The sequence below is a fragment of the Synechococcus sp. CS-1329 genome, from assembly GCF_025128055.1.
Lineage (GTDB): Bacteria > Cyanobacteriota > Cyanobacteriia > PCC-6307 > Cyanobiaceae > Regnicoccus_A.
Map to the genome: position 1 here is coordinate 1 of NZ_JAHLYS010000041.1, position 54670 is coordinate 54670.

Consider the following 54670-nt stretch of genomic DNA (forward strand, 5'->3'; position numbering starts at 1 on the left):
TGTCTTGCAGAGAGGCCAACGATGCCGAAATCGGGCAGTTTGCGGCTCTGATAGCCGCCGATCCGTCTTTTTGAGCCGGAAATCCACTGATGCCTGTGGAAAACTGGCTCGTGGGCTCGTTTTTCAGCAAACTCCTAAGCCACGCTGCCAGGCCAAGGAGCGCTCGCCCCAGGCCGCTCAGTCCAGCCCAGTAACTTGCCGGGATTGAGCAGACCCGCCGGGTCGTAGGTCTGTTTGGCCGCCACCTGGTCGGCGTCGATCACCCCCAGGCCGCCGTCCTCCACGGTGAGCACATGGGGGTTGAACAGGAAGGCCCCCAGCTGCCGGGCCTGCTCCATCAGCTCCAGCAGCGCCGCCCGGCCTCGCCAGCGCACCAGGGGCAGGGCCGCCAGCCGCTGGCTGCCCTGCTGACGCACGGCCTCCAGGTGCCAGAGCAGATCATCCCCCCAGCGCTGCTTGAGGGCGTCGAGCGCCGGGGCCTCCGGTTGGGGCAGAAGCATCTGCAGGTAGGTCCAGCTGGGGTCGTGGGCACGCATGTGCAGGGTGGTGTGGTTCCAACAGAGCTCCCGCAGGGGCACGCCCCGGCTGCCCTGCTCCGGCGCCTGCCACACCAGCCGTCCACCCAGGGCCGCCAGCAGCGGCTCCAGGGCCGGCAGGGCATCGGCGGCGGCCAGCAGCAGCAGGCGGTGCCCATCGGCCGCTGGACAAAGGCCCGGGCCATGGCCCCCAGGGCAGGGCAGCTGCCGGGCCACGGCCTCCTCCAGCAGGCAGAGGCCATTGAGCAGCAGGGCGGTGGCGGGCAGGCTGCGGATCGCCGTCAGGGCCGCTCTCCAGCTGCTGAAATCGACCACCAGCTGCTGCCAGGACACCGCCGCGGCCGTGGCCAGCGTCACGGCGGTGAGGATGCCGTTGCTGCCGTAGGCGTGGTTGAGCGGGGCGCTGGCGCTGGCATCGAGCTGAAGCAGACGCGGCTCCGGCTCCACCGTCACCACCTCCAGGCCCAGCAGGTGGCCGGGATCGCGCAGGAAGCCCCAGCGCACTGAACCGATGCCGCCGGAGCCGCCGGCGATGAACCCCCCCAGGCTGGCGCTGCGGCGGGTGCTCGGGGTGAGGCGCAGCTCCCGCCCATGGGGGGCCAGCTGCTGCTCCAGATCAGCCAGCAGGCAGCCCGCCTCGGCGGTCAGTACGCCACTGAGGGGATCCAGCCGCCGCACCTGGTTGAGGCCGCTGAGGTCGAGCACCACACCCCCGGCCAGGGGGACGCACTGGCCGTAGTTGCCGGTGCCGCTGCCGCGCAGGGTGAGCGGCACCCCATGGCGGGCGCAGGCTCCCGCCACCAGCCGCACCTGCTCCGAGCAGCTGGCCTTGACCACCAGCTGGGCCTGCCGGTCCTGCAGCAGGGGCGTCAGCACCGGGGAATAGGAGAAGAAATCGCGGGAGAGCCGCTCCAGCTCAGGCCCGCTGCGGATCAGCACCAGGCCCTGAGCGGCGCCTGAACTCAGCTCGGCGACCAGTGCCTCCAGCTGGGCGTCGCTGGCGGGCGCCGGCAGGTCGCTCGGCAACTGGCTGGCAACGGCCAGCTCAGCGGGACGGAGGGCTGGATCGAGGGGCACAGCAGCGGGGCGGCAAACAGCAGGCGGGAACTCATGCCCGCTTCCGGTCTAGTCAGCCGCGCCGGGCCAACCCATGGCCAGGGCCTGCCGCCATGGCCTCCAGCTGCGCCGCCAGCTCCGGCCTCGCCGGAGCTGGCACCTTCAGCCACTGGCCGGAGCGCAGCACCCGCCGCTGGGGCGGACGGCAGAGCAGTTCACTCCAACTGGCGGCGGCCAGCACCACCAGATCAGCGGGGCCCCCGCAGCGCAGCACCCCATCCCACTCCAGGCCCATCAGACGGGAAGCGGCGGTGGTGAAGGGGGCCAGCCCCTGCCGTTGCCAGGGGGCCAGGTGGGCCGCCGGCAGGCAGAAGCGCAACAGCTCAAGGGGGTCGAAATCCCCGCCTGGGTACCAGGGATCCTGAACGTTGTCGCCCCCCACCGCAACCGTGACCCCGGCGCGCTGCAACTGACGGATCGGTGCCAGGGGCCGGCTGGCCGGGGTGTTGCCCCCCTCGTGGCCCAGCAACCAGAGGTTGGTGGGGGGCAGGGCCACCACCGCCAGGGAGGCGTCGGCCATGGCTTCGGCCAGCCGGCTCAGGCGGGCTGCCCCCAACTGAGACATCGAGCAGCTATGGCTGCAGCTGACCGGCACGCCGATGCGGTGGCGACGCACCAGCCTGGCCACCATCGCCACCCCCGCACCGCCCCCCTCGCCGCTCTCATCGACATGCAGATCCACCGGAGCCCCCAGGCTGTCGGCCAGCTGCAACAGGGCCAGCAGCCCCTCAGCATCGGCTCTGCTGGGGGCCATGGGCGCACCCAGCACACCCCCCAGCAACACCGTTCCCTGCGGGCCGAGGCTCACCAGCCGGCGGGCGTGGGCCGCGCCAGCCGCCGTGGCCCAGTGCCGCACCGGCACCAGGGCCACCAGCTGCAGCGCCAGCCGCGGCGCCCAGCGCTGCTGCAGCTCCAGCAGTCCCTGCCATCCCGGCTCGGCGCCAGGGCCGAGGCTGTCGATATGGCTGCGCACGGCCCTGAGGCCATAGCGCCAGGCCCGCTCCATGGCCCGCTCACCCCGCTCCAGCACCTGCTCGAGGCTGCGGCCCTGGTGCTCCGCCAGGTTGGCCGCCAGAGCGCCCTGCATCGTGCCCGCCGGGTTGGGATGGCCCTCCCAGCTGAAGGCCTTGTCGAGGTGGGCATGGGGCTCCACCAGGGGGGTGAGGGCCAGGGGCAGCAGCTCTCCATCGCGGCGGGGGTGGGCCTCGATCGCCGTGATCACGCCGTGCTGATGGCTCAGGCGCACCGCCACCAGGCCGCCCTCATCAGCCGGGGGCAGGTTGTTGAGCTGGGGATCGATCAGGGCGCGCGGCAGCAGCAGTGGTGGCAGCAGCTCAGGCACCGGTTCAACCCCGCTCACCAGGGGACACCAGCGGCGGAAGCCTTCTCAGGATCGTTGTCGCTGGAGGTGCTGAGGATCTTGAAGCGTCCGGCTGCCGCCACGGTGAGAACGCGATAAACCGGCAGGTCGAGAAACGGCAGCACCGAGGGGCCACCGATCTGGGTGCGGTAGAGGCTGAACAGTCCGAAATTCTGCCTCCTGGTGTTGCGGCGGGCCAGGTCACCGAGCACCTTGTGCTGGCTGCGGATCAGCTCAGGACAGTTCTGGATCGCCAGCTGCAGGGGCATGGGCAGACGCTTGGCGCAGACCTCTTCCACCGCCAGTTCAGCCAGCTGATCGCCGGCGAAGCCCTCGAACTCCTCCAGCCCCGGATTGGTGAAGGCCAGGGCCGCCCCGGTGACCCCTCCGCCCAGGGCCAGAACGGTGCCCCAGCGGGCGAGACGAAGCGAAGAGGGGGGCCGCAAAGGGAAGGGTGCAGGGCTGCTTGATACATTGGCAAAGACCACGGCGGGCGTCGCCAAGTGGTTAAGGCAGCGGCTTGTGGTGCCGCCATCCGGGGGTTCGAATCCCCTCGCTCGCCCTGAATGAAGCCAGCAGTCGATCGGCTGCTGGTTCATCCCTCACCGGATCAGCGCAGGGAAGCCCCAGCTCCTCACTGATGGCGGCACAGGCCTGTTCAGCACGGCTCTGGGCCAGACCGGCGGTGTTCAGCGCCACAGCCTTCACCCGGGGCGGTGCTGTGCCTGTGGGCCGGCCCAGGGCCGCCAGGCCTTCCAGCACGCTGATCAGCTCAGCGAGCGGTGGCAGCGACACCTGGGGATGCTTGTTCACATGGTTCTGGCCGGCGCGGTGCACCAGCAGCAGGGCGGTGGGCTGGCTGCCGCGGATGAGGGGCAAGGTGGCGGAGGAGCCGGGGTGGCAGAGGGAGCCCTGGCCCTCCACAAACAGCAGGCTCTCCTGGCTGCAGGCCGGCTCTGAGGCCACCTGCAACAGGGCCCGCTCCACCGCGCCGGCGGCGTAATCGACCCGCACGGCATCCAGGGGCACACCCGTGCCGCTGATCAAGATGCCGGCCTGGCCGGTGCCGATGAAACGGGCGTCCGCCCCGGCCCGCCGGGCGGCGGCGCAGAGTTCCAGGCAGGCGCTCATCTTGCCCACGGCCATGTCGGTGCCCACCGCCAGCACCCGCTTACCCGGCAGAGCAGCTGCCCGGGCCGCGGCCACCTCCAGGCCGGGGGGCTCCTGGCGCAGATCCCAGATCCACTGCCCAGGGCCGCGCAGGGCGGCCAGCTGCGGATCAGAGGCCAGGGGTGTGTGCAGCCCGCTGGCCAGGTGCAGGCCGGCCCGCAGGGCCGTTGCCAGATCGGCCTTCAGCTCCGGCGGCAGCTGCCCGCCCGATGGGGCCAGCCCCACCACCGCCACCGCCGGCTGATAGGTCAGGGCGGCGGTGAGATCAGCCACGATCGGCACCCGCCGCCGGATGCCGGTGATGGCCTCCAGCTCGGCGCCGGCATGGGCCGGATCCACCACCGCCACCACCGAGCCCTGCCGGTAGCGCAACATCGCCAGGCCCGTCTTGCCTGAGAGGTTGTCGAGGCCGCCGTGCAGCAGCAGCACCACCGGCGCAGCGGCGCTCAGCACGGCACACCCGCGGCAGCGGCAGCGGCTCCGGGTGCCTCGATCACCCCCAGGCCGGGGCGAGCGGAGGGCAGGGGACGATCGTCCTGAAGATCAGGGCCCATGAAGGGGTCATCGATCAGGTTCAGGTGGCTGTCGAGGTCGGGCCAGCGCACCAGCGGCAGCAACTGAGAGGCCGCACCATTGAGCAGGGCGCTGTCGGAATAACAGCCCAGCATCAGATCCAGCCCGAGGCTGCGGGCGGTCTGAGCCATCAGCAGGGCCTCACTGAGGCCGCCGCTCTTGAGCAGCTTGATGTTCACCCCATCCACGTGGGGGGCCAGGCGCAGCAGATCAGCCAGGTTCCAGCAGCTCTCATCGGCCACCAGGGGAATCGGGCAGCTCAGATCAAGGGCCTCGAAGCTGGCGGCATCGGCGTCGGGGTCGAGCTGGGCAGGCAGCGGCTGCTCCACCAGCACCACCCCCTGCTCCGCCAGTGAGGGGATCAGCTGCTGAGCCGTGGCCAGATCCCAGCCTCCATTGGCGTCCACCTGCAGCTCACTGACTGCCGCGGCCCCATGGCGCTGGGCCTGCTCCTGCAGCCGACGGGTCACCGCCTGCACCAGGGCGCGGTCGTGGTCTGGGCCATCTGGGCTGCCCAGCTTCAGTTTCACCCGCTGGGGCCAGCAGCCCAGGCGCTCCTGCCAGAGATCGAGCCGGGCCAGCACCTGCTCCACCCCCGCCAGGCCGAGGGTGACGCTGGTGGGACTGCAGGCGGCCCTCTCCAGGCCCCAGAGGCGCCAGAGGGGCTGGCCCAGCCGCTGGCCCCACCAGTCGTGCAGGGCCAGATCGATGGCGCAGCGGGCCGGCGGTGACAGCGGGGCCAGCCAGGGCTCCAGGGCCTGAAAGGCCGGCAGTTGCGCCGCCAGAGCCAGCCCCTCGGCCGAGGCGAAGCGCGGCAGGAGGGCCTCCAGCTCCGCCGCCACCGCCTCGGTGCTGTAGCTGCGGTGGCCGGTCTCAAACCCACCGGTTTCGCCGCGCCCCACGAGCCCGTCGTGGTCCAGTTCCACCACCAGCCGCCGCACCGATGCCGTGGTGCCCCGGCTGATCGCCAGGGGCACCGCCTTGGTGAGCGTGATCGAGCGAAGGCGTGCCTGCATCCCACAAGTTTCGGCCATGGTCGAAACTTGTGGGATGACGGTGACCACCCCAACGCGCGGCAGCTACTGGATCACCACCTTCGGCTGCCAGATGAACAAGGCCGATTCCGAGCGCATGGCCGGAATCCTTGAAGGCATGGGCTATCAGCCCGGAAGTGGTGAACACAGCGCTGATCTGGTGCTCTACAACACCTGCACGATCCGCGACAACGCCGAGCAGAAGGTCTACAGCTACCTGGGCCGCCAGGCCCAGCGCAAACGCACCAACCCCCACCTCACCCTGGTGGTGGCCGGCTGCGTGGCCCAGCAGGAGGGAGAAAGCCTGCTGCGGCGGGTGCCGGAGCTGGATCTGGTCATGGGCCCCCAGCACGCCAACCGGCTGGAGACCCTGCTGGAGCAGGTGGCCAGCGGCCAGCAGGTGGTGGCCACCGGCGAGCACCACATCCTCGAGGACATCACCACCGCCCGCCGCGACAGCGCCGTGTGCGCCTGGGTGAATGTGATCTACGGCTGCAACGAGCGCTGCACCTACTGCGTGGTGCCCTCGGTGCGCGGTCAGGAACAGAGCCGCAACCCCGAAGCCATCCGCCTGGAGATGGAGGGACTGGCGCAGCGGGGTTACAAGGAGATCACCCTGCTGGGGCAGAACATCGACGCCTACGGCCGCGACCTGCCCGGCATCACCCCGGAGGGCCGCCGTCAGCACACTCTCACCGACCTGCTCCACCAGGTCCACGACGTGGCCGGGATCGAGCGGATCCGCTTCGCCACCAGCCACCCCCGTTACTTCACCGAGCGGCTGATCGAGGCCTGCGCCCAGCTGCCCAAGCTCTGCGAGCACTTCCACATCCCTTTCCAGAGCGGTGACGACGACGTGCTCAAGGCGATGGCGCGCGGCTACACGGTGGAGCGCTACCGGCGCATCCTCGAGCGCATCCGTGAGCGCATGCCCGATGCGGCGATCAGCGCCGATGTGATCGTGGCCTTCCCCGGCGAAAGCGACGCCCAGTACCGCCTCACCCTGGCCCTGATCGAGGAGATCGGCTTCGATCAGGTGAACACCGCCGCCTACTCGCCCAGGCCGGGCACCCCTGCCGCCAACTGGCCCGATCAGCTCAGCGAGGCCGTGAAGGTGGAGCGTCTGCAGGAGATCAATGCCCTGGTGGAGCGCACGGCGCGCCAGCGCAGCGAGCGCTACCGGGGACGGACCGAGCAGGTGCTGGTGGAGGGCAGCAACCCCCGCGATCCCAGCCAGTGCATGGGCCGCACCCGCACCAACCGGCTGACCTTTTTCCCGGATCTGGCCCCAGCCTCAGGCCATGGTGAGCACCAACGCCGTGTGATCCAGCCGGGGGATCTGGTGAACATACGCATCGAGGAGGTGCGAGCCTTCTCCCTCACCGGCGTGGCGGTGAGCTGAGGCAGGTCGGGGCTGATACGTTTGGCGCCGATCCGGAACCAGCCGACCCCATGCCCAGCCCCCCCCGCTGCATCGGCCTGGTGTTCGGGGGGGCCTCCGACGAGCATGAGGTCTCGATCCGTTCGGCCATCACCGTGCTGGGCGGCCTCAGCGCAGGAGAAAATCTTCTCCGCTATGGGGTTCGCCCCTTCTACATCGATCGCTGCGGCCGCTGGTGGGGCCCTGAGCTGGCCGAGGCCGTGCTCTCCAGCGCTGCACCAGCCACCGGCGAGCAGCTGCGCCGATCCGCCACCGACCAGTCCCTGGGGAGCAGCGGCTTCCGCGCCCTACCCAGCGAGGCAGAGGGCGTTGATGTCTGGTTTCCGGTGCTGCACGGCCCCAACGGCGAGGACGGCACCATCCAGGGTCTGTTCACCCTGATGCAGGTGCCATTCGTGGGCTCAGGCGTGCTCGGCTCGGCCCTGGGCATGGACAAACAGGCCATGAAGGCCGCCTTTGCGGCCGCAGGACTGCCCCAGGTGCCCTACGCCTCAGTGCAGGCGGCCGAGCTGCGAGAGAACCCCGAGGCGTTGCTGCAGCGGCTGGAGCACGATCTGGGCTATCCCTGCTTCGTCAAGCCGGCCAACATGGGCTCTTCGGTGGGCATCAGCAAGGCCAGCGACCGCAGTTCCCTGCTGCAGGGGCTGCAGCTGGCCGCCGACCTGGATCCACGCCTGGTGGTGGAGCAGGGGGTCACCGCCCGGGAGCTGGAATGCGCCGTGCTCGGCCAGGGGACAGGAGCCCAGGGTGGTCTGAAGGCCTCGGTGGTGGGGGAAATCTGCTTCTCCGCCGACTGGTACGACTACGAAACGAAGTACACCGCGGGGCTGAGCTCCACCGTGATCCCGGCCCAGCTGCCCGAGGCCGTGAGTGAGAGCCTGCGCGCCATGGCGCTTCAGGCTTGCGCCGCCGTGGCGGCCGAGGGGCTGGCCCGGGTGGATTTCTTCTACGACGAAGCGGCGCAGCGGCTCTGGCTCAACGAGATCAACACGCTGCCGGGCTTCACCAGCCAGAGCATGTATCCGATGCTCTGGGCCGCCAGCGGCGTGCCGCTGGCGGATCTCGTGCACCAACTGGTGCAGAGCGCGGGAGAATGGGAGCGTGGATCATCTCAAGAGGACCCGGCGGAATGAGTCACGGCTTGCTCTGGCTGCCCCTGCTGGTGGTTTTTGTGCTGCTCACGGCCCTCGGCTGGCTGGAGCGGCGCCGTCAACGGCTCTTCCATGAGTGGGCGGAGGGATCGGAACTCTCCAAACTCGATGGCTGCGGCGCAGCGCGGCTCAGCGAGGGGGTCGTCACCTGGAGCACCTTTGAAGCCGGCGTGCTCAAACCCCAGGGATCCTTTGTGATCAGCAAGCTGGAGTTGCTGGAGCTGATGTCCCTGGGATCGGGTGATGCTCCCCTCACCGACGAAAGCCAGGGCAGCTGCCGGGTGCGGCTGGTGGGCGATGGCCAGCAGGAAGACCTGCCCTTCTCCGATGCCGAGCGCGCCCGGCGCTGGATGGATGAATTGATGGCCCGCTCCCGTTGTGAACTGTGAGCCCAGGTCCCCAGGCGCCAGGGGTGGAGCGCCGGCGGCAGCTGCGGCTGCAGCGCCGGCAGGAGCGGCTGCGCAACGCCTGGCGTCTCGTGGTCTTCTCCGCTGTCGCTGTGGGCCTTGGCTACGGCCTGCTGCGTCAGGGCTGGACCCTCACGAGCCCATCGCAGGTGGAGGTGAGCGGCAGCGAACGGGTGAGCCGTGAGCAGGCGATCGCCGCCGCCGAGCTGCGTTTCCCCATGCCCCTGCTGACCCTCGACCCCCGGCTGCTGCGCTCCGAACTCCTCGACGCCCTGCCCGTGGAGCAGGTGGCGGTGCAGCGCCTGATCCTGCCGCCCCGCCTGCGCATCGAGCTGGTGGATCGACAGGTGGTGGCCCGGGCGGAGCGGCGCACAGCCAAGGGGACCGAACAGGGCTATGTCGATCGCCTGGGGAACTGGATCAGCAGCAGCCAGCAGGCCCTGGGATCCAGCAGCAGCCAGCCGGAAACCGCCATTCGCGTGCAGGGATGGCAAGCCCGGTTCAAACCCACCATCGTCGAGCTGATGGAACGCCGCGACGGCCTGGGCAGCCCCCTGAAGGCCATCCGCTTCGAGCCCGACGGCACCCTCTGGCTGACCACCGGCACCCTTGGGGAGGTGAAGCTCGGCGGGCCCGACGGCGACCTGAGCCGCCGCCTCGACGTGCTGCGCTATCTCTCCGGAGAGCTGCCCAAGCGGGTCAAGGACCAGGCGGTGCGCTCGATCGATCTGAGCGACCCTGATCAGCCCGAAGTGGGGATGCCTGCTCCGGCAGCCGATCCAGCCAAGCCCAAACAGCCAGGCCAAGGGGTGGACTGATTCACTGGTGGCCCCAGCCCCTGCAGGCAGCCATGAACGCAAACCCTCACAGCGCTATTGCGCGAAAATGGGTTGGGTTTTACGCAAAAGTGCCGCACCGAACAGGATTTTTCAAGCCTGACACCGACATAATGCTGCCTGAGATGAGTGCTATCGGTTCCTTGAGTGACCACTCGACCCCTGGCCAGCACACCATCTCCTCCGACGCCCCACCAGGACACTCCTTGACCTCCCCGCCCTCCAGCAACGGCATTGTTCCCAGCCAGAGCGCAAGAATTGAGGTGATCGGAGTTGGGGGCGGCGGCAGCAACGCGGTCAACCGGATGATCGCCTCCGACCTCGAAGGGGTGGGCTACAGGGTGCTCAACACCGACGCCCAGGCCCTGCTCCAATCAGCAGCCCAGCGGCGGGTGCAGCTCGGTCAGAAGCTCACCCGGGGCCTCGGCGCGGGCGGCAATCCAATGATCGGTCAGAAGGCGGCCGAGGAATCCCGCAACGAACTCCAGGAAGCTCTGGAAGGGGCCGACCTGGTGTTCATCGCCGCCGGCATGGGCGGTGGCACCGGCACCGGAGCAGCTCCCATCCTCGCTGAGGTGGCCCGGGAATGTGGCGCCCTCACCGTCGGCATCGTCACCAAGCCCTTCAGCTTCGAGGGGCGCAAGCGCATGAAGCAGGCCGAGGAGGGCATCGCCCGGCTGGCGGAGCACGTCGACACCCTCATCGTGATCCCCAACGACCGCCTGCGGGATGCCATCTCCGGCGCGCCCCTGCAGGAGGCCTTCCGCGCCGCCGACGACATCCTGCGTCAGGGCGTCAAGGGCATCAGTGACATCATCACTCGGCCGGGCCTGGTCAACGTCGACTTCGCCGATGTGCGCTCGGTGATGACCCTCGCTGGCACGGCCCTGCTGGGCATCGGTGTGGGCTCCGGCCGCTCCCGGGCCGTGGAAGCGGCTCAGGCCGCCATCAGCAGCCCCCTGCTGGAGGCCGCCCGCATCGATGGGGCCGAGGGCTGCGTGATCAACATCAGCGGTGGCAAGGACATGACCCTCGAGGACATGACCTCGGCCTCCGAAGTGATCTACGACGTGGTGGATCCCGACGCCAACATCATCGTGGGCGCAGTTGTCGATGAAAAGCTAGAAGGCGAGATCCACGTGACCGTGATCGCCACCGGCTTTGAGGCGGGCAGCACGTATCACGTTGAGCGCCCCCGCGCCACCTTCGCCCCCAGCGCTGAGCTCACCCACACCGAAAGCGAAGCTGAGCAGCGCGGCGCCAAGATCCCGCCGTTCCTGCTTAACCGTCAGAGCCGCAGCAGCGACAGCTGATCGGAAACCACTGCGGGAAGCACTGAATTCAAGGGGGTGACCCGGAGTCCACGCCTGCCTGGAGCATCCCGTGTGGCTGCTCCCTTCCGGTCCTGACCAGATTTGGGCGTCCGGGCCGCGTGGGTCCGAGTCGAGAAGATGGTAGCAATGCAAGCCCGAGAGGTTCCTGCCTGTGCCCCTGAGACCCGGTGATCTGGTGACCCGCAAGCAGGCGGGCCAGCCGATCCTGATGCTCACCGCCTGGGATGCGCTCTCGGCGGCACTGGTGGAGGAGGCCGGTGGCGACCTGGTGCTGGTGGGCGACTCCCTGGCGATGGTGGTGCTCGGCCACGCCACCACCCTGCCGGTGACCCTGACGGAGATGATTGGTCACACCCAGGCCGTGGCCCGGGGTCTGCGCCGGCCCCTGGCCCAGCAGCCTCTGCTGATCTGTGATCTGCCCTTCCTGAGCTACCAGTGCGGCGGTGATCAGGCGGTGGCCGCCGCCGGCCGGGTGCTCAAGGAGAGTGCGGCCGCCGCCGTGAAGCTGGAGGGGGGCGAGCCGGAAACCGTGGCCGTGGTCGACCGGCTGGTGCGCAGCGGCATCCCGGTGATGGGCCACCTGGGCCTGACCCCCCAGTCGGTGCATCGGCTGGGCTACCGGCGCCAGGCCAGGGATCCCATCAGCCAGGAACGCCTGCGCCGCCAGGCGCTGGACCTGGAGGCCGCCGGCTGCTTCGCCCTGGTACTGGAGCACGTGCCGGCGGATCTGGCCGGCAGCCTGCGGCGGCAGCTGGCCATTCCCGTGATCGGCATCGGCGCCGGCGACGACTGCGACGGCCAGGTGCGGGTGACGGCCGACCTGCTGGGCCTGACCCCCAGCCAACCGCCCTTCTGCCCACCGCTGCTGGCGGGGCGCCAGCTCTGCGTGGAGGCCCTCAGGGGCTGGCTGCAGGCTGATGGCTCTCCCACCAGGCCAGCAGCTCCCTCAGCACCGCATTGCTGAGGGCCAGCCCCTGGGGATCCGCCAGCCGCCAGCGCCGGCCTTCCACCAGCAGAAGTCCCCGCTGGCGCCAGGGGGCCATCAGGGCCTGCAGGGAGCCCTCATCAGCGGCACTCAGGCCCGCGGCGCGGGCGAGCTGCTCCAGGTTCACCCCTTCGCGCCGGCGCAGGCCCACCATCAGCCACTCATCAAAGGGGGGCTGATGGTGGGCCTGCGCACTGGCGGCATCAGGGGTCTGCAGCCAGGCGGCATAGGCCTCCCGGGTGCGGGGCCTGGCCAGGCGCTGGCCATAGGGAGCCGAAGTGGCCCCGAGGCCGAACCCCCACCAGCCGGCCCCGCTCCAGTAGACGCGGTTGTGACGCGAGGCGTGCCCGGGCAGGGCGTAGTTGGAGATCTCGTAGCGGCCGTAGCCGGCACCGCGCAACAGCTCCCCGGTGAGGTCCATCAGGTCGGCCCCCAGATCCGGATCCGGCAGGGGCAGCTGCCCGCGCTGCTGCAGCCGTTCAAACACGGTCCCGGGCTCCACAATCAGGTCGTAGACGGAGAGATGGGGCGGCTCCAGCTCCAGGGCCTGCTGCAGCTGCTGCCGCCAGTGGGGCAGATCCTGCTCGGGCAGCCCCTGGATCAGATCCAGGCTCCAGCTGGCCAGCTCACCGGCGGCGCGGGCCTGGCGCAGCCAGCCGGCGGCCTGGAACAGGTGCCGGCGGCGATGGCGGCGGCCCAGGCGCTCCAGCACGGCGTCGTCGAAGCTCTGGCCGCCCAGGCTCACGCGGTTGATGCCCAGTGCCAGCATCCCCTCCAGGCGCGGGCGATCGAAGCTGGCCGGATCCATCTCCAGCGTGATCTCTGCGCCGGGGGCGAAGCCGAAGTGCTGGCGCAGGCCGTCCAGCAGCTGGCCCATCTGCTCGGGGGTGAGCAGCGAGGGGGTGCCGCCACCGATGTAGAGCGTGGAGAGCGGCGCCGGATTGGGCGAGGCGGCGATCTCCGCCTGCAGCAGGGGCAGGTAGGCGGCGATTGAGCCGGAATGGGCGCCGTCGGCATGGTCCCCCAGCGGCACCACCGCGAAGTCGCAGTAGAAGCAGCGGCGGTGGCAGAAGGGGATGTGGAGGTAGGCGGCTCGGGGTGCGGTCACGGCCTGGGGAGCGGTGGGCGAGGTCGGCTTCAGGATTCGCCACATGTCCGTAGGCAAATGTACGGATACCTTTCCCGGTCAAATGGGGCTGGATCGGCCATGCTGCGTTGTCCCGGCTCAGGGCAGCCCACAACCCAGCCATGGTGGACCCGCTCATCCTGCTGCTGTTCCTGATCTCCGGCGCAGCCACCGGCTGGCTCGGAGTGGATCTGCTGCCGGAGAACCTGCTGCTGCAGGTGACCAACCTCGAGGGCCTGCGCTGGGTGCTGGGCGGCTTCGGAGCCTTCTTCGGGCTGCTGGCGGGATTCTTCTTTCAGCTGCTGCGACGCCGCCTGATGCGTCAGGTGCGCTCGATGCCCACCGACCTGCTGGTGAGCCGAGCCGTGGGGCTGATTCTGGGGCTGCTGGTGGCCAACCTGCTGCTGGCGCCGATCCTGCTGCTGCCATTGCCCTGGGAGGTGATTTTCGTCAAGCCGCTGGCGGCGGTGCTGAGCAACGTCTTCTTCGGGGTGCTGGGCTACAACCTCGCCGAGGTGCACGGGCGCACGCTGCTGCGGCTGTTCAACCCCGCCAGCACCGAGGCGCTGCTGGTGGCCGATGGGGTGCTGCAACCGGCCACCGCCAAGATCCTCGACACCAGCGTGATCATCGACGGACGCATCCGCGGGCTGCTGGAATCGGGCCTGCTGGAGGGGCAGGTGATCGTGGCCCAGGCCGTGATCGATGAGCTGCAGCAGCTGGCCGATTCGGGCAATGCCGAGAAGCGGGGCAAGGGCCGGCGCGGCCTGAACCTGCTGGCCGCCCTGCGCGAGACCTACGGCCGCCGCCTGGTGGTGAACAGCACCCGCTACGAGGGCAACGGCGCCGACGACAAGCTGCTCAAGCTCACCGCCGACACCGGCGGCACCCTGCTCACGGCCGATTACAACCTGGCCAAGGTGGCTGAGGTACAAGACCTCAAGGTGATGAACCTGAGCGCCCTGGTGATCGCCCTGCGGCCCGAGGTGCAGCCCGGCGATGCCCTGCAGCTCAAGATCGTGCGCGAGGGCAAGGAGGCCAACCAGGGGGTGGGCTACCTGGAGGACGGCACCATGGTGGTGGTGGAATCCGCCAGGGCGCGCATCGGTCAGCGCCTGCCCGTGACGGTGACCGGAGCCCTGCAGACCCCAGCTGGGCGAATGGTCTTTGCCCGCTGCGACCAGGAGGGGCCGAAACAGCCTGCTGCCGTCCAGCAGCCGACGGGCCCCCGCTAGGCTCTCCTTCAGGCCCTGTAGAGCGTTTTTCAGATGTCGGTGTCGGCCCCTTACTACGGCGATTCCGCCGTGATGCGCACACCGCCTCCCGATCTGCCGTCGCTGATGCTGAAGGAGCGGATCGTCTACCTCGGCCTGCCGCTCTTCTCCGACGACGACGCCAAGCGTCAGATGGGGATCGATGTGACCCAGCTGATCATTGCCCAGCTTCTCTATCTCGAGTTCGACAATCCCGAGAAGCCGATTTTCTTCTACATCAATTCCACCGGCACCAGCTGGTATTCCGGCGACGCCATCGGCTTTGAAACCGAGGCCTTCGCCATCTGCGACACCATCCGCTATGTGAAGCCACCGGTGCACACCATCTGCATCGGCCAGGCCATGGGCACCGCCGCAATGATCCTCTCGGCGGGTGCCAAGGGCCACCGGGCGGCCCTGCCCCACGCTTCGATCGTGCTGCACCAGCCCCGCTCCGGCGCCCGCGGCCAGGCCAGCGACATCCAGATCCGCGCCCAGGAAGTGCTGCACAACAAGCGCGTGATGCTGCAGATGCTCTCCGACAACACCGGCCGCAGCGTGGAGCAGCTCTCGAAGGATTCCGATCGCATGACCTACCTCACTCCGGTGGAAGCCCTGGAGTACGGCCTGATCGACCGGATCCTCACCAGCCAGAAGCAGCTGCCAGTGCCCCTGGTGGGCTCGGCCTGAGCCCACCCGTTCGTCTTTCACTCCGTCACCACCCCGTTCCGCACCCACCGCCATGCCCATCGGCACCCCCAGCGTTCCCTATCGCCTGCCCGGCAGCCAGTACGAGCGCTGGGTCGACATCTACACCCGCCTCGGTGTGGAGCGCATCCTCTTCCTTGGCTCGGAGGTGAACGACAGCGTCGCCAACAGCCTCGTCGCTCAGATGCTGTATCTCGACTCTGACGACAACAGCAAGCCGATTTACCTCTACATCAATTCCCCGGGCGGATCGGTCACGGCCGGGCTGGCGATCTACGACACGATCAAGTACGTCAAGTCGGATGTGATCACCATCTGTGTGGGCCTGGCGGCCAGCATGGGCGCCTTCCTGCTGGCGGCAGGCACCAAGGGCAAGCGCCTGGCTCTGCCCCATGCCCGGATCATGATCCACCAGCCCCTGGGCGGCACCAGCCAGCGCCAGGCCAGCGACATCGAGATCGAGGCCCGCGAGATCCTGCGCATCAAGGACATGCTCAACCAGAGCCTGGCTGACATGTGCGATCAGAGCCTCGAAAAGATCACCAAGGACACTGACCGCGACTACTTCCTCAGCGCGGCCGAGGCCAAGGACTACGGCCTGATCGATCGGGTCATCGCCCACCCCAGCGAAGCCTGATCGGCTGGATCGCCCAGCGCCGGAACCGACCGGCGCTTACGTAGGCTCGTTGTTTGCCCTGAGCGATTCGCCGGATGGCCCAGCTCTTCTACGACTCCGACGCCGATCTGAGCCTGCTCAACGGCAGAACCGTGGCGATCATCGGCTACGGCTCCCAGGGCCATGCCCACGCCCTCAACCTCAAGGACAGCGGCGTGGCCGTGGTGGTGGGCCTCTACGACGGCAGCCGCTCGGCGGAGAAGGCCAGGGCCGATGGCCTCGAGGTGCTGAGCGTGGCTGAGGCCGCTGAGCGCGCCGACTGGATCATGGTGCTGCTGCCCGATGAAACCCAGAAGGCCGTCTACGACACCGAGATCGCCCCCCACCTCAAGCCCGGCAAGGTGCTGAGCTTCGCCCATGGCTTCAACATCCGCTTCGAGCTGATCAAGCCGCCGGCGGATGTGGACGTGGTGATGATCGCCCCCAAGGGCCCGGGCCACACCGTGCGCTGGGAATACCAGAACGGCCAGGGGGTGCCGGCCCTGTTCGCCATCCACCAGGACGCCAGCGGCCATGCCCGCGCCCTGGCGATGGCCTACGCCAAAGCAATCGGCGGCACCCGCGCCGGCATCCTCGAAACCAATTTCAAGGAAGAAACCGAAACCGACCTCTTCGGTGAGCAGGCCGTGCTCTGCGGCGGCCTCAGTGAGCTGGTCAAGGCCGGCTTCGAAACCCTGGTGGATGCTGGCTACCAGCCCGAGCTGGCCTACTTCGAGTGCCTGCACGAAGTGAAACTTATTGTTGATTTGATGGTGAAGGGCGGCCTCACCGCCATGCGCGATTCGATCTCCAACACCGCCGAGTACGGCGACTATGTGAGTGGTCCGCGCCTGATCACCGCCGACACCAAAGCCGAGATGAAGCGCATCCTCGGCGACATCCAGGACGGCACCTTCGCCCGCAACTTCGTGGCCGAATGCGAGGCCGGCAAGCCGGAGATGATCAAGGCCCGCCACCGCGACGCGGCCCATCCGGTGGAGCAGGTGGGCGTGGGCCTGCGCTCCATGTTCAGCTGGCTGAAGGCCTCCTGAAGCGGCCTCACCCCAGCCGCCCAGCGGTGGGTTCAAAGCTGGGCTCCACCCTGGCCGCCGCCGCCTGGATGGTGAGCGGCCTCAACCCGTCACCGCTGCTCAACAGCCTGCTGCCGGCCCTGGTCACCCTGCCGGCGCTGCTGCCCCTGATCCGCCGCCCTCTGGCTGGGGTGTTCCTGCAGCTGCTGGCGGTGATGGTGCTGCTGGGCCTGGGGGCGAGCAGCCACGAGGCCGTGGGTGCCCCGGCTCCCACCACCGCCGTTCCCGTGCTGCTGGCGATGACTTCGGTGCTGGCCGTGGCGCTCGGCACCCAGATGACGGCCCTGCCCCTGCAGCAGACCCTGCTGGCGGTGCACCAACGGCCGATGGAACAGCTGCGGCGTGCCGGCGAACTTGGTGCCCTGCTCTTTCCGATCGGCCGCGCCCTGCTCCAGTTCAGCCAGGCCCTGGTGCTGCTGCTGCCGGTGCTGCCCCTGGCCCGCCAGGCCCGGGCTGGTGGGGGACGCAGCCAGGCTCCCGGGGTTGAAGCCCCGCCTGTCCCGCTGGCGTTCAGCTGGCGCTGTGCCCTGCAGGGGTTGCTCTTCGGCGGGCTGTTCGGATTGCTGCCCCTGTGGGTGCGTCAGGTGGAAGCCGGCACCTGCCTCGATTTCGGCCTTGTGCTGGCGGCCTACGGGCTGGGGCGCAGCCTGGGCGGGAACTGGGGCCTGGCTTGGTGGCCGGCGGCGCGGGGCCAGGGGGATGCGCGCCGGGAGGGAGCCTGCCGCTATCTCGCCATGGCCCTGCTGCTCGGCGCGACCCGCTGGCTGCCGGGCTGGGGGGTGCTGCTGCTGTTCCTGCCCATGGGTGGCCTGGCCCAGGCCAGCGACCTGGGCCAGGTGCGGGGCCTCGTTCACCTGGAAGACGAGGCTCTGGGCTGGCAGACCCTGGCGCGCTCCGGGGCCATCGGCGGCCTGCTGGGCAGCCTGGCCATGGGGCTGATGGCCCAGCTGCTCGGCCTGCCCGTGGCCTTGCCCCTTCAGATCGGCCTGTTCGCTGTGGCGGCGCTGGCGCTGCCCCCGGCCCTGGCACGCGCCCCCCGGCCGGCGTGATCGCGCTGGAGCAGCCGCTGCCGCTCTGGCTGCTGGTGCTGCTGGCCTGTGCCCTGGATCGCCTGTTGGGCGATCCGATCGGCTGGCCTCATCCGGTGCAGGCGATGGGCTGGCTGATCCAGCGGCTGCGGACTCCCGGCGAGCGCTGGGCGGGGGATCAGCCCCGCCGGCTGCGCCTGGTGGGCGTGGGCCTCACCACCCTGGTGGTGGGGCTCAGCGGCCTGACGGGATGGGGTGTGGAGCAACTGGCGCTGGCGTCGGCTTCAGCGCTGAGCCTGCCCGCCCCGCTGGCCTGGCTCGGGCTGCCGCTGCTGCTGGTCTGCCTGGCCAGTGCCCTGGCCGGCGGCAGCCTGGAGAGGGCCGTGCGGGGGGTGCTGGCCCCGATCGACGGCTTGGGGAGCTCGGCCGCCGCAGCCGTTCCACACCCTGATGACCCCGAACAGCTGGAGGGCCTGGAGGAGGCTCGCCGCCGGCTGGCCTGGATCGTTGGCCGGGATGTGCAGGGGCTCAGCCGGGCAGAGATGCTGCGCGCCGCGGCCGAGACCGCCGCCGAAAATGCCGTGGATGGGCTGTTCGGGCCCCTGTTCTGGATTCTGGCCGGGGCCGGGATCTGGGTGATCTTTGGGACCGCTGGCGGGGCTCCGGGCCCCCTGAGCCTGGCCTGGATGTACAAGGCCGCCAGCACCCTCGATTCGATGCTCGGCTACCGGCGCGGCCGGCTGCGCTGGCTGGGCACCGCCGGCGCCCGCCTCGACGACCTGCTCACCTGGCTGCCCGCCCGGCTGGTGGCCTTCACGTTGCCGGCCGCTGACGGCCGGCCTGGGCAGAGCCCTGGGCTCGGGCGCGAAGCCCTGCGCCAGGGGCGGGACGATCCCTCCCCCAATGCCGGGGTGTCGATGGCGGCCTATGCCCTGGCGGCCCGGGCTCAACTGGGGGGCGTGAACCACTACGGCGGCGTGGCCCGAGCCAAACCGATCCTGGGCCGAGGCTTTCCGGGGGCCGATCCCAACTCCGTGGGCCTGATCCTGGCGCTGAGCAGCCGCCTTGAGGCCCTCTGGCTGGCCGTGAGCCTGCCGCTGCTGCTGGCCCTGGGCCAGGTTCAGTAGGCGCCGCGATCGCGCGGGTAGAGGATCACCCCCACCGTGCGCAGGATGATCGCCAGGTCCAGCAGCACCGTGCGGCGACGGGCATAGCTGACATCGAGCTTGACGCGGGCGTCGTAGCTGAGGTTGTTGCGGCCCGACACCTGCCAGAGGCCGGTGAGGCCCGGACGCACCGCCAGCACTGCATCCATCTGGCGGCCGTAGCGCTCCAGTTCATCCCAGACGATCGGCCGCGGGCCGACCACGCTCATCTGGCCCTTGAGCACGTTGATGAACTGGGGCAGCTCGTCGAGGCTGGAGCGACGCAGGAAGACTCCGATCGGGGTGATGCGCGGATCGGCCTTGAGCTTGAAGTCTTTTTTGAACTCCGCCTTGAGTTCGGGCGACTGCTCCAGGAGCGTTTTGAGGATGCGATCAGCGTCGCGGCGCATGGTGCGGAACTTGATGCAGCCGAAGCCCTTGTAGCCCCGGCCGATGCGGCGCTGCACATAGAAGACCGGCCCCGGCGAGCTGATCTTCACCAGCACGGCCACCAGCAGCAGCAGGGGGCTGCCGAGGGCCAGCACCGCCAGAGAGAAGACAATGTCGCCGCTGCGCTTGAGCACCCGGGCACGCTTTGACTGCGCCCGGATCAGCTGTTCGGCCGTGGGCACCGCCGTGGTCATCGAATCAGCGACCACAAACGGAGGCACCAGCTGCAGAGGCCGGGCAGCAGGAACGGGGCCGGCGGCTTCATAGGCGCTGAGCGACGTACCGGACATCAACGCCCCCAATGTCATGGAACTCTAAAAATTGAATCGTCAACTCACCAGCTCTCGCGGTCACTCAGGCCAGAGGCACAGCGCCGCAGGCGGCGCTGATGCCCCTGCCAGCGGTGATCCAGAACCGCCTGCAGTCGCTGGCGAAAACGCTCCGGGGAGAAGCGCTCAGCCCACTGACGTTGGCGTTCCGCCGGCAGGCGGTGCCACAACTGTCCCTGCTCGAAATACTCCAGCGCCTGAACCAGCGACGCAGAACTCTGCTGCTCGAACAACAGGCCGGTGGGATGGGGTGCCTCGGCGCTGAGGCAGCGGACCGTGTCCAGCAGCCCTCCCTGGCCGAGGCCGATCACCGGAGCGCCGGCGGCCATGGCCTCCACCGGGGCGATGCCGAAATCCTCCAGGCCGGCGTAGAGATAGGCCCTGCAGCGACCCATCAGGTCGCTCACCCGTTCGGCGGAACAGGCCCCCAGCAGAGTCACCGTGGGGCCGGAGAGGGCCTGCAGGCGGGCCCGCTCCGGGCCATCGCCCACCACCAGCAGGGGCAGACCAAGGCGGTTGCAGGCCTCGATCACCAGATCCACCCGCTTGTAGGGCACCAGGCGGCAGAGGCAGAGGTAAAAGTCGTCGCGGGGCAGGTCCCAGCGAAAGCGGTCAACCGCCACCGGCGGATGCAGCACCTGGCTGGAGCGACGCCAGCAACGCCAGATCCGCCGCGCCGTGAAGCGGGAGTTGGCCAGCAGGTGGTCGACCCGGGCGCTGCTGCTCACATCCCACTGGCGCAGCTGATGCAGCTGCCAGCGCACCCACGGACCCAGGGGACCCCGGGCGATGGCGGAACCGGCCAGGTAGGCCTGCATCTGATCCCAGGCGTAACGCACCGGTGTGTGCACGTAACTGATGTGAAGCTGGTCGGGGCCGGTGAGCACCCCTTTCGCCACCAGGTGGTTGCTGCTGAGCACCAGAGGGTAGCTGGCCAGATCCAGCTGCTCGATCGCCAGGGGCAGCAGCGGCAGGTACTGCTGCACATGGCTCACCCCCCACGGCAGCCGTTGGATGAAACTGGTCTGGATGCGCCGCCCCTGCAGCCAGCTGCCCGGCCGGGCACTCTCGCCATCCACCAGGGCAAAGAGGCTGGCGGCGGGGCGGCCCTCGCCCAGCAAGCGATCGATCTGCTGCACCACCAGTTCAGCCCCGCCCACCGAGCGGGGGGTGAACCACTCATGCACGAGGGCGATCCGGCTTGGAAGTCCTGACATGGCGGCACCGTAGGGCCCGTGCCAGGCCAATCACATCACGAAAACTCTCAGCTGATTGCGTGCTCAGGCCTGGATCTGGATGCTGAACGCAGCCCAGCCAGCCATGCCAATTCGCGACCTGCTTGAAGACGCCCTCGAGGAACCCTCGATCGGCCTCACCCCATGCTTCAGCTGGCATGCCACTCCCGTGGGAATCGCTGCCCTCTGGCGTGCTGGAGCTGCACCCTCCATCCCCCCCTACGAGACCGCCCTCAAGGAAGGCCTCGACGTGGGGCTGGACCTCAGCCGCGAGGAGCGGGAGTTCCACCAGTTGCGCATGGGCCTGGTGCTTCTATTCCATTCCTGATGCCACCGAAGCGATGAGCGAGCCCCCCGGCGAGCCAACTCCAGTGCCGGGGGAGGTGTCGATCTGGCAGCTCAAACCCTGGTGGTGCCAGCCCTGGTCGATCCTGCTCACCGGAGTGCTGCTGATCGCCGGCAGCTGGCTCTGGTTGGGGCTCTGGTGGCTGACGGTTCCACTGGCCGCAGCCGTGCTGCTGTGGTGGTGGCTGTTCCTGGTGCTGATGCCCAGCCAGCTGGCTAGCCTGTCAGGGTCGGATGACAGCGGCTGAAGGGGCATTCGGTTGAAATGCAACCGATCCGACAGCATCAGCCCCAGCCTTTCCGTTGGATGGTGGTCACAGCACGCTGCCGAGGGCGCACACCATTCCGTTCCTTCCCACCCACCAGTCCCCATGAGTTACGAACCCGGTACCAGTGAATGCCGGCTGCTGATCGACAGCAAGGACCAGATCGAAGCAGTCCTCGCCAACCTCGCCAAGCTGGAGAACACCGATCACATCCGCATGCAGTTGCTGGCGGTCTACAACCAATTGGAGGGCCTCCACGACCTCAGGCGCAATAAAGAGGCTGCTGCGATCCCCGGCATGGATGGAAGCGCCTGAGGAATCCCTCCAGCTCGATCGGTCCGCAGCGTCGCCGCCAGCCCTGCTGAGCCAGCGGATGCCGCCAGGCGGTGATCCGCAACGGCCAGCGCCCCTGGGGCCGGTACACGATCAGGTAGCGATAGCGGCAATCACGGCGAAACTCCGGCGAACCCAGCGGTTCCGACTGGCGGTGACAGCGCAGGAACCCGGCCACCAGACCCCCGGGGCCATGGCCATCAGCCCGGCAGGCCTCAAGGGCGGCACCCAGCCTCAGGGCGGCCCCGGCTGGATCCCCCTGATGGGGAAGGTAGAGGTGAACAGGTGCCCAGCCGGGAAAACCCAGAAAGGAATACACCGCGGGGATGTCCATGGCAACAGCTCAAGACGGTCTGCTTCACCAGTGCCCTGGCTGTCCCATCGAGCGCTGGGGCGGCCGCTCCCTCGGGGCCGTGCTGCTGCTGGCTCTGCTCGGTGGCGCCGGACTGGCCCTGGCCCAGCAGCGCCAAGGCGAGAACCTCGACCTGGCCTCCCTGTTGCGCGTGGGTGAACCGATTGGCATGGCCGATCAACGCCTGCTGCAGCTGGGCTGGCGGCCCGCCGGGAGCGCCAGCAGCACCGAGCTGGACCGGGAGCGCTCCAGCACCCCCCTGGCCAGCCTCAGTGGCTGCTCCGGCACCGGGCAGGGCTATTGCCGCTTCGACTACCGGCGCGGCACGGCCAGGCTGGCCGTGATCACGCTGCCGGCGGCGGGAGGTCTGCAGGGAGAGCCCCGCGTGCTGCGCTGGCTCGATGACACCAGCGGCCGCCGCTGGGGGCAGTGCCAGAGCGACTCCTCCGGGGAGTTGATCCCCTGCAGCCCCTAGGGACGCCGCTGCCGTGAGCGGGAGGATGCGAGCAACCGGGCCGATAGGTTGAGGGGGCTACCGCCACCAAGGCCAATGGGTTTGGAGAACAAGCAACGTCCCGCCTGGCTGAACTGGCTGTTCCTGCTGATCTTCCTCTGGAGCAGCTGGCAGCTGGCCGGCTTCTGGTTTGATCGCCTGAACTGATCAGCGCTCTGCCGGGCAGGGCCTACGCGTCGTCGAGGGCCTGACTGAGCCGCGAGAGCAGGGTGCGGCGGGCCACCTCCGGCGTCAGCCCCTGGTCGGTGGCCTCATCCACCCAGTCCTGGGCGGCCTGGATCAGGGCCTCCAGGGCCGGCGCTCCCGAGCGCAGGGCCTGGAATGAGGCCATCAGATCCTGATCGAGGGCCTGGGATGGATCGCCGCAGACGATGTACTGGCGGCCGTCACTGCCCGTGTAGAGCAGGCTGCCCTCGGGCCCGCGCAGGGGAGCCGTGGCCGGGACGGTCAGGGAGGAGTCCGGCCCCAGGGCCGGATCATCATCGGAGCGGGTCATGGCCAGAGGGCAGTGGAGCAGGTCGGAGATGTTTCGCTGTGGGCTCAGAGATCGTGGGCTCAGGGATAGGCATTGGGGACAAAGAACTGCTCGTTCATCGGCGGGCGGTAGTAATCACCAACAGTTTTACGCGGAGGCAGCTCAATCGGAGCTGGGGTCATGTCTTCGTAGGGAATCTTCGAGAGCAGATGGCGGATGCAGTTGAGGCGAGCCCGGCGCTTGTCGTCGGCCTCGACGGTGAACCAGGGCGCTTCCGGAATGTTGGTGTGGGAAAACATCTGGTCCTTGGCCTTCGAGAACTCCACCCAGCGGTCGCGTGACTCCAGATCCATGGGTGAGAGTTTCCAGCGGCGAGCCGGATCATCCAGCCGGGAGCGGAAGCGCACTTCCTGCTCCTCGTCGCTGACGGAGAACCAATACTTGAGCAGAACGATGCCGGAGCGCACCAGCATGCGCTCGAACTGAGGGGCCGACTGCATGAACTCATCCACCTGCTCATCGCTGCAGAAGCCCATCACCCGCTCCACGCCGGCGCGGTTGTACCAACTGCGATCGAACATCACGATTTCTCCGGCGGCCGGGAAGTGCTCCACATAGCGCTGGAAATACCACTGGGTGCGCTGCTGATCCGAGGGCGTGCCCAAGGCCACCACATTGCAGCCACGAGGATTGAGTGGTTCGGTGATGCGCTTGATCGCTCCACCCTTTCCGGCGGCATCACGGCCTTCGAAGAGAATGACCAGGCGGAAGCCCACGTGCTTCACCCAGTACTGCATCTTCACCAGTTCGACCTGGAGTTTCTCCAGCTCTTTCTCGTAGAACTTTTTGCTGAGTTTTTGAACCTTGTCTTCGGGGAGCGCACCCAGCTCGTCTTCATGTTCACCAACGAGAAAGGAGGGGTGATAGCGATCGTGCTGACCATTGGCGGGAAAGCTGGAGTGAGCGCCATCAGAGGAAGACCCCGAGCCGGAATCTCCATGCCTGCCTTTTTTGAGCTTGGTCCCGGTCGAGCCGTGCTTGCCGGCGTGGCCCTTCTTGCCTTCGCCCTTGCCTTTGCCTTTGCCCATCCAGCTCAGCTCCGAACCCCGTCGATAGCTCCTGTCTAGGGGCGTCTTCGGAAATCGGGTCTCCGTCAAGCACAGATTGTTGAGGCCCTGACACGACCATCGATCAGGGAATGACCGCTCAGGCTCACGCAGAACCGTCCTGGAGCCTCCTGGGGCGAGGGGGCCACCAGGGGCTCAGCCCCCAGGCGCAGTTCGCCGCCATGGGTGCGGGCCACCCGCTGGGCGATCGCCAGACCAAGACCGCAGTGGCCGTTGCCGCTGCGCGCCTCGTCAAGCCGCTGGAAAGGCATCAGCGCCTGCGAGCGCTGACCCTCGGCGATGCCCTCCCCCTGGTCCCACACCTGGATCTCGAAGCCATCCTCCTGCCAGGCCCGCAGCACGAGCCGCACCGGCGGCTGGCTGTAGCTGAGGGCATTGTCGATCAGGTTGGCCACGGCACGACCCAGGGCGATCGGCTGAACCGTGGCGGTGACGGGGGCCAGATCCAGCTCCACCGGCTGGCCGTCGTAACGGGCCACCAGCTCCGCCAGCAGCTCCGCCAAAGGCACGCTCACCACATCCTCCCCGCCGCCGCCGCCGGCAAAGAGCAGGAACTGACCGGTGATCCGCTCGAGGTCATCGAGGTCAGCCCCGGCTTTGGCGCTGGCGGAGGCATCCCCCAGCAGCGACAGCCTCAGGCGCAGGCGCGTGAGGGGGGTCTTGAGGTCATGGGCGATGCCGGCGAGCATCGTCGCCCGCTCCTGCTCGCTGTCCTGCAGGCGCTGGAGCATGGCGTTGAAGCGCTGGGCCAGGCGGCGCACCTCGGGGGCGCCCCGCTGGGGCATGGGCTCTGGCTGCGCTTCAAGGCCCACCCGCGCCAGGGCCCGCTCCAGCTGCTGCAGCGGCCGCTGCACCTCCAGAAGCAGGAACAGGGCCCCTGCCATCACGCTGCCGCTCACCAGTGAAAGGGTGACCAGCAACGGGTCGGGCGGCCAGCCGAAGCGCGGGCGGATGGGGGCATAGAGCCAGACCGGCTCCAGGGGTGAAGCCAGCTCGATCCAGACGCCACGGGCCGCACCGTGGTTGGGCACCACCTCGGGGCAGCGGGGCAGCCGGCGGCAGAGCTCCAGCTGCAGCTGATCGGCCTGACGATCCAGGCGCACGTCGTCCCCCTGACCCAGCAGACCCCAGCGGCGGGGCCGTCGCGGTGGCTGGCCCACCCCCAGCTGCAGGCCACTGAGCTGGGAGACGGTGGCCGGCGGAAAGCGCTCCAGAGCCAGCTCCGTGAGCCGCAGATTCAGGGCCACCTGGGGACCCATCTGGGCAATCTGGGCCTGGCCGATCCGGGTGCCCAGCAGCGCCTGGAGCAGCACCAGGCTGAGGGCCCATCCCCCCAGAAAGAACACTCCAAGGCGCAACGACAGGGCAGCGGAGCGAATCGAGGGGGCCATGGATCAGCGGTTGCGGGGCTGGCCGTCGGGAACGAAGACGTAGCCATAGCCCCAGACCGTCTGGAGATAGCGCGGCCGGCTGGGATCGGGCTCCACCAGCCGCCTCACCCGTGACACCTGCACATCCATGCTGCGGGTGTCAGTGTCGCTGGCGGGCCCCCGGGCCAGCTCGATCAGACGCTCCCGCGACAGGGGGCGGTGCGGGTGCTGCACGAAGGCGGCCAGCAGGCTGAATTCGCCGCTGGTGATCGTCACCGGCTGGCTCTCGCGCTCCAGGGTGCGGGCGGAGAGGTCCAGCACGTTGTTGCCGAAGGTCACCAGTTCGCCATCGGCGAGGGGGGTGCCGGCCGGCAGGGTGCCGCGGCGGCGCAGCACCGCTTCGATGCGGGCCATCAGCTCCCGGGGCAGGAACGGCTTGGCCAGGTAGTCGTCGGCGCCCTGTTCCAGGCCGATGATCCGGTCCACGGCTTCGCCGCGGGCGGTGAGCATCACCACGGGCAGATCATCGCTGGCATCACGCAGGCGCCGCAGCAGGGTGAGACCGTCGTCGCCGGGCAGCATCAGGTCGAGCACCACCAGATCAGGGCGCTGAAACTCCAGGCGGGCCATCAGCTGGCGGCCGTCGGTGAGGCAGCGCACCTCATAGCCCTGGTCGGTGAGGTAGGTGCCCAGCAACTGGCGCAGTTCGGGGTCGTCATCGACCACCCAGATGGTGTGGGTTCGGCTCAAGGCGGTGGCCGCAGCTGGCCCGACTGTATGGAGCGGAACCCTCCGCGCCCAGGGGTGAGTGAGCGGCGCGCCTTGCCAAAGATGACTGCGCCGCCCCGCAGACAGGTCCGGTCATGGCTTGCCGCCAGCGGCGGCGGCCCCAGGGGCTGACCAGGCCTGCCTCTGTCCATAAGGTGAGCGCCATGGCGCCATCCTTCAGCTCCAGACCCAGGTTCAACCTCGCTGCCGGCCTGGGCCCGCTGAGACTGTGGGTTGCACTGCTGGTGCTGGTGCTGGGCCAGGCCCTGCCGGGGCGCGCCGAGGACACCCGTTCACTGCAGCTGTACCACCAGAGAATGCAGGTCTGGTTCGAGCGGCTCGACCGCAACCGCGATGGCAGGCTGACGCCCCAGGAAAGCCGGGGTCAGCCCTATCTGGAAACCAATTTTCAGCGGCTGGACCAGCAGGGCCGGGGCTATCTGTTGCCCAGTGACCTCGCCCCCCGTCAGAAGGCCTTGCTGGGGGTAAGGCTGCGCACAGTGTTTGCCCAGTCGGACCGCAACGGCGACGGTCGGCTCAGCCGTCAGGAAGCACGCTCCTTCCCCTGGCTGTACCGGCGGTTCGCACAGATCGACCTCAATCGCGATGGGGCCGTCAGCCTGCAGGAGCTGTGGGAGTCGAGGCGGTCGCTGGCTCCCCGCCCCTGATCGGAGCGCCGCACAAGCTCAGCGGTCGGAACGATCCGGCGGCCGGATCCGCACCACCGACCAGGCCAGCCGTGCCAGAGCCACCGGCAGGGCCAGCGCCCCTCCCAGCCACGGCATCGCCAGGCGCAGCAGGCGGTACACCCCATTGATCAGCAGCAGCATCGCCACGATCGCCAGCCCCAGCAGCAGCAGCACCACCAAGGCCTGCAGCAGGCCCACCGTCAGGCTGATGAGCCCCTGGCCGACCTGGCTCAGACCCTGGATCAAAAAGCTGATCACCTTGCTGATCAGCAGCAGTGAATCCCAGCGGCTGGGGAGCTGCATCAGCAGCAGCAACACGCCGGTCCCAGCCACCCCGTTCAGCAGCGCCATCCCCACCTCCCGCCAGAGGGATCCGCCTCGCCGTTGGCGCGAGAACACCTTGCGGGGCGACTGGCCCTGGCGGCCGGTATCCAGCAGGTGAGGTTTCAAAGCGACGACATCTCAATCGAGCGTGTAGCCCGCGCCGCGCATCCAACGCTCGAATTCCAGCAGCACCAGTTCATTGGGACAGTCCACCAGGCTGAGACCCACCACGGTGCAGTCCCCCTGGCCGCCATGGTGGAGCGAGAGATGAAAGTCCTTGCCGCTGAGGCCACAGACCTCGGGATCACTGCGCACCACCACATCCAGGGAGGCCCCCAGACGATTCACCCGTCGTCGCAGTTCTGACCAGCTGGTCGTCATGGGTTTGTGGTCATGGGGTCGTGGTCATGGCTGTGTCGTCTCCATCGTCAATGGGGAGGGCTCCTAGGGGGGAGGGGTGAGCGGTGAGGTGGGGGTGGCCGCGGGGCTCGCAGCCGGTGTGGCCGTACGCCGCGGTAGGGGCACCATCAGGCCGATGGCGGCGGTGATTGCCAGAGCGGCCAGGCCGGCGGCAGGGGCGGCCAGGCGCTGGCGCTTGGGCACACGCTCAAGGATCTCGCGGCGCAGCAGAGGGCGGTCGGGGGGCAGGGTCAGCCCCAGCTGAACGCGGGAATCAAGCCGGAGCTGATCGAGGCAGCGCACCAGGTCGGCCAGCTCGGCGTCATCGAAGCTGAGCTCCAGGGGCTGGGTGTCGGGCTGGCTGCTGTGCAGACGCAGGCGGTGGGCCGGACGGTTGCGCAGGCCGCCCCTGGAGGAGGTGATCGGCTCCATCTGCACCGGACCGGTGCTCGCTCCCACCGGACGGGGCACCGAGCTCACCAGCTGGCGCGCGTAGGGCAGCACCGTGGCCAGCAGGGCGTGGAGATGGTCGCGCTTGCCCTCCAGGGTGGGATGGCCAGCGAGATCCATCTCCCAGCCCGAGAGGATGCCGATCACCTCGGGGCCGTGGCCGGCGGAGAGGTCAGGCAGTCCATCGATGCGCAGGCGGCAACTGGTCTGCTCGTAGCGATAGCTGAGTTTCATGCTGCGGCATCCATCAAGCTGGCCTTGAGCCGGTCGAAGCCGCCCCGGCCGGAGCCAAAGGCCAGCCCCTGCACCAGCTGACGCTGCAGCCTGGGTCCCTCCTGGGGATCCAACAACTTCTGCACGCCACCACGGCGGGGGTTGAGGCGCTCACGCACCAGTTCGTCCAGGCGGGTGCGGAACAGTTGCCAGCGCTGCTGGGTGGTCGCTTCGGGTTCGGAGGCCGACAGCAGCTGGCGCAGCATCGGGTAGAGGCGCTCAGCCATGGCACAGAGCAGGCTGATCAGGGCATCGGTTTCAGCTTCGCTGAGTTCCCCCCGCCGGCAGGCCAGCCTCAAGGGGTTGTAGCAGCGACGCTTCCACAGCTCCACACGGTTGGGGAAGAGCGAGCCGAAGCCCAGCTGGCTGGCCATCCAGACCATCGCTTCGCCGCCGTTGAGATCGAGCGCCTCGACACTGAGCAGCATCAGGTCGAGGCGCTCCAGCCCCCGGCGCGAGAGGCGAGCGGCAGGACGTGGTGGCAAGGGCTGCTCCACAGCGGCTGCCGCGGTTGGAGCGGTGATCGTGACGTCGGCCATGGCTGCGATGATGCCAGCGCCGACGCCGATCCGTCACCCGATCGCTCTTTTATGGCCCTGAGCAGCGCATCCCCCGAGCCGGGCGAACCCATTGATCTGCGAGGACTGGTCAGGGATGTGCCTGATTTCCCCAAGCCCGGCATCCTCTTCCGCGACCTCACACCGCTGATGCGCGATCCCGGCGGCTGGAAGGAAGTGATGCGCCTGCTGGCGGGGGTTTGTGCGCAGCTGCGCCCGGATCTGATCGTGGGCATCGAATCGAGGGGCTTCATCGTGGGCACGGCCCTGGCCACGACGGTGGAACTCGGCTTTGTGCCGGTGCGCAAACCCGGCAAGCTGCCCGGCCGGGTGCGAGCCGTGGAGTACGCCCTGGAATACGGCCACGACCGGCTCGAGATCCAGCACGACGCCCTCGCGGGTGGCCCGCGGGTGTTGATCATCGACGACCTGCTGGCCACCGGCGGCACCGCCGCAGCCTGTGCCCAGCTGGTGAACGAAGCCGGCGGCGATCTCTGCGGCTATGGATTCGTGGCGGAGCTGGCTGGTCTGGGCGGGCGGGGGCGCCTGCCGGGTGAGCATCCCGTGGAATCGCTGATCATTTACGACTGAGCCCAGGGGGCCTGCCTGGGCTCAGGTCTGCTGGTCCTGCCAGGCCAGCACCTGGTCGAACTGGTCGAGGCTGATCAAGCCGAAGCGCCAGAGGATCACCGGCAGCGGGGCCTGCTCCTGATCGGCCTGGCGGATCCCCAGCGCCAGGGCGCTCTCGCTCAGACCCTGGTCGTGGCGCAGATAGCGCACCAGAGCGGAGGAGGGAATCGGCTGGGGGGAGGTGCTGATCACCATCGGATCACCTGAGAGCTCACTGTGACCAGCGGGAGGGCAGCCGGCAAGGGCCCAGGGTCATGGCCTTGAGGCTGAGGTGCCTCAGGGATCTGGAGCGGGCCATCAGGTCGAGCGCCAGGCGGCGGCAGCTCAGCAGCAGCGGCTGCCGGTTGGAGAAGATCCGCACCAGCAGATCAGTGAACAGCAGGGTGAGCAGCACATCGGCCCAGCGGCGGCGACCGTAGGCGGCAGCCACCGCGGCAGGCGGGAGCTCCCCAGCGGCGGCCCGCAGGGCCTGCCGCTGCAACTCCTCCACATCCCGCCAGCAGAGATTCATCCCCTGGCCGCCCACCGGATGGCAGCGGTGGGCGGCTTCCCCCACCAGGGCCAGCGAGCCGCGGTGGAAGCGGCGGGCGAGCTCGAGGGCCACCGGAAAGGCCCTGGGCCGCTCCAGCAGCGCCTCGGGCTGCAGGCGCTCTGGCAGGGCGGTGGCGAGGGCATCGAGGAAGGCCACAGGATCAAGCGCCTCCAGCCGGCCCAGCCGCTCGGCCGGAGCACTCCAGACCAGCTGGGTCGTGCCGTCGCCCAGGGGCAGCACGGCGAAGGGCCCCTCGCGCCGGAAGAGCTCCCAGGCCTGGTCGGGGGCCGAGCCGCGCAGGCGCACCTGGGCGGTGAGACAGGCCTGTGCGTAGGGCAGGCGCCAGCGCCGGATCCCCGCCGAGCGCCGGGTGGGAGAGGCGCTGCCATCGGCGGCCACCAGCAGGTCGGGCAGCTGGGGGCCCGCTGACCCGGAAGATTCGGCGTTGCCCCCAGGAGACGCCACATCCCCCAGGCTCAGGCTGATGCCGGCATGGGCCTCGAGCTGCTCCAGCAGGCGCTGCATCAGCGGCTGATGCTGGAGGATCCAGCCCACAGCCTCGGCCCCATCGGCGCGGGTCCCGCCGGATCCCACGTCGTCAAGACCGAAACCGATCGCTCGCCCCGCCTCCAGATCGCAGAGCCGCAGCGAGCGAAAGGGCACCGCCACCTCCGACAGCAGCTCCCACAGGCCCAGGCGCTGCAGAAACATCCGACTGGAGTGGCTGAGGGCATAGGCGCGGCGGCGGGCCTGCAGCTGGGAGCCGCTGAGGGGATCGATGAGCTGCACCCGCCAGCCCGCCTGGGCGAGGGCCAGGGCCGTCAGGGCACCGGTGGGGCCGCCACCGAGGACGCGGGCCCGGAGCTGGGGCAGGCGATCAGTGCGCCAAGAAGGAGTGGGGGCCGGCACAGGGGCCAGGGCAAGGGCGCTCATGGGCTCAGTGGCAGGCTCAGTGGCGGCCACAACAAAGCCGCAACAGAAAGTCTGCTGCGGCCAGTGGGTGATTGCGATGCGATGGGTGATCAGCCGGCAGGGCTCAACCGATGCCGAGCAGGCCGCGGGTGAAGGCTTCGCCGCCCATGGCGGCTTCGGTGGCCAGCAGGGCAATGAAGCCGAGCATGGCCATGCGGCCGTTGAGCTTCTCGGCGCGCTCGTGGAAACCCCAGCCGCTCTCGGGGCTCACCACTTCCATGCGGGGCTCGGTGGCGAAGGCATTGAGGCGACCGCCGTCTTCGGTGGTGACGGTGGCGCCGCGGATGGTGGCGCGCTCACTGGCGGTGATGGGGGAGTCGTTGGAGGGAGCGGTGGCGGTGGCTTGAGCCATGGGGGTCTCCGTATCGATGAACACACTGTAACGCATTATTGCGGAACGTAAAGCCCTGTTCTGTGTTTCAGCGCAGCCGCCGCAGGCACAGCTCCTCAAAGGCCGGCCGCAGCAGGTAGGGGTACTCACCCACCCAGGCCTTGAGCTGCGGGATCCAGGCGTCGCTCATGGCATCGATGCGCGAGAAATCAGGGCGCTCGCTCAGCACCAGGCCGCGCACGACCATGCCGCGGCGGATCGTCTTGTGCTTCTTCTCCATCGGGAAGCGCACTGAACCCAGGTAGCCGTCGTCGTCTTCCAGCTCCAGCGACAGCCAGGTGCGCCGGTTCTCCACCAGCTCCAGCCGGCCGCGCTGATCCGCCTGCTCCTTGCGCTGCTCCACCAGCTCCTTGGTGAACAGGTCCCCCACCCGCGCCTCGTAGAGCGCCGCCTTGGGGTAGCGGCGCAGGGTGGCGTTCTTGCGGCCCGCCTCCAGGATTGGGCCCCAGAGCACGTAAAGCAGCAGCACAAAGCCCGCCACCAGCCAGATCGAGCCGAAGCGATAGGAGAACTGGCTCTGGGCGATCAGCAGCGCGATCACCCCGCCGATCACGGAAATCAGCACCCGCTGCAGAATTTTCTGGGGGTTGCCGCTGCAGAAACTGAACTGGGGCCCGCTGGCCACCGCCGGAATCAGCCGCTGCAGTTCACCGGGTTTCAGGGGAATGATCATGGCGTCAGAGCAGGCGCTCCAGCCCATAGACCAGGCCCTGCAGCTGACGCACCCGGCGCACGGTCAGCAGCACGCCGGGCATGTAAGCGGAGCGCTCGATCGTGTCATGGCGCAGGGTGTAGGTCTCGCCGGGGGCACCGAACATCACCTCCTGGTGGGCCACCAGCCCCGGCAAGCGCAGGGAATGCAGCCGCAGGCCACTCTCCCGCTGACCGCCACGGCAGCCCGCCAGCGTCTCGTGCTCCTCTACCTGGGGCGCATTGAAGGTTTTACCCAGCTCCTCGATCAGCTCGGCGGTTTTCAGGCAGGTGCCGCTGGGGGCATCGGCCTTGCGGTTGTGGTGCAGTTCGGTGAGCTCGGCGAAGTCGTAGAAGCGGGCGGCGGCGGCCGCAGCTTGCTGCAGCAGCACCATGCCCACAGAGAAGTTGGGGATCACAGCACCGCCGATGCCGGCCTTCTCGGCGAACACCCCCAGCTCCCCCAGTTGCCTGGGGCTCAGTCCCGTGGTGCCGATCACCGGATGCACGCCATAGGCAATGGCGGCGCGGGTGTGCTCATGGACCACCGAGGGGTGGGTGAAATCCACCAGCACCGCGCCGGCCCCGGGGCCATCGCCCCGCACCGCCTGGCTGGCCTGGCAGAGACAGCCCTCGAAATCAGCGGTGATCGCCACCTCCAGTTCCCCCAGGCCCAGCTCCAGGCCCACGTCGGCCCCCTCCTTGTCGGGGGTGGTATCGATGGCGCCGAGCAGGTGGCAATCCGCCGCCGCCAGCACCGCCTGGACCACTTCGGCCCCCATGCGACCGAGGGCGCCGGCCACCACCACCGGGATCGAGGCAGGGGACGCGTCGCTGGGGGTCATGGGCCGGGCATGGCTGTTGCGTGGGGGGAGCCTATGGCCTCGATTCCAGCGCCGGCGGCGCTCCTGTAACGCCTTGGGGCGCAAAGTCGCGCGGCCGAAGGAGCTTTCGTAAGCTCCTTCACATTGCTCAACCCCAGCGCCGATGTTCACGCAGGTCCGCTCCGCCAACCGCCGGGTCAGCCCCGGCAACGGCGAGGCCCCAGCCGGCAGTGAAGGGCGGGCGGTGATGCGGGCGGTGTATGTGGTGCTCGAGCCCCAGTACCAGAACGCCCTCACCCAGGCGGCCACCAGCCTCAATGCCACCAACCCGGCCCTGGCGGTGGATCTGAGCGGCTACCTGATCGAGGAGTTGCGCGATCCGGAGAACTACGCCGCCTTCTGCGCCGATGTGGCCGAAGCCGATGTGTTCATCGCCTCGCTGATCTTCATCGAAGATTTGGCCCAGAAGGTGGTGGAGGCGGTGGCGCCCCACCGCGATCGGCTCAAGGCGGCGGTTGTCTTCCCCTCGATGCCGGAGGTGATGCGCCTCAACAAGCTCGGCACCTTCTCGATGGCCCAGCTGGGCCAGAGCAAGAGCGCCATCGCCAGCTTCATGAAGAAGCGCAAGGAGGCCAATGGCGCCGGCTTCCAGGACGCGATGTTGAAACTGCTCAACACCCTGCCCACGGTTCTCAAGTATCTGCCGGTGGAGAAGGCGCAGGACGCCCGCTCCTTCATGCTCAGCTTCCAGTACTGGCTGGGGGGAACGCCGGACAACCTGCGCAACCTGCTGTTGATGCTGGCCGATAAATATGTGTTCCCCCGGGGTGACAGCGACAGGCCCGCCCTGGAGGTGGCGGAGCCGGTGGTGTTCCCGGATCTGGGCCTCTGGCATCCCCTGGCGCCGGGGATGTTCGAAGACCTCAAGGAATACCTCAACTGGAACGCCAGCCGCGCCGACCTGAGCGAGAAGGCCAGGGGTGGTCCGGTGATCGGCCTGGTGCTGCAGCGCAGCCACATCGTCACCGGTGATGAGGCCCATTACGTGGCCGTGATCCAGGAGCTGGAATACCGCGGCGCCACGGTGATTCCGGTGTTCTGCGGCGGGCTCGATTTCTCCAAGCCCGTCAAGGCCTTCTTCTACGACCCGCTCGATCCCGACCAGCCCATCGTGGACGGGGTGGTGAGCCTCACCGGCTTTGCCCTGATCGGCGGCCCGGCCCGCCAGGACCACCCCCGCGCCATCGAGGCGCTCTCGAAGCTGAACCGCCCCTACATGGTGGCCCTGCCGCTGGTGTTCCAGACCACCCAGGAGTGGGAGGAGAGCGATCTGGGTCTGCACCCGGTGCAGGTGGCCCTGCAGATCGCCATCCCCGAACTCGATGGCGCCATCGAGCCGATCGTGCTGTCGGGGCGCGATGACGCCACCGGCAAGGCCCACACCCTGCAGGACCGGGTGGAGGCCATCGCCGAGCGGGTGATCCGCTGGGCCTCCCTGCGCACCAAGCCCCGCCTCGACAAGAAGCTGGCGATCACGGTGTTCAGCTTCCCGCCCGACAAGGGCAACGTGGGCACCGCCGCCTACCTCGATGTCTTCGGCTCCATCCACCGGGTGCTCGAGGAGATGAAGCGCAAGGGCTACGACGTGCAGAATCTGCCGCGGGATTCCAAAGCGCTGATGGAGGCGGTGATCAACGATCCCGAGGCCCTGCAGGGGGCACCGGAGCTGGCGATCGCCCACCGCATGAGCGTGGAGGAGTATGAGCGGCTCACCCCCTATTCCGAGCGGCTCGAAGAGAACTGGGGCAAGCCCCCCGGCAACCTCAACAGCGACGGCACCAACCTGCTGATCTACGGCCGCCACTTCGGCAACGTTTTTGTGGGCGTGCAGCCCACCTTCGGCTACGAGGGCGATCCGATGCGGCTGCTCTATTCGCGCAGCGCCAGCCCCCACCACGGCTTCGCCGCCTATTACACCTACCTCGAGAAGGTCTGGGGCGCTGACGCGGTACTGCATTTCGGCACCCACGGCTCGCTGGAATTCATGCCCGGCAAACAGATGGGCATGAGCGAAACCTGCTACCCGGATTCGCTGATCGGCGCCCTGCCGAATCTCTATTACTACGCCGCCAACAACCCTTCGGAGGCCACGATCGCCAAGCGGCGGGGCTACGCCGCCACGATCAGCTACCTCACCCCGCCGGCCGAGAATGCCGGCCTCTACCGGGGCCTGAAGGAACTGGGCGAGCTGGTGGGCTCCTACCAGCAGCTGCGTGAGAGCAGCCGCGGCGTCCAGATCGTCAACGCGATCGTGGAAACGGCCCGCCAGTGCAACCTCGACAAGGACGTGGTCCTGCCGGAGGTGGATGCCAGCGAGCTCGACCTCGACGGCCGCGACGGCGTGGTGGGGGCGCTCTACAGCCAGTTGATGGAGATCGAGAGCCGGCTGCTGCCCTGCGGCCTGCACACGATCGGCAAGCCGCCCACCGCCGAGGAGGCGATCGCCACCCTGGTGAGCATCGCCGCCCTGGAGCGCCAGGAGGAGGGCTACCGCAGCCTGCCGGCCCTGCTGGCTGAGAGCATCGGCCGCAGCATCGATGCGGTGTACCGCGGCAACGACGCCGGCGTGCTGGCGGATGTGGAGCTCAACCAACGGATCACCGAGGCCTGCCGCGCCGCGGTGGCGTCGATGGTGCGGGCGGTGACCGGCAGCGATGGCCGGGTGGATCTCAAGGGCCGCTTCGGCTGGTTCTTCGCGCTGCTGGAGCGCTTCGGCTACGAGCGCCCCAGCCCCTGGCTGAGCTCCTGCCGCGGCTCCGGCTTTGCCGCCGTGGATGGGGCCGAGCTCGACAAGTTGTTCGGCTACCTGCGCTTCTGCCTGGAGCAGATCTGCGCCGACATGGAGATGGAGAGCCTGCTGCGGGCCCTCGATGGCGAATACGTGATCCCCGGCCCCGGCGGTGATCCGATCCGCAACCCCGGCGTGCTGCCCAGCGGCAAGAACATCCACGCCCTCGATCCCCAGGCGATTCCCACCCGCGCCGCCATTGCGGCAGCCAAGGTGGTGGTCGACCGGCTGATCGAGCGCCAGAAGGCCGAGCAGGGCACCTGGCCGGAAACGATCGCCTGCGTGCTCTGGGGCACCGACAACATCAAGACCTACGGCGAATCCCTGGCCCAGATCCTCTGGTTCATCGGCGTGCGACCAGTGGCGGATTCCCTCGGCCGCGTCAACAAGCTGGAGCTGCTCTCACTCGAAGAGCTGGGCCGCCCCCGCATCGATGTGGTGGTGAACTGCAGCGGCGTGTTCCGCGATCTGTTCATCAACCAGATGGGCCTGATCGATCAGGGGGTGAAGATGGCCGCCGAGGCCGATGAGCCCCTGGAGCTGAACTTCGTGCGCAAGCACTCCCAGGAGCAGGCCACAGCCCAGGGCATCAGCCTGCGGCAGGCGGCCACCCGGGTGTTCTCCAATGCCAGCGGCAGCTACTCCTCGAATGTGAACCTGGCGGTGGAGAACAGCACCTGGGAGGAGGAGGGAGAACTGCAGGAGATGTATCTCTCCCGCAAAACCTTCGCCTTCAACGCCGACAACCCCGGTGAGATGAACCAGAACCGCGAGGTGTTCGAATCGGCGATGAAAACCGCCGATGTCACCTTCCAGAACCTGGATTCCGCTGAGATCTCGCTCACCGATGTAAGCCACTACTTCGACTCCGACCCCACCAAGCTGATCGCCGGCCTGCGTGACGACGGCAAGGCACCCACCAGCTACATCGCCGACACCACCACCGCCAACGCCCAGGTGCGTAGCCTGAGCGAAACGATCAGGCTCGACTCGCGCACCAAGCTGCTCAACCCCAAGTGGTATGAGGGCATGCTCAATTCCGGCTACGAGGGCGTGCGGGAGGTGGCCAAACGGCTCAACTTCACCCTGGGCTGGAGCGCCACCAGCGGCGCGGTTGATAACTTCGTGTACGAGGAGGCCAACGACACCTTCATCAACGATGAGGAGATGCGCAAGCGGCTGATGGAGCTCAACCCCCACAGCTTCCGCCGCATCGTCGGCACCCTGCTGGAAGTGAACGGCCGCGGCTACTGGGAGACCAGCGAGGAGAACATCGCCCAGCTGCAGGAGATCTACCAGGAGATCGAAGACCGGATCGAGGGCGTCACGGCTCCTTGAGGGGCACCATCCAGTCGATCATCGGCCCCGCCGGCACCACGCCGGAGGGGTTGATGCTGGGGTGGCTCTGGTAGTAGTGCCCCTTGATGTGCTGCATGTTCACGGTGTCGGCCACCCCCTGGACGCCGTAGAGCTCCCGCACATAGCGGCTGAGGTTGGGGTAATCGGCGATGCGGCGCAGATTGCACTTGAAGTGGCCCACATAGACCGGATCAAAACGCACCAGGGTGGTGAACAGCCGCCAGTCGGCTTCGGTGAGCCGGCTGCCCAGCAGGTAAGGCTGATCCGCCAGCCGCAGCTCCAGCTCATCAAGGCTGGCGAACAGCGGTTGGATGGCCTCGTCGTAGGCCTCCTGGCTGGTGGCGAAACCGCAGCGGTAGACGCCATTGTTCACCGTGTCGTAGATGCGCTGGTTGATCCGATCAATCTCCTCCCAGAGGGCTTCGGGGTAGTAGTCGCCGGGGGCGACGTCAAGGCCATCAAAGGCACTGTTGAACATGCGGATGATCTCCGAGGATTCGTTGTTCACGATCTGCCCCGTCGCTCTGTCCCACAGCAGCGGCACCGTCACCCGGCCGCTGTAGTGCGGATCGGTGGCCGTATAGATCTCATGCAGCACCTGAGCGTGGTGAATCGGGTCGGCGATCACGCCATCACCCGGCTGGAAGGTCCAGCCCTGCTCGCCCATGTACCAGTGCACCACGGAGAGCGACACCATCCGATCCAGCCCCTTGATGCTGCGGAAGATGGCGGTGCGGTGAGCCCAGGGGCAGGCGTGAGAGATGTAGAGGTGATAGCGATCCGCTTCAGCGGCAAATCCACCGTCGCCGCTGGGGCCGGGCCGGCCATCCGGTGTGATCCAGTGGCGGAACTGTGAGCTGGAGCGGATGAAGCGGCCGCCGTTGCTGCTGGTGTCGTACCACTGGTCGTGCCAGACCCCATCAATCAGCAATCCCACGCCTGCACTCCAACGGCGCCCACCGTACCCAGCGAGGGCCGGTAGGGTCAGTCCCTAAAGCCTCTGCCGCGCCTGGGCGCCAATCCGCTCAGGGCCATCAGTTCAGGGCGGGGAACCAACGGGCTGGCGATGTCAAGCGACTTTCGACTGGATGGCCAAAGGGCTCTGATCTCCGGAGGATCCAAGGGCCTCGGGGCCGCCATCGCCGAGCGCTTCGCTGAAGCTGGAGCCGACATCGGCGTGATCGGCAGGAACCGCGATGGGCTGAACCGGGTCCAACGTCTGGTGGAGAGTCAGGGTCGACAGTGCTGCGTGATCGAAGCCGACCTCTCCTCGATCGAGGGGGCAATGCAGGCCGGCAGGCAAGCCCTGGATCTGGCCCCGGAGTGGGACATTCTTGTCAACAATGCCGGCATCGCCAGGGTCAACTCGATTCTTGACACCAGCCAGCGGGATTGGGACGAGGTCTTTGCGCTCAACCTGCGCTCAGCCCTGCTGCTCTCTCAGGCGATTGTTCCGCCGATGATCCAGAGAGGACATGGGAAGGTGATCAACATCTCCTCGATCGGGGCCTTCATTGGCAGCCCAGGACTGGCTGCCTATGGCGCCTCCAAAGCAGCCCTCAACCAGCTCACCAGAACGATGGCCGTTGAGTGGGGGCCCTCCAATATTCAGGTGAATGCCCTCTGCCCCACGGTGATTCTGACCCAGATGGGCCACGAGATCTGGGATGATCCCGCGATGGCAGAGGCCAGAAAAAGCAAGGAAAAAAGAATTCCACTGCAGCGTTTTGGAGAGCCCAGGGAAGTGGCCACTGTGGCCCTGTTTCTGGCCAGTGCCGCCTCCAATTTCATCCAGGGCGTTTCGCTTCCTTTGGATGGCGGCTTGATCATCGCGCCCTAATCAAGCGGCTGCTGGCCTCCAATCCAGGAGCGGGACCGCCGCTACGGATTGTGTTGGCCATCGGTTCACGGCGGCGCTGCTGCATACGGTCGAGATGGATAACTCCAGCACTCCAGCCCCCGTCGCTTGCCCGGAGACCGTCGATGACCGCCATCAGCCAGTGCCCTTTCGCGGGCCGCTCCGGAGCGCCCACCAGCGCCGGAGATCAGTCGAACCGCCACTGGTGGCCCCACCAGCTCAACCTGGCCATCCTTCATCAGCATGCGCCGGCCGCCAATCCGCTCGGGGCCAGTTTCCACTACGCCGAGGCCTTCAACGAGCTGGATCTCGCCGCCGTGAAGCGGGATCTCCATGCCCTGATGACCGACTCCCAGGACTGGTGGCCGGCGGATTGGGGCCACTACGGCGGTCTGTTCATCCGCATGGCCTGGCACAGCGCCGGCACCTACCGCACCGGCGATGGCCGTGGCGGCGCCGGCACCGGCAACCAGCGCTTGGCGCCGATCAACAGCTGGCCCGACAACGGCAACCTCGACAAGGCCCGGCGGCTGCTCTGGCCGATCAAGCAGACCTACGGCAACCGCCTCTCCTGGGCCGATCTGATCATCCTGGCCGGCAACTGTGCCCTCGAATCGATGGGCTTTCCCACCTTCGGTTTCGGCGGTGGCCGCGTGGATGTGTGGCAACCGGAGGAGGACATCTACTGGGGCAGCGAGACCACCTGGCTCGGCGATGAGCGCTACAGCGGTGAGCGCGAGCTGGAGAATCCCCTCGCTGCGGTGCAGATGGGGCTGATCTACGTGAACCCCGAAGGCCCCAATGGCGTTCCCGACCCGGTGGCCTCCGGCCGCGATGTGCGCGAAACCTTTGCGCGCATGGCCATGAACGACGAGGAGACCGTGGCCCTGGTGGCCGGCGGTCACACCTTCGGCAAGGCCCATGGGGCCGGCGATCCGGAGTTGGTGGGGCCCGCTCCGGAGGGCGCCACCTTGGAGGAGCAGGGGCTGGGCTGGCACAACCGCTTCGGCACGGGCAAGGGCGGCGATGCCACCACCAGCGGCATCGAGGGCGCCTGGAAGCCCAACCCCACCACCTGGGACCGGGGCTACTTCGAGATGCTCTTCGGCTACGAGTGGGAGCTGGAGAAAAGCCCGGCCGGTGCCTGGCAGTGGCGGGCCAAGGATGTGCGCGAGGAGCACCTGATTCCCGACGCCCACGACCCCAGCCAGCGCCATCGGCCGATGATGACAACGGCTGATCTGTCGCTGCGTTTCGATCCGATCTACGAGCCGATCGCCCGCCGCTTCCACGCCGACCAGCCGGCCTTCGCCGACGCTTTCGCCCGCGCCTGGTTCAAGCTCACCCACCGCGACATGGGCCCGAAGGCGCTCTATCTCGGCCCCGAAGTGCCCAGCGAAGACCTCATCTGGCAGGACCCGATTCCAGCGGTGGATCATCCCCTGATCGGCGCCGCCGCCATCAGCGAGCTCAAGGAGCGGGTGCTGGCCTCCGGGCTCACGCTGCCTGAGCTGGTGGCCACCGCCTGGGCCTCAGCCTGCACCTATCGCGGCTCCGACAAACGCGGCGGGGCCAACGGCGCTCGCCTGCGCCTGGCACCCCAGAACGGCTGGGAGGTGAACGGGCCCGAGCAGCTCGCGCGGGTGCTGGCGGTGCTGGAGGAGATCCAGCGGGGCTTCAACGCCGCCCAGAGCGATGGCACTCAGGTGTCACTGGCGGATCTGATCGTGCTGGCGGGCGGGGCGGCGGTGGAAGCCGCGGCCGCGGCCGGCGGCCATCGGCTGGAGGTGCCGTTCCGAGCGGGCCGCAGCGATGCCTCCCAGGAGCAGACCGACGTGGAGTCGTTTGCGGTGCTGGAGCCCCAGGCCGATGGCTTCCGCAACTACCAGAAGCGGGCCTTCATCGTGCCGGCGGAGGAACTGCTGCTCGATCGGGCCCAGCTGCTCGGCCTGAGCGCACCGGAGATGACGGTGCTGGTGGGCGGGCTGCGGGTGCTCGGCGCCAATGCGGCCGGCTCAGGCGATGGGGTGTTCACCCAGCGCGTGGGCACCCTCAGCACCGACTTCTTCGTAAACCTGCTGGACATGGGAACGGTGTGGACCCCCAGCGCCCAGAACGGCGACAGCTTTGAGGGGCGCGACCGCCACAGCGGCGAGCTGCGCTGGACCGGCAGCCGCGTGGACCTGGTGTTCGGCTCCAACTCCCAGCTGAGGGCCCTGGCGGAGGTGTATGCCCAGAACGACGGCCCGGCCCGGTTCGTGGCCGACTTCGCCGCGGCCTGGAGCAAGGTGATGACCCTCGATCTCGTCCCTGACGCCTCCCACGGCTCCCCCTCCAGCTCCAGCTGAAGCGCCCTCTCTAGGTGGGGCGGAGGATGGCATCCAGCATCCGGGCGGTCTGCGCGATCGGGCCCACATCGTGCACCCGCAGCACATCGGCGCCCTGGGTGATCGCCTGGGCGCAGACCGCCGCCGTGCCCCACAGCCGGGCGCGGGGCCGGGGTTCATCCAGCACCGCGCCGATGAAGCGTTTGCGCGAGGGGCCCACCAGCAGGGGAAACCCGTCGCGGCGCAGCTCGGCGAGCCCGCGCAGCAGGGCGAGGTTGTGCTCGGTGGTCTTGGCGAAGCCCAGCCCCGGATCCCAGATCAGCTGATCAGCGCGAACACCCGCCGCCAGGGCGTTGTCAGTGGCACGCAGCAACTCCTGGCGCACCTCGGCCACCACATCGCTGTAGTGCGCCAGCCCGTCCATGCTGCCGCTGTCGCCGCGGCTGTGCATCAGCACATAGGGGCAGCCATGCTCCGCCACCACCGCCAGGATCTCGGGATCGCGCCGGCCGCCGCTCACATCATTGATCCAGTGGGCCCCAGCCGCCAGGGCAGCGGCGGCCACCGGGGCCCGGAAGGTGTCGATCGAGAGCAGCGGGCCGCCTGGCAGGGCGCAGGCCCTGCCGATCAGCTCCAGGGCCGGCAACAGCCGCTGCAGCTCCTGCTCGGCGCTGATCACAGCCGCCCCCGGCCGGGTGCTCTGGCCACCGAGATCCAGCAGATCCGCCCCCTGGGCCAGCATCGCCCGGGCCTGAGCCAGGGCGGCGGCAGGACGATCGAAGCGGCCGCCATCACTGAAGGAATCAGGGGTGAGGTTGATCACCCCCATCACGTAGGTGCGGGTGCCCCAGGCCAGGGCGGCCCCAGGCTCCATCGATGCACTACTGGAGGCCATGGTCGGCGCTGCCGTTGGCGCCATCCATCCTCAGCCCCCAGCAGCCGCGCCTGGGGTCCATGGGAAACTGAGCAGGTCGCTGGCCCCTCGGGCCGACGGCAGGCCCCTGGAGGGGTGGTCGAGTGGTTGATGGCTCCGGTCTTGAAAACCGGCGAAGGGAAACCTTCCGCGGGTTCGAATCCCGCCCCCTCCGTTAAAACAGATTCCTGAGACGGCTGAGAAGGTCCAGAGACCTTGTTGCCTCGTTGGTTCTCAGGGCGTGTTGGTCCCGGAAAGTCTGCAATGGTCGCCCAAGGTCCAGCAGTTGTGTTGGTGCAAGTGTTGGTGTATAATTAGGCATGTTGGTGTATTTGGAAGTGACCTTAACTGACGCCCAAGTGAAAGCAGCAAAGCCGGCGCTCAAGACTGCAAGGCTCAGCGACGCAGGTGGCCTCCACCTAGAAGTCAACCCTCAAGGAGGTAAGTACTGGGTCTGGAGGCACCGCTTTCCTCCAATGCGAGCGGGAAAGCCGCAGGATTACCGGATTGGCCCCTATCCAAAAGTTTCTCTGAAAAAAGCCAGAGAGGTTCGAGACGAGCAAAAGCGAAGACTTTATGAAGAAGGCATTAATCCCTGTTTGGCCAAAAAACAAAATAAAATTGAGAGATACCGACCTGCCCAAGTACTTACTTTTGAATCAGTAGCCAGAGAGTGGCACGAAATTAAAACTCAAGGAAAATGGGGCGAACGCCACAGCAATGACGTACTCCAAAAGCTAGTGAGGGATATACTTCCAATGATAGGGCCAATAGAGATAAGAAATATTACGACCCCTGATTGCCTTGGAATTCTTCGGCGAATTGAAAAACGCCAATCGCTAGAGCAAGCGAAGAGGACACTAGGTGTTGTTTCTCAGGTCTGTGACTATGCTTGTGCTCTGGGGTATTTGTCATCAAACCCAGCACATCCCTTGCGTCGGGAAGCACCTATTAAGCAGACAAAAGATAACCATCCTGCTATAAAGTGGGAAGAACTTCCTGAGCTGATTAATGCATTAAATACTAATGAGGTTGGCTCGGATCCGTTGACCCGCAATGGTCTTCGACTTTTGATGCTGACGTTTCCTCGAACCAATGAATTAATTGCCGCGGCCTGGGACGAGATCAATTGGACAGAAAAGATATGGACCGTTCCTGCTGAAAGGATGAAAGGCGCCAGGGGGTCAAGAAAGGAACACTTGATCCCATTATCGGATAAAGCGCTGGAGATATTCAAAGAACTCTACGAGATAACAGGGCCTGATGGCTATATCTTCAAGAGCATGCGCACTAAAACGGGATACATGAGCAATAATACCATGAATATGGCGCTAAAAAGAATGGGCTTCGACAAGAGAATGTGTGGTCACGGATTTCGCTCGTTTGCCATGACCAATATTCAAGAAAAATTGAAGATTAGTCTCAGGATTGCAAAACGACAGCATGCTCATATAGAGGAGAATAAAGTTACTGCTGCCTATAATCGGGCTGAATACTTGGATGAACGAATTGATATGATGAATAAATGGGCGGCCTTACTAGTTGAACAAGGTCTAAAATAAGAAAACAAGGTTTTAAAAGAATATATATTTACATATACACCTGTCAAGCGCTGTGGCGGTTGAAGTGGTCTGGATGGAGCGGCGTCATCTTTCCTGGCAGAGGGGGGGGTGCGACGGGCACTTAGATGCTAATGTGCCAAGAGTTGATACCATTTTGCTGGTGAGCAGACCATACTGTGTAACAACTGCACCCTTCCAAGGATGAACGGTCTGCTTGCTGCTATGGCGGTTGCAAACCCAGTAATTACCGCTCTGCTGACTGTTGTTGTATTCCTGGAAAAAGATAAGTTAAAGAAAAGATCCGAAGATATAGAGGCAGCCCTTAAAAATGGCAACGCCGCTATCGTCCAGACTATTGAAGCGCAGAAGCAAGATTTTACCAATATTGCCGACCGACTAGAGGCACTATCTAAAGACTCTGAAAAGTCAGCAGAGACGTTTATAGGTTTATCTACCGCCCTGACAGAAAGTTCAGCGGTAAGCGCAAAAGCGCTTGGCGGGGTAACAGAGGGCCTTCAGGCACATGCAACGTCTGTAGCAGGACTCGTTACAGACTTGTCAACCAAGGTGTCCGAGACCAGTGCAACAGCAATTGCGGACCTTGCTGCAAAGACAGCAGAAGCGATCAAAGTAGTTGCCGATCAAGTCGGAAGGGTAGAGGCAGCGCAAATCGCAAGCAAGGAGGCATCTACTCAAGCAATTGCGGAACTGGCAGCAAAAAATACAGACTTGTCAACCAAGGTGTCCGAGACCAGTGCAACAGCAATTGCGGACCTTGCTGCAAAGACAGCAGAAGCGATCAAAGTAGTTGCAGATCAAGTCGGAAGGGTAGAGGCAGCGCAAGCAGAGGCATCAAAGTCATCAGCAGAGTCTGTAGCAAAGTTGACTCAAGAAATCGCGCAGACAAGTAAATCGATTAAGGAATTACAAGAAACCCTCAAGAGTACTGTGACTCTTTGATGAGATGCCTAGAACACTGAGCGAACGCTACCTGCTCTATCTAAGGGAAATGAGCAAGAAAGTTGTATTTGGCTCTGGGGCAGTAGGCGATTACTCCCAGGTTCTGATAACAACTACAAGAAAGAAGTCGCAAAAGAAGTTTCAGCGCATAACAGACCTACGCTTGAGTCAGGTAATAACCAGTGGGACGGAGGGGTATCGCAGGGAACAAGATCAGGAAAAGATCGGCAACGGAATTTTTTGTGGCGTTGGCATTCTGGCAGGCACCTACACAAAGCGTGTAGGCACCAAAAGCACACTAAGATTAATTGCCGCCCCAACAATTTATGGTCAGGTTGTCTTTGAAGAAAGTGGCGAAGCGGAGGTTGCAGAGTGGGTTGTGAACTACGATATTGCTACTGCTCTGATAGGAAGAAACGCCGATGAGGAGGAAGAAGCATACGCAGCATTTGATCCTGAAGCAAATCAAACAGGAGGCCAGATCGTTCAAGATATTGAAGACGTATTGGAAACAGTAACCACAAAGGATATTGGAAGTATCCTAGCAATGTCCGAGAAGTATGTAAGTGGCTTCAAAGATCTGACTGAAACCACCTGTGAGCGAGTAGATACTCCGCTTGAGTGCGTAGAAGCAGCAATTGATGCCAGAGATAATCTGAAGACTAAAAAGTTCTTCTTCTGTCCAGGTGACTGGGTTTTCTTCGCGCCTGTGCCTCCTGGTCTAAGCACATACAGAGCGTTAGATGACCTTGCCAAGGAGATGGGGCCATGAAGACACTGGAGCGACTGCTGGAGTCGGTCTTCAGCGGTAAGAAATTTGAATCAGAACACCCGCCAGTACAAGAAGAGCAGATCTTCAAGGTACTAGCGAGACTTCCTTATTCATTATCTAAGTCCCAGCGGACAGCGATTTACCGGGCACTAAGCAACGATATTTCTTACATCCAAGGTCCACCTGGGACAGGAAAGTCCTTTACGATTTCTGCCCTTGCAATCGCAGCAAGTGAACTGGGTTTGAAGGTTCTTGTTGCATCTCAAAAGACTCCCGCAGTAGATATTGTTTATGAGAAAGTCACTGAGGTTCTTGGAGATGCGGCGTGTCTCTACATCTCAGATGACCAGCAGCGAAAGCAGAACACACGAGGCATCATTGACCGCCTGCTAAGCAAGGCAACCGATTACCAGACAACAAGTGAGGAGAGCGAACTCAAGCGTCTATCGGAGCATGTAGACACACTCGTGGCAGAACGACTTGATTATGCAAAGCGAATTCAAGAATATGAGTCAGAACTGCGTCGGTACTATGACACGAACCAAGTTGCACAAGATTCACGGCAAGTTCTCAAAGAGGACTTTGGTCTACCTGAAATAACAGTAAAGAAAATCAATTTGCTACAAGGCAATGAGAGCAGAGAAAAAGCAAAGGTCTTACTGAATGAATGCAGAAGCATTCGGGAAGAATCAAGAAAGTTAGGTGGTACCACCACTCTTGAAAAAGGTGTACGACTGAAGATACTTTCTAATGCGGTACTACGAGCACTCGACTTTGAAATTGAGTACTATAAGAAGCACCAGGAAGAAGTGCTCGTTAGGTCCTTGACCTACTCATCAAACCTTGCTGATGCTCAGTCTTTACAGCGAGTAATCAAAGGTCAACCACTAGAAGTTACACGCAGAACATTTGATAGAAGGAATTCAGAGTTATACCCAAAAAATCCAAAAGAATCCGTACTTGCGCATTATCTAGCGTCACACCACTCGGTCCGCATTAACACACTGCTACAGGGCAGAGAATATAGAGATGCTTTAGATGCCTTTCACCGCAGACTTAGATGGAAAAATGCCAGAAGAGTGCGATTGGCGAATGCCAAGATTAATTTTGATTTGTTATTTGAAATGTTCCCAATAGTGATGGGAGAGATCAAATCCCTTCATCCGTACCTACCATTCAAAGAAGAGACTATTGATCTTCTCATATTAGACGAAGCATCTCAGGTCAATCTTGCTGAGATCTTCCCAATCCTATTCAGAGCGAAGAGATTCTGTATTGTTGGCGATCACAACCAACTTGGTATAAAGGCAGGAGGAGTCATATTCATAAGCAAAGTATTTGAGAAGTTGACCTGGCAAAAGCAATTTGCTGGTCTTCCTGGATATCCGCTTGATTTCAAATCGGCACAAGAAAGAGACTTGCTTGTATCAGAATCATCCATACTTGATCTGATCAGAAATGACCTCAATCCAGTAACTGCTGCACCCGTACTGCTAAACGAACACTTCCGTTCGCTGCCAATGCTTGCTGAGTTTACGAGTGAGCAGTTTTACAAAGACGAAAGTCCCGAATCGGGACTGCGAATCATGACGGCAGTGCCAGACAAGAAAGCGCTCAATGCTTTTATGGATATAGAGGTCGCAAGCAGACGAGAAGAGAATTCGCAGATCAACAAGGGCGAGGTTGAGAAGGCATTTGAGGTCATTTTATCCTTTGCAAAACAAGCACCTACTGATTTGACTAAGGAAGTGTTTGGAATGCCTCAACTGGTAGGGAAATCAATCTCGTTAGGTGTTGTGTGCTTCATCAGAGACCAAGTAAACTATATGAAAGAGGAAGTTCTGCGTCGGTTGACTGATGAACAGCAAGAGCGAATATCTTTAATGATTGGAACTCCAGAGGAATTTCAAGGGAATGAGCGGGATGTGATGATATTCACGCCTGCCATAGACGAAGAGCAAAAAAGATCAAAAGCATTCATGGAAGACCGCAACCGCTTCAATGTTGCAACCAGCAGAGCAAAATTCTACAAGTACTTTATTCATGGCAAGCTTCCATCCAATATGATTCTAATGCAGCAGATGCTGACGAAGATGGGACAAGGTAAGAGTGAAATCAAGGAAATGGACAAGGGTCATCTCCCAATTGGATGGACTTACAAGAAGTCTGAATGTGATTCGGACTTTGAGTTGGTAATTGCTGATGTACTGGAAGACCTGATTGTAAGAGAATATCCAAACAGACTGACGCTATACAATCAGGTTCGCACCTGCGGATTCAGACTTGACTTCGTGGTATATGACAGAACAAGCAAACGGGCAGTAGGCATTGAAGTTGATGGTAAGTATCACTATCTTGATAACGGCAGCAGTTATACAGACGAGCATTTAGAGCGGGCAAACGCACTGAAGCGAGCGGATTGGGTCATCAAATACTTGCCGTACTGGAACTGGTTCCAGGATGGTTGGATTGAGCGTGATGCTGCTGCTGCTAATGAACTACGGCAATTCATTCGCGACTTCTTTAGGTGATTAGACATGCCAGTCCGACACCGAACCGGATTCCGCTGTGACGATGCAAGTCGTTGTACCAGCTCACGGTCACAACCATCCCACAACCGTAGCCTCCTGGCTGTTACCACGCAACGCTGCCTTGTCGGCTCCCATCAAGGACTACACATCCTTCGAATGCTGGCCCTCAGTGGCAGGCAGGGAGCCAGGGGTGGCGCGGCAGAGAATTGGTGGTGGCCTGTCCACTCGAGGGGCTTGTTCGAAGGGTCGCTACTCAGCAGGCTACGTATGCAGACCATTTTTTTCTCGTAGCATTCCTGCATCTTCTGGCTTCCATGCCCCTTAGGCTTGTTGACCTAAGCTTGTATTATGTGCTTAGATCACAAATAAACTATGTCTACTCAGAATGATCAATGCATCGCTGAACCTCGCCTCGTTGTGCGGAATAGCTCTGTTCCTTTGGTGGCTCTTGGCTGTGCCTGCAGCATGTTTTCAAATATGGTTTATACTGACAAGAAGGGCTGATACCTCCCCCGCAGTTGTCGCCAAGTCATTGCTTACTGCAGCTGTAGGGCTGGGCCGGATTATTGGGCTTCCGGTTGCAGGCTTTATTCTATTCTTTCAAGGCTGGAGGCTTGACCCTATACTTCAGTTTGCAGTCATTATCTTGTGCGTTTTACTCGTAGCCGAATCCTCGGCCTCAGTAGCGTCAGACTTTGACCAATGGCGAAGAAGGCTGGGAAGAGCTGTTGCGGTTATTGGGGTCGATCAGCAGCCAGACGACAATTCATAGATGAACGCCTATAGCAAACATGTTGCTTACTCCCCAAGCCTTCTAGTTCCTGCACGTCTGTTACTCAGCCTATAAGAGTTGAGCTATCGCTCACTCCCGCGGACACCCCCTCTCCTTCGCAACCTATAAAATCATGTGATGTTTGATTGTGTCATCGAGGCCTTGGTTATTGCCAGTGCGGACCCCTGAAAGCATAAATGTGTAGTCAATGAATCACGAGGCGTATTTATCCCCAGTCCTTCAAACAGTATTTCGACGGGTCCAGTATCCACCTCAATCCCTGCCTCATTTTCAGCCTAAGATCCTTCATGGCTTGCAGGTCCAGGGCTGACACCCCTTCCAGGGTTTGGCCTTTGCTCGGATTGGAGAGTGGACAAGGGTGTAACAGGCGTGTCTGTGAACCAATTGCTCGTTCAGCTTAAGGCCACCTAGAAAAATCCGAAAAATCAGCCGAGACTGTCAATCTGACTCCAGTCTCGGCAAGGGATCTTAGCCGTATAGACGGTCGAAAAAGGTGATTTTCAGAGGTGCCCTTAAGCTACTTGCATCTGAGAGGTCATCCATTGTTGGATATGAGCCTCTGCCCAAACAACCCGCCTTGGACCAAGCTTGATTTGGGGAGGAAATTCCCCATTTGCCATTTTGGCGTAAATAGAAGACTTAGAAAGACTAGTCATTGCCTCAACTTCACAACGGCGAAGAAACTTACCGATAGAATTTTGCATAATTAACCTCCAAAAAAAAGACAAAAAAAATGGGGCCTTGACCAAACCCGGAAAATGATATTCAATTAATTCAAAGCTTGTTTATATTTAAGCTTTGCTTGTAGGTAAGGGTTGGCCAGAGCTAGCGACCCCTGTATCATCACCCTGAAATGGCTTGGCCAGGAACTAGATGTACCAGTTTGCTGACTGGCTATCGATTGCTGAGTTGAAGAGGCCAAAGGACTGTATTGGCTTCTCCGTTGACACAGAGCATGATGCACTAGCTTAAGTCTGTATAGAGGCACCTTCTGCTCAGAAAAAATCCCGCAGAATAATTAGCTTAGATGGACCCGCTTGTATAGCTTATTTAAAGGTACTTTTTTTAATGGACAAGAAGATTTAATAAATCTAGTTCTATACGTAATACCACTGTTAGCCAGGGATTCTTCATGCATGGACACTCCCGTTACTATTTGCTCCTGCATTCAGAATTCACGCTTTCTGGAACAACCATATTCTCAATGTCGAGAACCAAGTCGCGATCCTGATGGTTTTGGAATCTAGAAAAATCCTTCAGATTATAAAAAGCATGGCGCTTATAATTCCAAGGAAGAATCACTACTCCCTGATTAAATCTGGATTTATTCTTTGAAATCCGCTGGGCTTTTGTAGTAAGGTAGAAACCAAGAAGACACTTTATCTCAGTGTTATATGTATCGTAAGGATCAGGACAGCAACCTAGGTGAAGATGTGAATGATATCCTATTCCATATCTTGGTCTTGAGTTGCTTTGGTTAATGATCATATTCTGTTTCTCATGAAACCATAATGCCAGTGGCCGTTCAGGATGTTTTTTTATCTTCCTTTTGTTGCACTTAAGCATTTTCGACAGCAGCATATTATTGATGTACCTAGCTTCATTGACTGCTTCTTCAAAACTACGTACTATTGGATAGTATTCTATGGTAATAAACCACTTAGGATTACTATACGTTGAATAAAGCTCCTTTAAATACTCCTTGGTTGCATCTAGAATCGATGATGAGTCTACTTTATTGTTATGATCCAGTAGACTCTTTTTGGTTGAAACTAGGTGTTTAGATCCTTGAGTCGGTTTAATATTCTTTAAATATAATGGTGTTTCCATAACTTATTCTCCTTATTAACCTGTGTCTATTGGCTTCTTATCTATTTGGTATTTGAAGGAATCATTTATCTATTCTTTCTTTATTGATGTCTTGGTAATCTTTAAAATTCTCTGTTTTCTTGATATTATAAAATCCTCTGAGTTATGACTTTTTCTCAGCAAATCAAAATATTGAAAGCAAATATGATACTTGGCCTCTGCTCTAGTTCTTATATTCTACTTATTTTTCACTCAAGCTTGAACTCCTATCATACAGCTTCCTTTAAATCCTGTCAAGTCTTTTTTCGTTTATGTCTTCACAGATAGAATCCAGAATCATATTTAGAATACTATTCCTTTGATGATTTCATCTTCTTCTGTATCGGTTGATACAAATCTAGATCACTCATTAGAGTGCTGAATGATGCCACATTTCCCTGCTCCATCACTTTTTAACCTTCTTGTAATTCCCCCTTATCATTTCCAGTGTGTACTCAACCGGTTTCTTGTGGGCCATTTCAGCAAGCTCAAGGAGCATTTGATATTCAACAGCTGGAATCGGAATATTCCTGCTCATTTACATTCTCCAGAGACATTATCATCACTTAACTTTTTAGCTACATATAGATCAACAGATTCCTTCTGTGTTACTGCTTTATGCAGCCTCAGAAGATAGTGTAAAGTGTTGGTTCTTGATGCTCTAATCTCTCTGCAAACAGAGTCAAACTCATTCAACGTTCTCTTGTGCCTTCTCCCGAAATATAGGCTAATAAAAGTCCCCTCTTCTGCATCTTTAAATAATGGTTTCATTTTCATCTATTTCACTTACTCTGTATATATTTATAATAGTTTGAATCTCTAGTGAGAAAAGTTGATGGTCATCTATCTACAAGACCATAGATTTAATTATAATATTGCCTCTCCTCCCACTGACCTTCCGCTAGCAGCCCTCCCCCTTACCAATTTCCTTCACCACCGCAGACATCTCCATCAAGCTCCTGATGGACACTACCATCGCCTTACGTGAGATCTAGACACGCATGAACGCCCACGCCTTCTCGGCTGTCCACAACCCTGAGCAAGGGCCAGCCAATGGCATGCCATTAGTCATCTTTGCTAGCAATACCAAGTGCTGCAATTAAGAGACTAATCAAAAACCACTGAACTCCCCAAATCATCGGGCTAAAGAACAAGCCGACGCCTCCCCAAATGAACGGGTTTGTTCCCGTCCAGATCATAGTCCCAATTGGGACACCCAATGGACCACCAAATAGGCCGCTGACACCTCTGACAATCGTCGGGTTCCCCTTCTTGCTGGGGAAGCTCTCTGGTGCAGTACTGACTCCATACCAACAACCACCAATTGCCAAGGAGGCCATGGCAAGACTTCCAATTACAAAAGAATTTTTATTTGACACTTATCTTAGGCAATAAGTACATATCTAGAGTAGTGACTTAAGTATTCACTTAATGTAGCTGTCAATACCATCATGCCGATATTTGCCTGCTCAGCTGGCCTCCAGCAACCGTTTTGAGCACTGGACGGCACTGAAACAGCCCGAAGCTTATATATGGCTACCTTGAAAAGCCAACTCGGTCTGCAGAATAACGAATTGCTTCCTTATTGCACCACAATGCTGCCCCAAAGAAGAACACTAGAAACTGCGGAAGAAACTGAATTGCAATAAGGACTATCCCGCCTTTGCCCCTTGCTTTTGTTGCGACACTGCCTGCTACTTTGGATTCTATCGGTATTCCTTGGTATCCCATATTCCATAAATGAAATCCTTGAAATATCATTATCACTGAACATCCTGCACCAACTAGGGTCAAGATCGCGCCAAACAACTCTAGAGGACTGCCTTTCTTTGAATCTTCAACAATTGATGCGCCAATGCCTAGCCCTAGTGCCGCAATTAGTGCAATCCATGCCGCCGTAGCACCATCCATAGGAGTGATTAAAGTGTTATCTCCCCTAACTCTATCTCGCAGCCTAGCTTCCATGTAAATTTCATCCCTCTGATTCATGCACCCTGGGGCTTGACGGAGAGGATTAATGCGTCGTTTTTACGAGGCCAGCAAGGCTGGCGTGTGAGGTGGACTGGCTTTTCTGGACAGCTCCCATCGTTAACCTCTGAGGCGAGGCACCTCCGCCAAATGGTCGCTCCCAGGTTCCCGAAGGGTCTCAGCAGGTCCAAGGAGTTCCAAAAAATGTGTTGGTGTATGTGTTGGTGTAAATTCTTTGCGAATCCTGAGACTTATTCCAGGAGCTTCCAGAATGGTCCTGTTTAGAAGGACGCCCCCTCCGTTTCCTGCCCGCAGCGGCTTCATGGCAGCGGCCTGAGGGCAGCCGAATCTGCCGCTAACGTCGGCCCGCTTCTGCCCCGACCATCGCCATGAAACGAACGCGTTGGTTGCTGCCGGTGCTGCTGCTCTGCGGGCTGCTGCTGGCGATGCTGCCCCTCTGGCCCGCCCCCGGTGCCGCCCAGAACGCCCGCGCGGAGATCCGGGGGGTCTGGGTGACCACCAACGACATGACCACCATGCGCGATCGCCCCAAGTTGCGGGCGGCGATGGACCAGCTGCAGGAGATGCACTTCAACACCGTCTATCCGGTGGTCTGGAATTCCGGCTACGCCATTCACACCAGTGAGGTGACCCGCACGCGCAAGCTTCAATCCTTTTCCTACAGGGGCCTCGAGGGCCAGGACATCATCGCGGATGTGATCAGTGAGGGCCATGCCAAGGGCATGCTCGTGATTCCCTGGTTCGAATTCGGCTTCATGGCGCCGCCCTTTTCGGAACTGGCACTCCAGCACCCCAGCTGGCTCACCCAGCGGCGGGACGGCAGCCGCACCTCGATCAGTGCCGCCGGAGAAGTGGTGTGGCTCAATCCCTTCAGGCCGGAGGTGCAGCAACTGATCACCGACCTGGTGCTGGAGGTGGTGGGCAACTACGACGGCGACGGCATCCAGTTCGATGACCACATGAGCCTGCCCAATGAGTTCGGTTACGACGAGTACACCAAGGCGCTTTATACCAGAGAAACCAAGCGGGCCGTACCGAGCAATCCGATGGATCAGGCCTGGATGAAGTGGCGTGCCGACAAGATCACGGCCTTCATGGTGCAGCTGCAGAAGGCCGTCAAAGCCAAAAAACCCACCTCGATCATTTCCGTCTCCCCCAACTACTACGACTTCGCCTACAAGCTGCAACTGCAGGACTGGCTGAGCTGGGTGCGGCGAGGCCTCGTTGATGAGCTGATCGTGCAGCTCTACCGACCGGATGTGGCCAGCTTCGCGGCCGAGGTGGCCCGCCCCGAGCTCGCTGAAACACGCCAGAAGATCCCCACCGCCATCGGCGTGATGACGGGACTGCGCACCAAGCCCGCGCCGATGGCGTTGATCCAGGCCCAGGTGCAGACGGCGCGGCAGAGCGGGATGGGGGTGGCCTTCTTCTATTTCGAATCCCTCTGGAATGCCACGGCTGAACCGGCGGAGCTGCGCCGCGAGGGCTTCCTCTCCCTGTTCCCCAGCCCCGCGCCGCGCCGGCCGCTCTAGGAGTTTGTTGCCAATAGAGCATCGAGCCTCTGAGCACGGCGAATCCTGGCCGCGCTGAACCACTTCATCGCTTCTGAGGCTCTGGTGTTCTGCTGAGCATGCCCATCGATGGGCCTGAATCAGCCCCGGCCACA

General features: G+C 63.8%; 51 protein-coding genes, 2 tRNA genes, 1 other RNA gene and 1 pseudogene. 28 read left to right on the plus strand and 27 right to left on the minus strand.

Annotation, left to right across the window (positions count from 1 at the left end):
• Positions 1 to 134: 134 nt before the first annotated feature.
• From KQ304_RS10710 to KQ304_RS10720, 3 genes are read right to left on the minus strand one after another with little or no spacing between them, the layout of a single operon-like run.
• The gene (locus tag KQ304_RS10710) at positions 135 to 1613 is read right to left on the minus strand and encodes an FAD-binding oxidoreductase (RefSeq protein WP_259737076.1); all 1479 of its coding nucleotides are present in this window, start codon (positions 1611 to 1613) and stop codon (positions 135 to 137) included.
• 52 nt (positions 1614 to 1665) lie between these two features.
• Positions 1666 to 2994, minus strand: a complete 1329-nt coding sequence (locus tag KQ304_RS10715) for an amidohydrolase family protein (RefSeq protein ID WP_259737077.1) — start codon at positions 2992 to 2994, stop codon at positions 1666 to 1668.
• Between the two features lie 14 nt (positions 2995 to 3008).
• Positions 3009 to 3458, minus strand: coding sequence for a DUF4359 domain-containing protein (locus tag KQ304_RS10720; RefSeq protein ID WP_259737078.1), 450 nt, complete (start codon positions 3456 to 3458; stop codon positions 3009 to 3011).
• A 43-nt stretch (positions 3459 to 3501) separates the two neighbouring features.
• Between KQ304_RS10720 and KQ304_RS10725 the strand changes: the two genes are divergently transcribed.
• Positions 3502 to 3574, plus strand: a tRNA-His gene (locus tag KQ304_RS10725).
• 44 nt (positions 3575 to 3618) lie between these two features.
• On the opposite strand, the pseudogene KQ304_RS10730 reads toward KQ304_RS10725, so the two are convergent.
• Positions 3619 to 4464 (minus strand): annotated as a pseudogene (locus KQ304_RS10730) (DUF1611 domain-containing protein); the annotation flags it as partial.
• A gap of 164 nt (positions 4465 to 4628) precedes the next feature.
• Positions 4629 to 5771 (minus strand): dipeptide epimerase, encoded by a 1143-nt coding sequence (locus KQ304_RS10735; RefSeq protein ID WP_259737079.1) that lies wholly within the window; start codon positions 5769 to 5771, stop codon positions 4629 to 4631.
• Between the two features lie 40 nt (positions 5772 to 5811).
• On the opposite strand from KQ304_RS10735, the gene miaB reads away from it, so the two are divergent.
• From miaB to ftsZ, 5 genes are all read left to right on the plus strand, one after another.
• Positions 5812 to 7191, plus strand: coding sequence for a tRNA (N6-isopentenyl adenosine(37)-C2)-methylthiotransferase MiaB (gene miaB, locus KQ304_RS10740; RefSeq protein ID WP_259737080.1), 1380 nt, complete (start codon positions 5812 to 5814; stop codon positions 7189 to 7191).
• 50 nt (positions 7192 to 7241) lie between these two features.
• Positions 7242 to 8363 carry a D-alanine--D-alanine ligase family protein gene (locus KQ304_RS10745; protein ID WP_259737081.1) on the plus strand — a complete coding sequence of 374 codons (1122 nt, stop codon included), beginning with the start codon at positions 7242 to 7244 and terminating at the stop codon, positions 8361 to 8363.
• The gene (locus KQ304_RS10750; protein WP_259737082.1) at positions 8360 to 8770 is read left to right on the plus strand and encodes a hypothetical protein; all 411 of its coding nucleotides are present in this window, start codon (positions 8360 to 8362) and stop codon (positions 8768 to 8770) included. Before KQ304_RS10745 ends, KQ304_RS10750 begins: the two co-directional genes overlap by 4 nt.
• Positions 8767 to 9606: a cell division protein FtsQ/DivIB gene (locus KQ304_RS10755; RefSeq protein WP_259737083.1), complete on the plus strand. Its 840-nt coding sequence runs from the start codon at positions 8767 to 8769 to the stop codon at positions 9604 to 9606. The genes KQ304_RS10750 and KQ304_RS10755 overlap by 4 nt, the downstream gene beginning before the upstream one ends.
• Before the next feature lie 143 nt (positions 9607 to 9749).
• On the plus strand, positions 9750 to 10937 hold the full coding sequence (gene ftsZ / locus KQ304_RS10760; RefSeq protein ID WP_399229170.1) for a cell division protein FtsZ: 1188 nt from the start codon (positions 9750 to 9752) through the stop codon (positions 10935 to 10937).
• 35 nt (positions 10938 to 10972) lie between these two features.
• Here ftsZ and ffs read toward each other — a convergent pair.
• Positions 10973 to 11069, minus strand: an RNA gene (gene ffs, locus KQ304_RS10765) — signal recognition particle sRNA small type.
• A 46-nt stretch (positions 11070 to 11115) separates the two neighbouring features.
• On the opposite strand from ffs, the gene panB reads away from it, so the two are divergent.
• On the plus strand, positions 11116 to 11922 hold the full coding sequence (panB, locus tag KQ304_RS10770; protein WP_259737124.1) for a 3-methyl-2-oxobutanoate hydroxymethyltransferase: 807 nt from the start codon (positions 11116 to 11118) through the stop codon (positions 11920 to 11922).
• On the opposite strand, the gene hemW is transcribed toward panB, so the two are convergent.
• On the minus strand, positions 11855 to 13051 hold the full coding sequence (gene hemW / locus KQ304_RS10775) for a radical SAM family heme chaperone HemW (protein WP_259737085.1): 1197 nt from the start codon (positions 13049 to 13051) through the stop codon (positions 11855 to 11857). The genes panB and hemW overlap by 68 nt on opposite strands.
• Positions 13052 to 13191: 140 nt before the next feature.
• On the opposite strand from hemW, the gene KQ304_RS10780 reads away from it, so the two are divergent.
• The 6 genes from KQ304_RS10780 to KQ304_RS10805 all read left to right on the plus strand — a co-directional run bounded on the left by KQ304_RS10780 (position 13192) and on the right by KQ304_RS10805 (position 18931).
• A complete protein-coding gene (locus KQ304_RS10780) occupies positions 13192 to 14304 on the plus strand; it encodes a PIN/TRAM domain-containing protein (RefSeq protein ID WP_259737086.1) in 1113 nt (370 codons plus the stop codon).
• Positions 14305 to 14337: 33 nt separating this feature from the next.
• The gene (locus tag KQ304_RS10785) at positions 14338 to 15012 is read left to right on the plus strand and encodes an ATP-dependent Clp protease proteolytic subunit (protein WP_259737087.1); all 675 of its coding nucleotides are present in this window, start codon (positions 14338 to 14340) and stop codon (positions 15010 to 15012) included.
• A 52-nt stretch (positions 15013 to 15064) separates the two neighbouring features.
• On the plus strand, positions 15065 to 15667 hold the full coding sequence (locus KQ304_RS10790; protein WP_259737088.1) for an ATP-dependent Clp protease proteolytic subunit: 603 nt from the start codon (positions 15065 to 15067) through the stop codon (positions 15665 to 15667).
• Between the two features lie 74 nt (positions 15668 to 15741).
• A complete protein-coding gene (ilvC, locus tag KQ304_RS10795; protein WP_259737089.1) occupies positions 15742 to 16737 on the plus strand; it encodes a ketol-acid reductoisomerase in 996 nt (331 codons plus the stop codon).
• A 26-nt stretch (positions 16738 to 16763) separates the two neighbouring features.
• On the plus strand, positions 16764 to 17825 hold the full coding sequence (locus KQ304_RS10800) for a hypothetical protein (protein ID WP_259737090.1): 1062 nt from the start codon (positions 16764 to 16766) through the stop codon (positions 17823 to 17825).
• On the plus strand, positions 17822 to 18931 hold the full coding sequence (locus tag KQ304_RS10805) for a CobD/CbiB family cobalamin biosynthesis protein (protein WP_259737091.1): 1110 nt from the start codon (positions 17822 to 17824) through the stop codon (positions 18929 to 18931). Before KQ304_RS10800 ends, KQ304_RS10805 begins: the two co-directional genes overlap by 4 nt.
• Here the strand turns inward: KQ304_RS10805 and KQ304_RS10810 are convergent.
• Together KQ304_RS10810 and KQ304_RS10815 are read right to left on the minus strand one after the other, a co-directional pair.
• Complete coding sequence (locus KQ304_RS10810) at positions 18925 to 19593, minus strand: sugar transferase (RefSeq protein ID WP_259737125.1); 669 nt, start codon at positions 19591 to 19593, stop codon at positions 18925 to 18927. The two genes, KQ304_RS10805 and KQ304_RS10810, sit on opposite strands and share 7 nt — an antisense overlap.
• A gap of 140 nt (positions 19594 to 19733) precedes the next feature.
• Positions 19734 to 20945 (minus strand): glycosyltransferase, encoded by a 1212-nt coding sequence (locus KQ304_RS10815; RefSeq protein ID WP_259737092.1) that lies wholly within the window; start codon positions 20943 to 20945, stop codon positions 19734 to 19736.
• Between the two features lie 103 nt (positions 20946 to 21048).
• Between KQ304_RS10815 and KQ304_RS10820 the strand changes: the two genes are divergently transcribed.
• The 3 genes from KQ304_RS10820 to KQ304_RS10830 all read left to right on the plus strand — a co-directional run bounded on the left by KQ304_RS10820 (position 21049) and on the right by KQ304_RS10830 (position 21889).
• Positions 21049 to 21291, plus strand: a complete 243-nt coding sequence (locus tag KQ304_RS10820; protein WP_259737093.1) for a hypothetical protein — start codon at positions 21049 to 21051, stop codon at positions 21289 to 21291.
• Positions 21292 to 21304: 13 nt separating this feature from the next.
• Positions 21305 to 21556 carry a DUF6737 family protein gene (locus KQ304_RS10825; protein WP_259737094.1) on the plus strand — a complete coding sequence of 84 codons (252 nt, stop codon included), beginning with the start codon at positions 21305 to 21307 and terminating at the stop codon, positions 21554 to 21556.
• A gap of 123 nt (positions 21557 to 21679) precedes the next feature.
• The gene (locus tag KQ304_RS10830) at positions 21680 to 21889 is read left to right on the plus strand and encodes a hypothetical protein (protein ID WP_259737095.1); all 210 of its coding nucleotides are present in this window, start codon (positions 21680 to 21682) and stop codon (positions 21887 to 21889) included.
• Here the strand turns inward: KQ304_RS10830 and KQ304_RS10835 are convergent.
• Entirely contained in the window at positions 21837 to 22241 is a 405-nt protein-coding gene (locus tag KQ304_RS10835; RefSeq protein WP_259737096.1) for a hypothetical protein, read from the minus strand. The two genes, KQ304_RS10830 and KQ304_RS10835, sit on opposite strands and share 53 nt — an antisense overlap.
• Between KQ304_RS10835 and KQ304_RS10840 the strand changes: the two genes are divergently transcribed.
• Positions 22240 to 22734: a hypothetical protein gene (locus KQ304_RS10840; RefSeq protein ID WP_259737097.1), complete on the plus strand. Its 495-nt coding sequence runs from the start codon at positions 22240 to 22242 to the stop codon at positions 22732 to 22734. The two genes, KQ304_RS10835 and KQ304_RS10840, sit on opposite strands and share 2 nt — an antisense overlap.
• 208 nt (positions 22735 to 22942) lie before the next feature.
• Here KQ304_RS10840 and KQ304_RS10845 read toward each other — a convergent pair whose 3' ends face one another.
• From KQ304_RS10845 to KQ304_RS10860, 4 genes are all read right to left on the minus strand, one after another.
• Positions 22943 to 23269 carry a hypothetical protein gene (locus KQ304_RS10845; RefSeq protein ID WP_259737098.1) on the minus strand — a complete coding sequence of 109 codons (327 nt, stop codon included), beginning with the start codon at positions 23267 to 23269 and terminating at the stop codon, positions 22943 to 22945.
• A 59-nt stretch (positions 23270 to 23328) separates the two neighbouring features.
• A complete protein-coding gene (gene ppk2, locus KQ304_RS10850; protein WP_259737099.1) occupies positions 23329 to 24336 on the minus strand; it encodes a polyphosphate kinase 2 in 1008 nt (335 codons plus the stop codon).
• Positions 24337 to 24401: 65 nt separating this feature from the next.
• Entirely contained in the window at positions 24402 to 25766 is a 1365-nt protein-coding gene (locus KQ304_RS10855) for an ATP-binding protein (protein WP_259737100.1), read from the minus strand.
• A 3-nt stretch (positions 25767 to 25769) separates the two neighbouring features.
• Complete coding sequence (locus tag KQ304_RS10860) at positions 25770 to 26495, minus strand: response regulator (RefSeq protein WP_259737101.1); 726 nt, start codon at positions 26493 to 26495, stop codon at positions 25770 to 25772.
• Positions 26496 to 26677: 182 nt separating this feature from the next.
• Here KQ304_RS10860 and KQ304_RS10865 point away from each other — a divergent pair, with 182 nt between their 5' ends.
• Positions 26678 to 27181, plus strand: a complete 504-nt coding sequence (locus KQ304_RS10865) for an EF-hand domain-containing protein (RefSeq protein WP_259737102.1) — start codon at positions 26678 to 26680, stop codon at positions 27179 to 27181.
• Positions 27182 to 27199: 18 nt separating this feature from the next.
• Here the strand turns inward: KQ304_RS10865 and KQ304_RS10870 are convergent, their stop codons facing one another.
• From KQ304_RS10870 to KQ304_RS10885, 4 genes are all read right to left on the minus strand, one after another.
• Positions 27200 to 27652, minus strand: coding sequence for a hypothetical protein (locus KQ304_RS10870; RefSeq protein WP_259737103.1), 453 nt, complete (start codon positions 27650 to 27652; stop codon positions 27200 to 27202).
• Between the two features lie 12 nt (positions 27653 to 27664).
• On the minus strand, positions 27665 to 27907 hold the full coding sequence (locus tag KQ304_RS10875) for a hypothetical protein (RefSeq protein ID WP_259737104.1): 243 nt from the start codon (positions 27905 to 27907) through the stop codon (positions 27665 to 27667).
• A gap of 63 nt (positions 27908 to 27970) precedes the next feature.
• Positions 27971 to 28609, minus strand: coding sequence for a DUF4335 domain-containing protein (locus KQ304_RS10880; protein ID WP_259737105.1), 639 nt, complete (start codon positions 28607 to 28609; stop codon positions 27971 to 27973).
• Positions 28606 to 29187, minus strand: a complete 582-nt coding sequence (locus tag KQ304_RS10885) for a DUF3038 domain-containing protein (protein ID WP_259737106.1) — start codon at positions 29185 to 29187, stop codon at positions 28606 to 28608. The genes KQ304_RS10880 and KQ304_RS10885 overlap by 4 nt, the downstream gene beginning before the upstream one ends.
• A 51-nt stretch (positions 29188 to 29238) precedes the next feature.
• Here KQ304_RS10885 and KQ304_RS10890 point away from each other — a divergent pair, with 51 nt between their 5' ends.
• Positions 29239 to 29796, plus strand: coding sequence for an adenine phosphoribosyltransferase (locus KQ304_RS10890; RefSeq protein WP_259737107.1), 558 nt, complete (start codon positions 29239 to 29241; stop codon positions 29794 to 29796).
• 21 nt (positions 29797 to 29817) lie between these two features.
• Here KQ304_RS10890 and KQ304_RS10895 read toward each other — a convergent pair whose 3' ends face one another.
• The 5 genes from KQ304_RS10895 to dapB form a co-directional block, all read right to left on the minus strand.
• Complete coding sequence (locus tag KQ304_RS10895) at positions 29818 to 30030, minus strand: DUF2949 domain-containing protein (protein ID WP_259737108.1); 213 nt, start codon at positions 30028 to 30030, stop codon at positions 29818 to 29820.
• Positions 30031 to 30046: 16 nt separating this feature from the next.
• Positions 30047 to 31300: an FAD-dependent monooxygenase gene (locus KQ304_RS10900; protein WP_259737109.1), complete on the minus strand. Its 1254-nt coding sequence runs from the start codon at positions 31298 to 31300 to the stop codon at positions 30047 to 30049.
• A gap of 103 nt (positions 31301 to 31403) precedes the next feature.
• Positions 31404 to 31691 (minus strand): high light inducible protein, encoded by a 288-nt coding sequence (locus KQ304_RS10905; protein ID WP_259737110.1) that lies wholly within the window; start codon positions 31689 to 31691, stop codon positions 31404 to 31406.
• Between the two features lie 67 nt (positions 31692 to 31758).
• On the minus strand, positions 31759 to 32403 hold the full coding sequence (locus KQ304_RS10910) for a hypothetical protein (protein ID WP_259737111.1): 645 nt from the start codon (positions 32401 to 32403) through the stop codon (positions 31759 to 31761).
• A gap of 4 nt (positions 32404 to 32407) precedes the next feature.
• Complete coding sequence (dapB, locus tag KQ304_RS10915) at positions 32408 to 33265, minus strand: 4-hydroxy-tetrahydrodipicolinate reductase (protein WP_259737112.1); 858 nt, start codon at positions 33263 to 33265, stop codon at positions 32408 to 32410.
• Between the two features lie 142 nt (positions 33266 to 33407).
• Here dapB and KQ304_RS10920 point away from each other — a divergent pair, with 142 nt between their 5' ends.
• Positions 33408 to 37430, plus strand: coding sequence for a magnesium chelatase subunit H (locus tag KQ304_RS10920; protein ID WP_259737113.1), 4023 nt, complete (start codon positions 33408 to 33410; stop codon positions 37428 to 37430).
• Here the strand turns inward: KQ304_RS10920 and KQ304_RS10925 are convergent.
• Positions 37417 to 38388: a glutathione S-transferase family protein gene (locus tag KQ304_RS10925; protein WP_259737114.1), complete on the minus strand. Its 972-nt coding sequence runs from the start codon at positions 38386 to 38388 to the stop codon at positions 37417 to 37419. The two genes, KQ304_RS10920 and KQ304_RS10925, sit on opposite strands and share 14 nt — an antisense overlap.
• Before the next feature lie 129 nt (positions 38389 to 38517).
• Here KQ304_RS10925 and KQ304_RS10930 point away from each other — a divergent pair, with 129 nt between their 5' ends.
• A complete protein-coding gene (locus tag KQ304_RS10930; RefSeq protein WP_259737115.1) occupies positions 38518 to 39291 on the plus strand; it encodes an SDR family NAD(P)-dependent oxidoreductase in 774 nt (257 codons plus the stop codon).
• Between the two features lie 143 nt (positions 39292 to 39434).
• Positions 39435 to 41657, plus strand: a complete 2223-nt coding sequence (katG, locus tag KQ304_RS10935) for a catalase/peroxidase HPI (protein ID WP_259737116.1) — start codon at positions 39435 to 39437, stop codon at positions 41655 to 41657.
• Positions 41658 to 41667: 10 nt separating this feature from the next.
• On the opposite strand, the gene folP is transcribed toward katG, so the two are convergent.
• Positions 41668 to 42510 carry a dihydropteroate synthase gene (gene folP, locus KQ304_RS10940; RefSeq protein WP_259737117.1) on the minus strand — a complete coding sequence of 281 codons (843 nt, stop codon included), beginning with the start codon at positions 42508 to 42510 and terminating at the stop codon, positions 41668 to 41670.
• 129 nt (positions 42511 to 42639) lie between these two features.
• On the opposite strand from folP, the gene KQ304_RS10945 reads away from it, so the two are divergent.
• The 5 genes from KQ304_RS10945 (at position 42640) to KQ304_RS10965 (ending at position 48374) form a co-directional block, all read left to right on the plus strand.
• Positions 42640 to 42724, plus strand: a tRNA-Ser gene (locus KQ304_RS10945).
• A 145-nt stretch (positions 42725 to 42869) separates the two neighbouring features.
• On the plus strand, positions 42870 to 44111 hold the full coding sequence (locus KQ304_RS10950) for a phage integrase central domain-containing protein (protein WP_259737118.1): 1242 nt from the start codon (positions 42870 to 42872) through the stop codon (positions 44109 to 44111).
• 201 nt (positions 44112 to 44312) lie between these two features.
• On the plus strand, positions 44313 to 45071 hold the full coding sequence (locus KQ304_RS10955; RefSeq protein ID WP_259737119.1) for a hypothetical protein: 759 nt from the start codon (positions 44313 to 44315) through the stop codon (positions 45069 to 45071).
• A gap of 4 nt (positions 45072 to 45075) precedes the next feature.
• Positions 45076 to 45843, plus strand: a complete 768-nt coding sequence (locus tag KQ304_RS10960) for a hypothetical protein (protein WP_259737120.1) — start codon at positions 45076 to 45078, stop codon at positions 45841 to 45843.
• Positions 45840 to 48374, plus strand: coding sequence for an AAA domain-containing protein (locus KQ304_RS10965; RefSeq protein WP_259737121.1), 2535 nt, complete (start codon positions 45840 to 45842; stop codon positions 48372 to 48374). The genes KQ304_RS10960 and KQ304_RS10965 overlap by 4 nt, the downstream gene beginning before the upstream one ends.
• 1305 nt (positions 48375 to 49679) lie before the next feature.
• Here KQ304_RS10965 and KQ304_RS10970 read toward each other — a convergent pair.
• On the minus strand, positions 49680 to 49871 hold the full coding sequence (locus tag KQ304_RS10970; RefSeq protein ID WP_259737126.1) for an AlpA family transcriptional regulator: 192 nt from the start codon (positions 49869 to 49871) through the stop codon (positions 49680 to 49682).
• Between the two features lie 2680 nt (positions 49872 to 52551).
• Entirely contained in the window at positions 52552 to 53004 is a 453-nt protein-coding gene (locus KQ304_RS10975; protein ID WP_259737122.1) for a hypothetical protein, read from the minus strand.
• Between the two features lie 368 nt (positions 53005 to 53372).
• On the opposite strand from KQ304_RS10975, the gene KQ304_RS10980 reads away from it, so the two are divergent.
• Complete coding sequence (locus KQ304_RS10980; protein ID WP_259737123.1) at positions 53373 to 54536, plus strand: glycoside hydrolase family 10 protein; 1164 nt, start codon at positions 53373 to 53375, stop codon at positions 54534 to 54536.
• Positions 54537 to 54670 lie beyond the last annotated feature (134 nt).

Coding starts and splice junctions, on each gene's coding strand:
- KQ304_RS10735 (WP_259737079.1), bottom strand. CDS start 5,771: ATGCAGGCACGCCTTCGCTCGATCACGCTCACCAAGGCGGTGCCCCTG.
- KQ304_RS10745 (WP_259737081.1), top strand. CDS start 7,242: ATGCCCAGCCCCCCCCGCTGCATCGGCCTGGTGTTCGGGGGGGCCTCC.
- KQ304_RS10750 (WP_259737082.1), top strand. CDS start 8,360: ATGAGTCACGGCTTGCTCTGGCTGCCCCTGCTGGTGGTTTTTGTGCTG.
- ftsZ (WP_399229170.1), top strand. CDS start 9,750: ATGAGTGCTATCGGTTCCTTGAGTGACCACTCGACCCCTGGCCAGCAC.
- KQ304_RS10780 (WP_259737086.1), top strand. CDS start 13,192: ATGGTGGACCCGCTCATCCTGCTGCTGTTCCTGATCTCCGGCGCAGCC.
- KQ304_RS10785 (WP_259737087.1), top strand. CDS start 14,338: ATGTCGGTGTCGGCCCCTTACTACGGCGATTCCGCCGTGATGCGCACA.
- KQ304_RS10790 (WP_259737088.1), top strand. CDS start 15,065: ATGCCCATCGGCACCCCCAGCGTTCCCTATCGCCTGCCCGGCAGCCAG.
- ilvC (WP_259737089.1), top strand. CDS start 15,742: ATGGCCCAGCTCTTCTACGACTCCGACGCCGATCTGAGCCTGCTCAAC.
- KQ304_RS10810 (WP_259737125.1), bottom strand. CDS start 19,593: ATGACCACGGCGGTGCCCACGGCCGAACAGCTGATCCGGGCGCAGTCA.
- KQ304_RS10815 (WP_259737092.1), bottom strand. CDS start 20,945: ATGTCAGGACTTCCAAGCCGGATCGCCCTCGTGCATGAGTGGTTCACC.
- KQ304_RS10820 (WP_259737093.1), top strand. CDS start 21,049: ATGCCAATTCGCGACCTGCTTGAAGACGCCCTCGAGGAACCCTCGATC.
- KQ304_RS10825 (WP_259737094.1), top strand. CDS start 21,305: ATGAGCGAGCCCCCCGGCGAGCCAACTCCAGTGCCGGGGGAGGTGTCG.
- KQ304_RS10830 (WP_259737095.1), top strand. CDS start 21,680: ATGAGTTACGAACCCGGTACCAGTGAATGCCGGCTGCTGATCGACAGC.
- KQ304_RS10840 (WP_259737097.1), top strand. CDS start 22,240: ATGGCAACAGCTCAAGACGGTCTGCTTCACCAGTGCCCTGGCTGTCCC.
- KQ304_RS10835 (WP_259737096.1), bottom strand. CDS start 22,241: ATGGACATCCCCGCGGTGTATTCCTTTCTGGGTTTTCCCGGCTGGGCA.
- KQ304_RS10845 (WP_259737098.1), bottom strand. CDS start 23,269: ATGACCCGCTCCGATGATGATCCGGCCCTGGGGCCGGACTCCTCCCTG.
- ppk2 (WP_259737099.1), bottom strand. CDS start 24,336: ATGGGCAAAGGCAAAGGCAAGGGCGAAGGCAAGAAGGGCCACGCCGGC.
- KQ304_RS10855 (WP_259737100.1), bottom strand. CDS start 25,766: ATGGCCCCCTCGATTCGCTCCGCTGCCCTGTCGTTGCGCCTTGGAGTG.
- KQ304_RS10865 (WP_259737102.1), top strand. CDS start 26,678: ATGGCGCCATCCTTCAGCTCCAGACCCAGGTTCAACCTCGCTGCCGGC.
- KQ304_RS10875 (WP_259737104.1), bottom strand. CDS start 27,907: ATGACGACCAGCTGGTCAGAACTGCGACGACGGGTGAATCGTCTGGGG.
- KQ304_RS10880 (WP_259737105.1), bottom strand. CDS start 28,609: ATGAAACTCAGCTATCGCTACGAGCAGACCAGTTGCCGCCTGCGCATC.
- KQ304_RS10885 (WP_259737106.1), bottom strand. CDS start 29,187: ATGGCCGACGTCACGATCACCGCTCCAACCGCGGCAGCCGCTGTGGAG.
- KQ304_RS10890 (WP_259737107.1), top strand. CDS start 29,239: ATGGCCCTGAGCAGCGCATCCCCCGAGCCGGGCGAACCCATTGATCTG.
- KQ304_RS10895 (WP_259737108.1), bottom strand. CDS start 30,030: ATGGTGATCAGCACCTCCCCCCAGCCGATTCCCTCCTCCGCTCTGGTG.
- KQ304_RS10900 (WP_259737109.1), bottom strand. CDS start 31,300: ATGAGCGCCCTTGCCCTGGCCCCTGTGCCGGCCCCCACTCCTTCTTGG.
- KQ304_RS10905 (WP_259737110.1), bottom strand. CDS start 31,691: ATGGCTCAAGCCACCGCCACCGCTCCCTCCAACGACTCCCCCATCACC.
- KQ304_RS10910 (WP_259737111.1), bottom strand. CDS start 32,403: ATGATCATTCCCCTGAAACCCGGTGAACTGCAGCGGCTGATTCCGGCG.
- dapB (WP_259737112.1), bottom strand. CDS start 33,265: ATGACCCCCAGCGACGCGTCCCCTGCCTCGATCCCGGTGGTGGTGGCC.
- KQ304_RS10920 (WP_259737113.1), top strand. CDS start 33,408: ATGTTCACGCAGGTCCGCTCCGCCAACCGCCGGGTCAGCCCCGGCAAC.
- KQ304_RS10930 (WP_259737115.1), top strand. CDS start 38,518: ATGTCAAGCGACTTTCGACTGGATGGCCAAAGGGCTCTGATCTCCGGA.
- katG (WP_259737116.1), top strand. CDS start 39,435: ATGACCGCCATCAGCCAGTGCCCTTTCGCGGGCCGCTCCGGAGCGCCC.
- folP (WP_259737117.1), bottom strand. CDS start 42,510: ATGGAGCCTGGGGCCGCCCTGGCCTGGGGCACCCGCACCTACGTGATG.
- KQ304_RS10950 (WP_259737118.1), top strand. CDS start 42,870: ATGTTGGTGTATTTGGAAGTGACCTTAACTGACGCCCAAGTGAAAGCA.
- KQ304_RS10955 (WP_259737119.1), top strand. CDS start 44,313: ATGAACGGTCTGCTTGCTGCTATGGCGGTTGCAAACCCAGTAATTACC.
- KQ304_RS10960 (WP_259737120.1), top strand. CDS start 45,076: ATGCCTAGAACACTGAGCGAACGCTACCTGCTCTATCTAAGGGAAATG.
- KQ304_RS10965 (WP_259737121.1), top strand. CDS start 45,840: ATGAAGACACTGGAGCGACTGCTGGAGTCGGTCTTCAGCGGTAAGAAA.
- KQ304_RS10970 (WP_259737126.1), bottom strand. CDS start 49,871: ATGCAAAATTCTATCGGTAAGTTTCTTCGCCGTTGTGAAGTTGAGGCA.
- KQ304_RS10975 (WP_259737122.1), bottom strand. CDS start 53,004: ATGAATCAGAGGGATGAAATTTACATGGAAGCTAGGCTGCGAGATAGA.
- KQ304_RS10980 (WP_259737123.1), top strand. CDS start 53,373: ATGAAACGAACGCGTTGGTTGCTGCCGGTGCTGCTGCTCTGCGGGCTG.